This is a genomic window from Marinobacterium profundum (assembly GCF_001528745.1).
GTDB classification, from domain to species: domain Bacteria; phylum Pseudomonadota; class Gammaproteobacteria; order Pseudomonadales; family Balneatricaceae; genus Marinobacterium_A; species Marinobacterium_A profundum.
In genome coordinates this window covers 1-57,013 of the sequence record NZ_BCNS01000102.1, presented here as the reverse complement: position 1 = coordinate 57,013, position 57,013 = coordinate 1, and the positions used below count along the sequence as shown (strand labels likewise).

The 57,013-nt window shown below is 57.9% G+C and carries 49 protein-coding genes (1 of these 49 cut by a window edge); 28 read left to right on the top strand and 21 right to left on the bottom strand.

All coding sequences use genetic code 11. The annotated features are described in order from the left end of the window. Window positions 1–630, bottom strand: partial view of an extracellular catalytic domain type 2 short-chain-length polyhydroxyalkanoate depolymerase gene (locus tag MPRO_RS09845; RefSeq protein ID WP_067291172.1) — the 5' portion only. It extends 408 nt beyond the left edge of the window; 630 of the gene's 1,038 nt are visible here — the first part of the coding sequence; it begins with the start codon at window positions 628–630; the stop codon falls past the left edge of the window. A 649-nt stretch (window positions 631–1,279) separates the two neighbouring features. Between MPRO_RS09845 and MPRO_RS09840 the strand changes: the two genes are divergently transcribed. After that, window positions 1,280–1,792: a hypothetical protein gene (locus MPRO_RS09840; protein ID WP_158651780.1), complete on the top strand. Its 513-nt coding sequence runs from the start codon at window positions 1,280–1,282 to the stop codon at window positions 1,790–1,792. Window positions 1,793–1,861: 69 nt separating this feature from the next. Here MPRO_RS09840 and MPRO_RS09835 read toward each other — a convergent pair whose 3' ends face one another. Both MPRO_RS09835 and MPRO_RS09830 read right to left on the bottom strand, forming a co-directional pair. Then, window positions 1,862–2,623: an ABC transporter permease gene (locus tag MPRO_RS09835; protein ID WP_067291163.1), complete on the bottom strand. Its 762-nt coding sequence runs from the start codon at window positions 2,621–2,623 to the stop codon at window positions 1,862–1,864. Beyond that, window positions 2,620–3,546: an ABC transporter ATP-binding protein gene (locus MPRO_RS09830; RefSeq protein WP_082708620.1), complete on the bottom strand. Its 927-nt coding sequence runs from the start codon at window positions 3,544–3,546 to the stop codon at window positions 2,620–2,622. The genes MPRO_RS09835 and MPRO_RS09830 overlap by 4 nt, the downstream gene beginning before the upstream one ends. Window positions 3,547–3,847: 301 nt before the next feature. Here MPRO_RS09830 and MPRO_RS09825 point away from each other — a divergent pair, with 301 nt between their 5' ends. The 3 genes from MPRO_RS09825 to MPRO_RS09815 all read left to right on the top strand — a co-directional run bounded on the left by MPRO_RS09825 (window position 3,848) and on the right by MPRO_RS09815 (window position 6,357). Then, window positions 3,848–4,276: a CBS domain-containing protein gene (locus MPRO_RS09825; RefSeq protein ID WP_067291159.1), complete on the top strand. Its 429-nt coding sequence runs from the start codon at window positions 3,848–3,850 to the stop codon at window positions 4,274–4,276. Window positions 4,277–4,315: 39 nt separating this feature from the next. Beyond that, window positions 4,316–4,846 carry a hypothetical protein gene (locus MPRO_RS09820; protein ID WP_067291157.1) on the top strand — a complete coding sequence of 177 codons (531 nt, stop codon included), beginning with the start codon at window positions 4,316–4,318 and terminating at the stop codon, window positions 4,844–4,846. A 500-nt stretch (window positions 4,847–5,346) separates the two neighbouring features. Continuing rightward, the gene (locus MPRO_RS09815; protein ID WP_067291155.1) at window positions 5,347–6,357 is read left to right on the top strand and encodes an LLM class flavin-dependent oxidoreductase; all 1,011 of its coding nucleotides are present in this window, start codon (window positions 5,347–5,349) and stop codon (window positions 6,355–6,357) included. A 120-nt stretch (window positions 6,358–6,477) separates the two neighbouring features. Here the strand turns inward: MPRO_RS09815 and MPRO_RS09810 are convergent, their stop codons facing one another. From MPRO_RS09810 to MPRO_RS09785, 6 genes are all read right to left on the bottom strand, one after another. Further along, the gene (locus tag MPRO_RS09810) at window positions 6,478–7,380 is read right to left on the bottom strand and encodes a hydroxymethylglutaryl-CoA lyase (RefSeq protein WP_067291153.1); all 903 of its coding nucleotides are present in this window, start codon (window positions 7,378–7,380) and stop codon (window positions 6,478–6,480) included. Beyond that, complete coding sequence (locus MPRO_RS09805; protein ID WP_067291151.1) at window positions 7,380–9,374, bottom strand: acetyl/propionyl/methylcrotonyl-CoA carboxylase subunit alpha; 1,995 nt, start codon at window positions 9,372–9,374, stop codon at window positions 7,380–7,382. The genes MPRO_RS09810 and MPRO_RS09805 overlap by 1 nt, the downstream gene beginning before the upstream one ends. A 4-nt stretch (window positions 9,375–9,378) precedes the next feature. Further along, window positions 9,379–10,173, bottom strand: coding sequence for an enoyl-CoA hydratase/isomerase family protein (locus MPRO_RS09800; RefSeq protein WP_067291149.1), 795 nt, complete (start codon window positions 10,171–10,173; stop codon window positions 9,379–9,381). A 35-nt stretch (window positions 10,174–10,208) separates the two neighbouring features. Continuing rightward, on the bottom strand, window positions 10,209–11,816 hold the full coding sequence (locus MPRO_RS09795) for a carboxyl transferase domain-containing protein (RefSeq protein ID WP_067291147.1): 1,608 nt from the start codon (window positions 11,814–11,816) through the stop codon (window positions 10,209–10,211). A 30-nt stretch (window positions 11,817–11,846) separates the two neighbouring features. After that, window positions 11,847–13,013 carry an isovaleryl-CoA dehydrogenase gene (locus MPRO_RS09790; protein ID WP_067291144.1) on the bottom strand — a complete coding sequence of 389 codons (1,167 nt, stop codon included), beginning with the start codon at window positions 13,011–13,013 and terminating at the stop codon, window positions 11,847–11,849. 434 nt (window positions 13,014–13,447) lie between these two features. Continuing rightward, complete coding sequence (locus tag MPRO_RS09785) at window positions 13,448–13,999, bottom strand: TetR/AcrR family transcriptional regulator (protein WP_067291142.1); 552 nt, start codon at window positions 13,997–13,999, stop codon at window positions 13,448–13,450. 235 nt (window positions 14,000–14,234) lie between these two features. On the opposite strand from MPRO_RS09785, the gene MPRO_RS09780 reads away from it, so the two are divergent. From MPRO_RS09780 to MPRO_RS09770, 3 genes are read left to right on the top strand one after another with little or no spacing between them, the layout of a single operon-like run. After that, on the top strand, window positions 14,235–15,878 hold the full coding sequence (locus MPRO_RS09780; RefSeq protein WP_067291140.1) for an AMP-binding protein: 1,644 nt from the start codon (window positions 14,235–14,237) through the stop codon (window positions 15,876–15,878). A 44-nt stretch (window positions 15,879–15,922) separates the two neighbouring features. Beyond that, window positions 15,923–16,351 carry a PaaI family thioesterase gene (locus MPRO_RS09775; protein WP_067291138.1) on the top strand — a complete coding sequence of 143 codons (429 nt, stop codon included), beginning with the start codon at window positions 15,923–15,925 and terminating at the stop codon, window positions 16,349–16,351. A gap of 40 nt (window positions 16,352–16,391) precedes the next feature. Further along, window positions 16,392–17,216 carry an alpha/beta fold hydrolase gene (locus MPRO_RS09770; RefSeq protein WP_245635062.1) on the top strand — a complete coding sequence of 275 codons (825 nt, stop codon included), beginning with the start codon at window positions 16,392–16,394 and terminating at the stop codon, window positions 17,214–17,216. A 19-nt stretch (window positions 17,217–17,235) separates the two neighbouring features. Here MPRO_RS09770 and MPRO_RS09765 read toward each other — a convergent pair whose 3' ends face one another. From MPRO_RS09765 to MPRO_RS09755, 3 genes are all read right to left on the bottom strand, one after another. Beyond that, window positions 17,236–17,847: a response regulator transcription factor gene (locus MPRO_RS09765; RefSeq protein WP_067291131.1), complete on the bottom strand. Its 612-nt coding sequence runs from the start codon at window positions 17,845–17,847 to the stop codon at window positions 17,236–17,238. A gap of 75 nt (window positions 17,848–17,922) precedes the next feature. Next, window positions 17,923–19,476 carry a PAS domain-containing sensor histidine kinase gene (locus MPRO_RS09760; RefSeq protein WP_067291128.1) on the bottom strand — a complete coding sequence of 518 codons (1,554 nt, stop codon included), beginning with the start codon at window positions 19,474–19,476 and terminating at the stop codon, window positions 17,923–17,925. 156 nt (window positions 19,477–19,632) lie between these two features. Beyond that, entirely contained in the window at window positions 19,633–21,342 is a 1,710-nt protein-coding gene (locus MPRO_RS09755; protein WP_067291125.1) for a sigma-54-dependent Fis family transcriptional regulator, read from the bottom strand. Between the two features lie 428 nt (window positions 21,343–21,770). Here MPRO_RS09755 and MPRO_RS09750 point away from each other — a divergent pair, with 428 nt between their 5' ends. From MPRO_RS09750 to MPRO_RS09715, 8 genes are all read left to right on the top strand, one after another. After that, a complete protein-coding gene (locus tag MPRO_RS09750; protein WP_245635061.1) occupies window positions 21,771–22,043 on the top strand; it encodes a phenol hydroxylase subunit in 273 nt (90 codons plus the stop codon). A gap of 1 nt (window position 22,044) precedes the next feature. After that, window positions 22,045–23,040 (top strand): aromatic/alkene monooxygenase hydroxylase subunit beta, encoded by a 996-nt coding sequence (locus MPRO_RS09745; RefSeq protein ID WP_067291117.1) that lies wholly within the window; start codon window positions 22,045–22,047, stop codon window positions 23,038–23,040. Then, a complete protein-coding gene (locus tag MPRO_RS09740) occupies window positions 23,040–23,309 on the top strand; it encodes an MmoB/DmpM family protein (protein ID WP_216821279.1) in 270 nt (89 codons plus the stop codon). The genes MPRO_RS09745 and MPRO_RS09740 overlap by 1 nt, the downstream gene beginning before the upstream one ends. Window positions 23,310–23,339: 30 nt before the next feature. Next, window positions 23,340–24,842, top strand: coding sequence for an aromatic/alkene/methane monooxygenase hydroxylase/oxygenase subunit alpha (locus MPRO_RS09735; protein WP_067291108.1), 1,503 nt, complete (start codon window positions 23,340–23,342; stop codon window positions 24,840–24,842). 77 nt (window positions 24,843–24,919) lie between these two features. Further along, a complete protein-coding gene (locus MPRO_RS09730) occupies window positions 24,920–25,282 on the top strand; it encodes a phenol hydroxylase subunit P4 (RefSeq protein WP_067291106.1) in 363 nt (120 codons plus the stop codon). Between the two features lie 11 nt (window positions 25,283–25,293). Next, window positions 25,294–26,355, top strand: a complete 1,062-nt coding sequence (locus MPRO_RS09725; RefSeq protein ID WP_067291103.1) for an NADH:ubiquinone reductase (Na(+)-transporting) subunit F — start codon at window positions 25,294–25,296, stop codon at window positions 26,353–26,355. A 625-nt stretch (window positions 26,356–26,980) separates the two neighbouring features. After that, window positions 26,981–27,631: a PEP-CTERM sorting domain-containing protein gene (locus tag MPRO_RS09720; protein WP_067291099.1), complete on the top strand. Its 651-nt coding sequence runs from the start codon at window positions 26,981–26,983 to the stop codon at window positions 27,629–27,631. A gap of 382 nt (window positions 27,632–28,013) precedes the next feature. Then, window positions 28,014–28,970, top strand: coding sequence for an AraC family transcriptional regulator (locus tag MPRO_RS09715; protein ID WP_067291096.1), 957 nt, complete (start codon window positions 28,014–28,016; stop codon window positions 28,968–28,970). A gap of 22 nt (window positions 28,971–28,992) precedes the next feature. Here MPRO_RS09715 and cuyB read toward each other — a convergent pair whose 3' ends face one another. Then, entirely contained in the window at window positions 28,993–29,709 is a 717-nt protein-coding gene (cuyB, locus tag MPRO_RS09710; RefSeq protein WP_082708616.1) for a cysteate racemase, read from the bottom strand. A gap of 294 nt (window positions 29,710–30,003) precedes the next feature. Here cuyB and MPRO_RS09705 point away from each other — a divergent pair, with 294 nt between their 5' ends. The 5 genes from MPRO_RS09705 (at window position 30,004) to MPRO_RS09685 (ending at window position 37,234) form a co-directional block, all read left to right on the top strand. Further along, window positions 30,004–30,912 carry a LysR substrate-binding domain-containing protein gene (locus MPRO_RS09705; RefSeq protein ID WP_067291093.1) on the top strand — a complete coding sequence of 303 codons (909 nt, stop codon included), beginning with the start codon at window positions 30,004–30,006 and terminating at the stop codon, window positions 30,910–30,912. A 56-nt stretch (window positions 30,913–30,968) separates the two neighbouring features. Then, a complete protein-coding gene (locus tag MPRO_RS09700) occupies window positions 30,969–32,645 on the top strand; it encodes a transporter substrate-binding domain-containing protein (protein ID WP_067291090.1) in 1,677 nt (558 codons plus the stop codon). Then, window positions 32,642–34,057, top strand: coding sequence for a sigma-54-dependent transcriptional regulator (locus tag MPRO_RS09695; protein WP_067291086.1), 1,416 nt, complete (start codon window positions 32,642–32,644; stop codon window positions 34,055–34,057). The genes MPRO_RS09700 and MPRO_RS09695 overlap by 4 nt, the downstream gene beginning before the upstream one ends. Before the next feature lie 397 nt (window positions 34,058–34,454). Beyond that, complete coding sequence (locus tag MPRO_RS09690; RefSeq protein WP_067291083.1) at window positions 34,455–35,912, top strand: aspartate ammonia-lyase; 1,458 nt, start codon at window positions 34,455–34,457, stop codon at window positions 35,910–35,912. A gap of 41 nt (window positions 35,913–35,953) precedes the next feature. Then, complete coding sequence (locus MPRO_RS09685; RefSeq protein WP_067291080.1) at window positions 35,954–37,234, top strand: dicarboxylate/amino acid:cation symporter; 1,281 nt, start codon at window positions 35,954–35,956, stop codon at window positions 37,232–37,234. 293 nt (window positions 37,235–37,527) lie between these two features. On the opposite strand, the gene MPRO_RS09680 is transcribed toward MPRO_RS09685, so the two are convergent. The 7 genes from MPRO_RS09680 to MPRO_RS09650 all read right to left on the bottom strand — a co-directional run bounded on the left by MPRO_RS09680 (window position 37,528) and on the right by MPRO_RS09650 (window position 44,316). Further along, entirely contained in the window at window positions 37,528–38,343 is an 816-nt protein-coding gene (locus tag MPRO_RS09680; RefSeq protein WP_067291076.1) for an IclR family transcriptional regulator, read from the bottom strand. Between the two features lie 122 nt (window positions 38,344–38,465). Further along, window positions 38,466–39,176: an ABC transporter ATP-binding protein gene (locus MPRO_RS09675; protein ID WP_067291073.1), complete on the bottom strand. Its 711-nt coding sequence runs from the start codon at window positions 39,174–39,176 to the stop codon at window positions 38,466–38,468. A gap of 1 nt (window position 39,177) precedes the next feature. Continuing rightward, complete coding sequence (locus MPRO_RS09670) at window positions 39,178–40,005, bottom strand: ABC transporter ATP-binding protein (protein ID WP_082708614.1); 828 nt, start codon at window positions 40,003–40,005, stop codon at window positions 39,178–39,180. Beyond that, window positions 40,002–40,961 carry a branched-chain amino acid ABC transporter permease gene (locus MPRO_RS09665; protein ID WP_067291070.1) on the bottom strand — a complete coding sequence of 320 codons (960 nt, stop codon included), beginning with the start codon at window positions 40,959–40,961 and terminating at the stop codon, window positions 40,002–40,004. Before MPRO_RS09665 ends, MPRO_RS09670 begins: the two co-directional genes overlap by 4 nt. A gap of 22 nt (window positions 40,962–40,983) precedes the next feature. Further along, a complete protein-coding gene (locus tag MPRO_RS09660; RefSeq protein WP_067291067.1) occupies window positions 40,984–41,847 on the bottom strand; it encodes a branched-chain amino acid ABC transporter permease in 864 nt (287 codons plus the stop codon). Between the two features lie 123 nt (window positions 41,848–41,970). After that, a complete protein-coding gene (locus tag MPRO_RS09655; protein ID WP_067291064.1) occupies window positions 41,971–43,155 on the bottom strand; it encodes an ABC transporter substrate-binding protein in 1,185 nt (394 codons plus the stop codon). A 261-nt stretch (window positions 43,156–43,416) separates the two neighbouring features. Continuing rightward, window positions 43,417–44,316 (bottom strand): LysR family transcriptional regulator, encoded by a 900-nt coding sequence (locus MPRO_RS09650; RefSeq protein WP_067291060.1) that lies wholly within the window; start codon window positions 44,314–44,316, stop codon window positions 43,417–43,419. A 108-nt stretch (window positions 44,317–44,424) separates the two neighbouring features. On the opposite strand from MPRO_RS09650, the gene MPRO_RS09645 reads away from it, so the two are divergent. The 7 genes from MPRO_RS09645 to MPRO_RS09615 all read left to right on the top strand — a co-directional run bounded on the left by MPRO_RS09645 (window position 44,425) and on the right by MPRO_RS09615 (window position 51,783). Next, a complete protein-coding gene (locus MPRO_RS09645; protein ID WP_067291057.1) occupies window positions 44,425–45,228 on the top strand; it encodes a dioxygenase family protein in 804 nt (267 codons plus the stop codon). Between the two features lie 12 nt (window positions 45,229–45,240). Beyond that, entirely contained in the window at window positions 45,241–45,957 is a 717-nt protein-coding gene (locus MPRO_RS09640) for an alpha/beta hydrolase (RefSeq protein WP_067291054.1), read from the top strand. Between the two features lie 686 nt (window positions 45,958–46,643). Continuing rightward, a complete protein-coding gene (locus tag MPRO_RS09635; RefSeq protein WP_067291191.1) occupies window positions 46,644–48,023 on the top strand; it encodes a Rieske 2Fe-2S domain-containing protein in 1,380 nt (459 codons plus the stop codon). Next, entirely contained in the window at window positions 48,020–48,511 is a 492-nt protein-coding gene (gene benB / locus MPRO_RS09630) for a benzoate 1,2-dioxygenase small subunit (RefSeq protein ID WP_067291050.1), read from the top strand. The genes MPRO_RS09635 and benB overlap by 4 nt, the downstream gene beginning before the upstream one ends. 19 nt (window positions 48,512–48,530) lie before the next feature. Further along, window positions 48,531–49,547 carry a benzoate 1,2-dioxygenase electron transfer component BenC gene (gene benC, locus MPRO_RS09625; RefSeq protein ID WP_067291045.1) on the top strand — a complete coding sequence of 339 codons (1,017 nt, stop codon included), beginning with the start codon at window positions 48,531–48,533 and terminating at the stop codon, window positions 49,545–49,547. Window positions 49,548–49,552: 5 nt separating this feature from the next. Beyond that, window positions 49,553–50,332 (top strand): benzoate diol dehydrogenase BenD, encoded by a 780-nt coding sequence (benD, locus tag MPRO_RS09620; RefSeq protein WP_067291041.1) that lies wholly within the window; start codon window positions 49,553–49,555, stop codon window positions 50,330–50,332. A gap of 236 nt (window positions 50,333–50,568) precedes the next feature. After that, on the top strand, window positions 50,569–51,783 hold the full coding sequence (locus MPRO_RS09615; RefSeq protein WP_067291038.1) for a benzoate/H(+) symporter BenE family transporter: 1,215 nt from the start codon (window positions 50,569–50,571) through the stop codon (window positions 51,781–51,783). A gap of 75 nt (window positions 51,784–51,858) precedes the next feature. Here MPRO_RS09615 and MPRO_RS09610 read toward each other — a convergent pair whose 3' ends face one another. Further along, window positions 51,859–53,040, bottom strand: a complete 1,182-nt coding sequence (locus MPRO_RS09610) for an acetyl-CoA C-acyltransferase family protein (RefSeq protein ID WP_067291033.1) — start codon at window positions 53,038–53,040, stop codon at window positions 51,859–51,861. 332 nt (window positions 53,041–53,372) lie between these two features. On the opposite strand from MPRO_RS09610, the gene MPRO_RS09605 reads away from it, so the two are divergent. Further along, entirely contained in the window at window positions 53,373–56,828 is a 3,456-nt protein-coding gene (locus MPRO_RS09605) for an adenylate/guanylate cyclase domain-containing protein (protein WP_067291030.1), read from the top strand. Window positions 56,829–57,013 lie beyond the last annotated feature (185 nt).

Genomic DNA, 57,013 nt, shown 5'->3' with positions numbered 1-57,013 from the left:
GGTGGCAGGCGCTTTCATGTCGGGGTAAATCTGATCGAGAATTCGGGTCGACTGTTCGAAGTTGCAGTCATTGATATAGGGTGCGGCTGTCAACGGACAGTCGGTGTCCCTGCTGCTGTTGGTAATCATGGCGTGGCCTGCGGCGACGCTGGTGTCGTACTGAATGGCGCTGGCCGGGACTCCGACGTCTTCAAAGTATTTCTCGGTCTGATCAACCACAGCAGTGGTGACTGTTTTGTCTTTCTGACCACTGAATATATAGAGGTGATCGTCTTTCAGATTGTCCAGCGATGCTATGTCGCCGGTCTTTTCCAGTGCCTGGCTGAGCTTTACCAGCAGCGGCGTGTTGGGGCCGACCGCGGGGGTGAGTGGGCTCATGCAGGTGGTGGTGGCATTGATGACCAGCGGGTTTAGCGACCAGGATTTGGCGCACAGGTATGGGCCGCCAGCGATGATGCCTGCACCGACCATGATGTCCGAATAGGCCACATACAGCTGCGAGGTCATAAAAGCGCCGGATGACAGCCCCGACACTGAGGTGCGTTTGATGTCAGCGTCCATTGCAGGCAAGGCGGTGGGCTGGGCAGCGACAGAGGTGGCGGTACTGTCGGTCTTTGCCGTTGCTGCCATGGCCTGAGCTGTAAAGCCTACTGATGCCAGACCTGCTGTGGCTAGAATAGCTGCCGCGAGAAGGCGGGTCTTAGCGTTGTGCTGCCCTGATTGTTGCTGCGCTATGCACGCGGCTTTTAATTGGCCGTCAAAATGGCTAAGAGCTGACTTCATGGTATTTACCTGTCCTTGTGTCGGTGATTTGTGCGCATGGCAGTGTCGACGCAAACGATGTTATAACGCACATGCACAAGTTTTTGTAGTGCTTTATGTGCATGGCAACATGAAAGTTAAACAACTGTGTTAATGAGCAAAAACGATCATAAAGCTGCAATTTTTTCGAATTTTCACTAAATTATTGAATGGTTATTCCGAAAGTGTCACTGTCGATATAATTGTTATAGTCGGTTTCAAGAGACACTTATGTTGCGCTGCAATATCTTCATTCGGATTGCTCTGAGACTGTCAGTGGTGGATGAATCACTTGTCACGGATGAGGTGTCACAGAATGCAGTCTGTCTGCTTTATTCCATGCAGGGTGTTTGAGTGGTGCTTGAAGCCAGAGGGCAGGCAGCCATACTAAAGGGCAGCGAATGGGTGCGGGCTTTACCCTTAAGTGCTGTCCGCAGCATTTTATCAGCGGGTTCGCTCCGGCAGGGGAGTACTTGTTATGAAATCTGGTCAAAGTGACTTAATTGGGGACGCCAAAAAATTGTTGTCGTTGGCCTACGCTTGTGTGACAGCGGCATCTCTATTGGCGGTTGGGCCGGTACAGGGCAACAGTGTGGTGGAAGGTTTGTCCGCCAGCGAGGCGGCGGCGCTATTTGATGCGGCGGGTTTTAGCCTGGCCGGCAATGGCCAGTATCAGCACTGTCACGAAGAACCTGTGACTATGTCTTATCAGCCCGGCATGGCAGAGCTGGTGGATTTGAATGGCGATGGACAACAGGAAGCCTGGGTGACAGAAAGCAGTCTGTTTTGCTATGGCAATACTGCGCAATATTTTGTGCTGCTGACCCGGGAGCCGAGCGGCTGGCGGGTTCTTGTCGAATCGGTGGGTGTTCCGGTGATCAAGGAAAGTAGCAATCAGGGCTGGCCCGATATTGAGGTCGGGGGCCCCGGTTTCGCAACTTTCCCGCTGTATCGCTGGAACGGCGAAGCCTATGTGCGCCACAACCCCTGATCTCGCGTGCAGGGTTGCGGCGCAGGTTTCAGGCTACCGGGAGCACTGCGCACTTTGTGCTGGGTCGGCTCAGGGCTTGATGCGGTAGCCGGTGCGAAAAATCCAGCCGATAACGGCCAGGCACAGTGCCATGAATATCAAAGTCATCGACAGGCTCAGGATGATATTCACATCGGATACGCCGTAAAACGACCAGCGAAAGCCGCTGATCAGGTAGACCACCGGGTTGAACAGCGTCAGGCTCTGCCAGGGCTCTGGGAGCATGTTGATGGAATAAAAGGCACCGCCCAGAAAGGTGAGTGGGGTGATGACCATTAGCGGAATAATCTGCAGCTTCTGAAAATCGTCAGCCCAGATGCCAATGGCAAAGCCAAACAGGCTGAAAGTGATGGCGGTGAGCACCAGAAACGCCAGCATCCAGACAGGGTGCTCAATGCTGTAATCAACGAACAGGCGCGAGGTGGCGAGAATCAGCAGCCCGAGGATGATCGACTTGCTGGCAGCAGCCCCGACGTAGCCTGCAACAATTTCAAAGGGCGAGACCGGTGCAGACAGCACCTCGTAGATGGTGCCGGAAAATTTGGGAAAGAAGATACCAAAAGAGGCATTGGAAATGCTCTCGCTCAGCAGCGACAGCATCAGCAGGCCCGGGATAATAAAGGCGCCGTAGCTGATGCCGTCGATGTCGCCCATGCGCGCCCCTATGGCGGTACCAAAGACGATGAAATACAGCGATGTCGACAGTACGGGGGAGGCAATGCTTTGCATCAGAGTGCGGCCTGTTCTTGCCATCTCGAATTTGTAAATCGCCGCTATACCGTAAAAATTCATGCCTGTTCTCTTACCAGATTAACGAAGATCTCTTCCAGCGAACTCTGTTTGGAATGCAGGTCCTTGAAGTCCAGTCCCTGGGCGCTGAGAGCGCGCATCAGCTCGGTGATACCGGTGTTTTCATGCTGGGCATCGAAGCTGTAGGTCAGGTGCTGTCCGTCTGCGCTGAGTTCAAGCTGGAAGGAGGCCAGGGAGGCTGGCAGAACGTCCAGCGGTGTTTGCAGGTGCAGGCTCAGCTGCTTGGTACCGAGTTTTTCCATCAGAGCCGTTTTGTCATCCACCAGCACCAGCCGGCCCTTGTTGATGACACCTATACGATCCGCCATCTCCTCAGCTTCCTCTATGTAATGGGTGGTGAGAATGATGGTCACACCCCTTTCCTGTAGCCCTCGCACCATGTTCCACATGTCCCGGCGCAGCTCCACATCGACGCCGGCGGTGGGCTCATCAAGAAACAAAATGGCGGGTTCGTGGGACAGCGCCTTGGCGATCATGACGCGGCGCTTCATGCCGCCGGATAGCGCCATAATGCGCGAGTCCCGTTTCTCCCAGAGAGATAGCTGGCGCAAGAGTTGTTCGATATAGGCGGGATTGGGCGCCTTGCCAAACAGGCCGCGGCTGAATTTTACCGTCGCCAGCACACTTTCGAAGGCATCGGTCGCCAGCTCCTGGGGTACCAGTCCAATCTTGCTGCGGGCGGCCCGGTAATCAGTCTTGATGTCGTGCCCATCGGCGCTGACGGTACCACGGGTGGCATTGACGATACCGCAGATAATGCTGATTAACGTAGTCTTGCCGGCCCCGTTGGGACCTAGTAGTGCAAAGATCTCGCCGCGGCGGATATCGAGGCTGACATCATGCAGCGCGGTAAATCCGGAGGCATAGGTCTTGTTGATATTCTTAACCGAAATAACTTGCTGCACACGGGCTCCTTGCATGGCCATAAAAGCCGTCTGACAACGGCCAGACAGGAGTGTAACCCAAAGGGCGGGCCGCAGGGGGGGCAGTTTGCAGGCCATAGGCTATGTTTTAACCGTGGCTCGGTGGTTAATGGCGCTTGGCGTCAATCCGACCATGCGCAGCCAGTGTGTTGCAGGCAAGTGCGGTTACAGCGGTGCATCTGCTCTTTCGGTGCAACAGATAAAATGTATCCGGAGTCGCTGTCATGGCCGGGCTGGTAGCTCGTCCGGCTGATTTCAGACTGACCAGATTGAGGTTATAGCGATGGATTCAGGTTCAATTCGTGAATATATGAGTACTGACTTTGCCATCATTACGCCCGATATGCAGGTGGATGAGGCGTCGGCGAAACTCATCCAGAAAGCCATGCTGGGGGGGCCTGTGGTAAATGAAAACCGCGAGCTGGTGGGCTGGATTTCGGAGCAGGAGTGTTTGCAGGTCACCATTCAGGTGGTCTATCACAATCAGCGTGTTGCCAATGTGCGAGATATCATGCGTACCGATGTGCTGACTGTGGCGCTGGCGGTTACTCCGCTGGATCTGGCGCGGCAGATGCTCAGCCCAATACCCAATCAGAAGCCCAAATCCTACCCGGTACTGGACGCGCAGCGTCGGGTTATCGGCGTTATCACACGGCGGCACATTCTTAAAATGCTGCTCAGTAAGCTCGCCGAGATGTCACGTCCTGGGTGATGTGATCCGGTGTCAGGGCACTGGCTCTGGATATTGGGGATGAAGCGTTTCTTTGTGCTGTCAGTGCTGATCGCCTTGGTGGTACTGGGTTATGGCTACTGGCATGGCGCCACCCATGCCGCCTTTTCCATCAGCGTCCAGGTGTCCGGCTCGGCAGTCGGCCAGGGTTTTGTGCCGGGGGCTGAGATCATATTGCGTGATGCTGCTGGCCTTGAGCTGGCCCGCGGGCGCACCGATACGCACTATAACTTTGTGCGCCTGGTTCACCCACTGGTGGGGGATTGTTTTGCGGCCGAGCAGGCCGCAGTCGGCTCATCTGCGGGGCTAAATGCATGGCAGAGGTGTTTCGAGCAGCAGGCACGCTGGATTCCCCGCTGGGCTGATCGTGTGCATAGCGTCAGTTTGAATACCCCCAGTTGTGACGGGCCTGCGGTGCCGGTCAGGGTGCGTAAATATGCCGCCGACTGGCTGCTCTGGTGGGTGCCGTTGCCCCATGTGGGTGGCAAGCCCTACACCTATTACAGCCTGAGCCTGAAGGTGCCGGAGAACCGCTGTGCGGGGGCCGGATGACCAGAGTCGGCGGATGTTTCAAATTGCTGGCAGTGTTGCTGCTGCTGGCCCCCGCCGGCTCTGGTGCTAACGATTTTGCTGATACCGCTCTGGTCCTGGCTGGAGGATGCACTGGCGCTTGAACTGGTCGGTCACTCAGGGCCGGCCAGTCTTTGTTATGTGCTCGTTTATGCTTTGCTGCTGGTGCTTTCGGGCTTGGCCTGGCGGATGTTCAGATAAGGCCGGACATTACCTTGATGGCATGGCTACAAGAGCCTGATTCGTTTAGCTTTGGAGGCTGTCCGACAATACTTAACCTACTGCGAGCCACCTGAGCTTGGCTGTTTTTCGTGCTGCTTTGCGTTAAATAGAGCCACTATTCGCCTTAAAGCATCGCAAAAACCAGTTCAAATCAGCCGGCTCTCGCTACGGCCAGCATTCTCGGATAGCCTCCTAACCCTGCAGCGGCCAGACCTGCGGCCGCTGTGTCCCAAGGTTTAAGGATTCGGGCTCACTCTGTTATGACTCTCAAACTCACCGTTATCGATCAATCGCCGGTACCCGGCAAGCCGCAACCACTTTCTGCAGTGGCGCTTTCCGCCAGGCTGGCACAGGCCTGCGAACAGGCAGGTTACGCTCGCTACTGGGTGGCAGAGCATCACAACAGCGTCAATTTTGCCGGCCCCAGCCCCGAAATTCTGATCAGCCATATCGCCAGTATTACCGAGCGCATGCGCGTGGGCAGCGGCGGCGTGATGCTGCCGCACTACAGTCCCTACAAGGTGGCCGAACAGTTCAAGCTGCTGGAAACGCTCTTTCCCGGGCGTATCGACCTGGGTATCGGCCGTGCGCCGGGCGGTGATGGCCTGGCCAGTCATGCCCTGGCCTATCCTTACGCTCAGGCGCGGGAAGACCATTACGCTCAGCAGGTAGCATTACTCAAGGGTTTTCTGACCCGCAGCATACCGGATCATCATCCGTACCATGAATTGCAGGTCATGCCGGATGAATCACCCTGTCCCGAGCTCTGGATGCTGGGTTCCAGTGGCGGCAGTGCAGAGCTGGCAGGAGAGGTGGGTATGAAGATGGCGCTGGCGCTCTTTATTGGTCCCGAAGACAGGCCTGTGAGCATAGTGCACGACTACCAGAACGCCTGGCGTGAAGCGGGTCACGCAGGAGACCCCGAGACACTGATTGCGGTAGCGGCTGTCTGTGCGGATACACGGGAGGAAGCGGAATACCTGGCGGCCTCCCAGGTGTACTGGAAGGTAAAAGCTTTTCGTTACGGGGTGCGGGATACAATTAAGTCCCCCAGTGAATCACTTGATTTAAAAGCAAAACTTGGGCCGTCGGATCAGGCATATTTTGACCAAACCCTGGCCTCGGTGGTCTGTGGTTCACCACAGCAGTGTCTGGCGCGTTTGCAGAGTCTGAGTGAGCGTTACGGCACAAACGAGATCGGCCTGGTGACGGTAACCCATGATTTTGAACATCGGTTGCGCAGCTACGAGCTGTTGGCGGCACATAACTGATCGGCAATGTGAATGCCCGGTCTCCGGGCGAAGGGCGACGAGGGTGTGGAGACGAACCATTCGCTCGCGGAGCGCACTCCTGCAGGAGCCCGCTCCCCGGCGGGTAGCGACGTTGATGTGTCAGCCGCTACAGGCCATGGCCTGGCCTACCTTGGAGCCATTGTTGCGGCCCAGCTGGGCACTGATCCAGTTACCGGTTTGGGCCAGCAGTTCCAGATCGATGCCGGTATTGATACCCAGGCCCTGCAGCAGGTAGATCACATCTTCGCTGGCCACATTGCCGGAGGCGCCCTTGGCGTAGGGGCAGCCGCCAAGACCTGCAACAGAGGCATCCACTACAGCGAGGCCTTCTTCCAGTACCGCATAGAGATTGGCCAGCGCCTGGCCGTAGGTATCGTGAAAGTGCGCCGCCAGTTGACTGATGGGCACCTCGCGGGCCACGGCCTCTAGCATGCGCTTGGCTTTCACCGGCGTACCGGTGCCGATAGTGTCCCCCAGGGATATTTCAAAGCAGCCCATATCCAGCAGTTCGCGGGACACCGCTGCCACCTGGGCAGGCGCTATGTCGCCGGCGTAGGGGCAGCCCAGCACGGTGGAGACGTAGCCGCGCACCCGGATGCCGTTGGCTTTGGCTGCCTCAATCACCGGGGTGAAACGGCTGAGACTCTCGGCGATGGAGCAGTTAATGTTCTTCTGGGTAAAGGCTTCGGAGGCAGCGGTGAAAACCGCTACCTCATCCACGCCACTTGCCAGGGCGCCTTCAAATCCCTTGAGGTTGGGCGTCAGCGCAGCGTAGATCACGCCTTTGCGGCGTTCGATACCTGCCATCACCTCAAGGGAGTCTGCCATCTGCGGCACCCACTTGGGGGACACAAAGCTGGCGGCCTCGATATGGCGGATACCGGCGGCGCCCAGGCGCGCTACCAGTTCAATTTTGACCGCCGTGCTGATCTGGCTGGCTTCATTTTGCAGCCCGTCCCGCGGGCCGACTTCCACCAGTCGAACGTCAGTGGGTAATGCCATCAGGAGGCCTCCTCGGTTTCGACCACCAGGGACACCAGCTCGGCACCGTCGGCCACAAGCTCGCCCTCGGCAAAGAAGACCGCGCTGACAATGCCGTCGCGTGGCGCTCGGATGCTGTGCTCCATCTTCATGGCTTCCATCACCACAAGAGTGTCACCCTTGCTGACGGCCTGACCTGGCTCCACCAGTACGGCAACCACGGCGCCGTTCATGGGTGCTGCGAGGGACGCATCGCTATGGTGATCGGTTTCGCCAAAGCTTTCGACGTGCAGCTGGCAGCTAAACTGTTCGCCCTGGTCCATCAGGGTCAACAGGTTGTTATTGCGATAGCCGAAAAGGGTACGGCGGTGGCCATTGATGACCACATCCAGGGTGTCGTCGCGCAGTGCGGCATTAACCTTGTATCGGGCACCATCCAGGCTTATCTCGTAGCCGCATTCCTGTTCCAGAATGCTCAGGTCATGCCGCTGCTCAGCCTGTACGAGCTGCATGGGCCTTGCAAAACTGGAGTTAAGGCGCCAGCTGGTTTGACGCGCAAAGGGCGAGTAGGGGTCCTTGCCAGTGGTGCAACTCGCCTTGTCGCTTTGCAAAAAGAAACAGGCAGCCATCAGCAGGCATTCGGAGGTGTCGAGCTTAGCCGGCGGGAACAGCAGGCTCTGGTGCTTGTCGATAAAGCCGGTGTCCAGTTCTGCGGCCTTGAAGGGCGCGGCCAGGGCCAGGTTACGCAAAAAGCGCACGTTGGTCTTGATGCCGCCAATGCGGTATTCACCCAGTGCCTTGGCCAGGCGGGCAAGGGCGCGTTCACGGTTATCGTCCCAGACAATCAGCTTGGCGATCATGGGGTCGTAATAAACGCTGACTTCATCGCCCTCAATCACGCCTGTATCAACCCGGACATGGTCTGATTCGGTCGGGGTGCGCAAATAGCTCAGACGCCCGGTGGCAGGCAGGAAGTCATTATCCGGGTCTTCAGCATAGATGCGGGCTTCAAAGGCGTGGCCGTTGATGCAGATTTCGTGTTGCTGCTGTGGCAGCGGTTCGCCAGCGGCAATCAGCAGCTGCCACTGCACCAGGTCCTGCCCGGTGATCATCTCGGTGACCGGATGTTCCACCTGCAGGCGGGTGTTCATTTCCATAAAGAAGAAGGAGCCGTCGACATCGTAGAGGAACTCGACGGTGCCGGCACCAACATAGTCGATAGCCTGGGCGGCCAGTACCGCGGCTTCGCCCATGGCTTTGCGGGTGGCGTCGGACAGCCCAGGGGCGGGCGCTTCTTCGATCACTTTCTGGTGGCGGCGTTGCACCGAGCAGTCGCGCTCGGCCAGGTAGACGCCGTTGCCCTGGCTGTCGCAGAACACCTGAATCTCGACGTGACGTGGCTGCGTCAGGTAGCGCTCGATCAGCATGTCCGGGTTGCCAAAGGCGTTCTTCGCCTCGCGGCAGGCGGAGGTCAGGGCTTCGTCAAACTCGGACAGTGACTCGACCACGCGCATGCCCTTGCCACCACCGCCGGCAACGGCTTTCAGCAGTAGCGGGAAGCCACATTTCTCGGCTTCCTGCTTGAGGACGGCCGGTGTCTGGTCATCGCCGTGATAGCCAGGCACCAGCGGCACGCCGGCATCCTGCATGATGGCCTTGGCGGCGGATTTCGAGCCCATGGCCGCGATGGCCGACGCGGGCGGGCCTATAAAGGCGATGCCGTTGTCTTCACAGGCGCGGGCAAAGCCGGTGTTCTCGGACAGAAAGCCGTAGCCCGGGTGTATGGCCTCGGCGCCGCAGGCCTTGGCGATCTCGATGACCTTGTCGGCGCGCAGGTAGCTCTCGCTGCTGGGGGCAGGCCCAAGCAGAAAGGCTTCGTCCGCCATGGCGACATGGCGGGCATTGGCGTCGGCCTCGGAGTACACGGCGACGCAGCGAATCCCCAGACGGTGAGCGGTTTTGATCACCCGGCAGGCGATCTCCCCACGGTTGGCAATCAGAATCTTGTTAAACATGCTTCTATTCCTCGATCCAGTTCGGCGTGCGCTTTTGCAGGAAGGCGCTGAGCCCTTCCTGGCCTTCGTCGCTGACGCGGATATCGGCGATGCGCCGGGCGGTATCGTTAATCAGGGCGCTGTCGATGGGCTTCTGGCTGACGGCGAACACCAGATCCTTGGCGGCCTGCATGGCACGGGGGCCGTTGCGGCGCAGGGCTTGCACGACGCTGTCGCAAGCGGACTGCAGCGCTGCGTTGTCCTCAACCACTTCATGCACCAGGCCAAACTGCTGTGCCTGTGCGGCGCTGAAGGCCTCGGCGCTCTGGAAGTAACGCCTGGCCTGGCGCTCGCCAATGGCCCGTACTACATAGGGGCTGATGGTGGCGGGGGTCAGGCCGATGCGCACCTCAGACAGGCAGAATCGGCTGGCCTGGGTAGCGATGACGATATCGCAGCAGGCCGCCAGGCCCACGGCGCCACCGTAGGCGGCCCCCTGTACCAGAGCGATGCTGGGTTTGCTGAAAGTGTTCAGCGTCGACATCAGACCGGCGAGGCCCAGGGCATCCTGCAGGTTTTCTGCGTGGCTGTTGGCGGCCATGCGCTGCATCCAGTTGAAGTCGGCGCCGGCGGAAAAATTCTTGCCATTGGAGGCCAGTACCAGCACCCGTACCGCCGGATTCTCATCTAGCGCGACCAGATGCTCGGTCAGGCGCTGGATAATGGCATCGTCAAAGGCGTTGTGAATCTCGGGCCGGTTCAGCGTCAGGCGGGCTACGCCATCGGGCTGAATATCCAGCAGAACTGTTTGATCGCTCATGTGGCTCTCCGTTAGATCCCGTTTCAACCGCTCGGTTACATCCGAAAGATGCCGAATTTGCTGTCGCTGACGGGCTTGTTCAGCGCTGCGGAAAGCCCCATGCCAATGACATCACGGGTCTGGGCGGGGTCTATGACACCGTCGTCCCACAGCCGGGCGCTGGCGTAGTAGGGGTGACCCTGGGCTTCGTACTTCTCGCTGATGGGTCGCTTGAAGGCTTTCTCATCCTCGACGGACCAGTCCTTGCCATCGCGCTCCAGACCATCGCGCTTGACGGTAGCCAAAACGCCTGCGGCCTGTTCGCCCCCCATCACCGAGATGCGGGCGTTGGGCCACATCCAGAGGAAATTCGGGCTATAGGCACGGCCGCACATGCCGTAGTTGCCGGCGCCAAAGCTGCCACCGATCAGTACCGTGAGCTTGGGCACATCAGCGCAGGCCACGGCGGTGACCATCTTGGCGCCGTGTTTGGCGATGCCTTCGGCTTCATACTTGCGGCCCACCATGAAGCCGGTGATGTTCTGCAGGAACAGCAGCGGAATCTTGCGCTGGCAGCAGAGCTCGATGAAGTGGGCGCCTTTCTGGGCCGATTCTGCGAACAGGATGCCGTTGTTGGCGACGATGCCCACCGGGTAGCCGTGAATATGGGCAAAGCCTGTGACCAGGGTGGTGCCGTAGAGCTGTTTGAATTCGTCGAATTCGGAGCCGTCGACCAGCCGGGCTATAACGTCGCGCACATCGAAAGGCTTTTTAAGATCCGTGCCGACAATGCCATACAGTTCTTCGCTGTCGTATAGCGGGCTTGTCACCGGCTTTATGGCCAGTTCCATGGGCTTTGTACGGTTCAGGTTGGCGATGCAGCTGCGGGCAATCTGCAGCGCATGCACGTCATTCTCGGCGTAGTGATCCGCCACACCGGACACGCGACAGTGCACATCGGCACCGCCCAGATCCTCGGCCGAAACTTCCTCGCCAGTGGCGGCCTTTACCAGCGGCGGGCCCGCCAGGAAGATGGTGCCCTGGTTGCGCACGATGATGGATTCGTCCGCCATGGCCGGCACATAGGCGCCGCCTGCGGTGCAAAGTCCCATCACCACGGCGATCTGGGCGATGCCCTTGGCCGACATGCGCGCCTGGTTGTAGAAGATGCGACCGAAGTGATCCCGATCCGGGAAGACTTCATCCTGCTGGGGCAGATTGGCGCCGCCGGAATCCACCAGGTAGATGCAGGGCAGGTGGTTCTGCTCGGCGATCTCCTGGGCCCGCAGGTGTTTTTTCACCGTCAGCGGAAAGTAGGTGCCGCCTTTAACGGTGGCATCGTTGGCAATGATCATGCACTCCAGACCCGAAACGCGGCCTATGCCGGTGATGATGCCGGCAGCCGGCACATCATGCTCGTACACCTTGTAGGCGGCGAGCTGAGACAGTTCGATAAAGGCCGAACCCTCATCCAGCAGGCGATTGATGCGCTCGCGGGGCAGCAACTTGCCGCGGGCGGTGTGGCGCGCCTGGTAAGCCGGGCCGCCGCCCTGTTCCACGGTGGCGACCTTTTCGCGCAGATCGCCCACGGCTTTGGCCATGGCGTCGTACTTGTGACGGTACTCGTCGCTGCGCGGATTGATCTTGGATTGTAACTGGGTCATCAAAGAATCCTCGAAAGTTTGAAGGGTCGCTTACTTGTTAAGAAACAGTTCGCGGCCGATCAGCATGCGGCGGATTTCGGAGGTGCCGGCGCCAATTTCGTACAGCTTGGCATCGCGCAGCAGGCGCCCGGTGGAGAATTCGTTGATATAGCCGTTGCCGCCCAGCAGCTGGATGGCATCCAGTGCCAGCTTGGTGGCGTTCTCGGCGGAGTACAGAATGGCGCCGGCGGCGTCCTTGCGGCTGGTTTCGCCGCGTTGAGCAGCCAGGGCCACCATATAGACGTAGGACTTGGCGGCGTTCATCAGGGTGTACATGTCAGCGACCTTGCCCTGTACCAGCTGGAACTCGCCTATGGCCTGGCCAAACTGGGTGCGCTCGCGGATATAGGGCACCACCACGTCCATGGCTGCCTGCATGATCCCCAGAGGGCCACCGGACAGCACCAGGCGCTCGTAATCCAGACCGCTCATCAGCACCTTAACGCCGCCATTGAGCTGACCAAGGATGTTTTCCCTGGGCACGATGCAGTCCTGGAATACCAGCTCGCAGGTATTGGAGCCGCGCATGCCCAGTTTGTCGAGCTTCTGGGCACGGGAGAAACCGGGGGCGTCACGTTCGATGATAAAGGCGCTGATGCCGTGGGCGCCCTTGGCGTGGTCGGTCTTGGCGTAGACCACATAGACATGGGCATCGGGGCCGTTGGTGATCCACATCTTGTTGCCGTTAAGCACGTAGTGATCGCCATTGTCGCGGGCGCTGAGCTTCATGGAGACCACGTCTGAGCCGGCATTGGGCTCAGACATGGCCAGGGCGCCTATATGTTCGCCGCTGATGAGTTTTGGCAGGTACTGCTGTTTCTGCTCCTCGCTGCCGTTGCGGTGAATCTGGTTAACGCAGAGGTTGGAGTGGGCGCCGTAGGACAGGCCGATAGATGCAGAGGCGCGGCTGATTTCTTCCATCGCAATGACGTGGGCCAGGTAACCCATATCGACACCGCCGTACTCTTCCTTCACGGTGATGCCCAGCAAACCCATGTCGCCAAACTTGCGCCACAGCTGGTTGGGGAATTCGTTCTTGCGATCGGTTTCCTCGGCCAGCGGGGCGATTTCCTTGGTCGCGAAGGCGTTTATCTGTTCGCGCAGCATGTCCAGTGTTTCGCCCAGACCAAAATTAAGCTCGGAGTATTGAGAAATCATCTTTGCCAGCCCTCGCATTGCGGGAAATATTAGGTACGGGAAAATCCGCGTAAAAATTAACTATACGCTATCGTATGTTCGCTTTGTGGTTATGTCAATACGGATGCGTATGTTTGAATTGGACGCCTGACTACAAGCGTAGACCAATGCTGGACTTTGAGGAGTAAGGGGCGAGGTTAAGAGAAAGGTGCGAGGCAAAAAGAAAGGTGCGAGGGGCTAGGGGCTAGGGGCGAGGAAAAGCAGGAGCAGAAACAGGAGCAGAAGCGGAGCACGAGCAGGAGCAAAAGCGGAGCATGCAGTGCTGGTGAAGTGCGGGCCTGGAGTGTGGGCTCTCGTTTGCTACTTGCCCCCTCGTACCTCGCACCTCGAACCTGCTTTTACTAGCCCCTAGCCCCTTTTTTCCTTGCACCTCGTACCTCGCACCTTTTCAGACGTCAGTCTTCAATCAGGAAGCGGGTGCAGTGCTGCTTGATTTTTTTGGGATCCAGGCTGCAGCTCTGGTCATTTAGCAGGCTTTGGCCGAAGACAAAGGCATAGAACAGATAGGCACGGGAATAGGCTTCTTCCGCAGGCAGTTTGAGCTTTTCAAACAGGCCGGAGACACATTTCAGGCGCTCTTCATCCACGGATTGCACGGCACTGGCCGCCTGGGCGTTGATGCGAGCCCAGCCCCGCACCGCCAGTTCTATGGCGTTACCCCGGGGGTTGGTGTTGTCGGTGTAGAGGCGAATCAGGTACTTCAGCGTATCGGCGGCGTGTTCTTCATCCCGGGTCTGCTCGTGAATAATCTCGATGCGGCGCAGGCGCCACTGCTCCAGCATATTTTGCAGCAGTTCGTCGCGGTTGCGAAAGTGCCAGTAGAAACCGCCCTTGGTGACACGCAGACGTTTGGCGAGTCCTTCAATCTTGATACTGTCGACGCCGCCCTCGGCCAGTACAGTAAAGGCTTCGTTGATCCACTGCTCGCGACTCAGTTTAACGTTCATCTTCTAATCCTTGGATACGCTCTGGCACAGGGTACCTTAAAATTCAAAAATACGTAAACGTATGGGTGCGGCACTCAGGCCTGATCGGGTGCAGATTTTAATAATTTAATCTTTACGTTCACGTCAACATGATGGTATTACTAAGGGTATTCCCTTATTTGTATTTCTTGAGCGAACTCCTTACAGAGCTCGATATGAACTGGCCTAACAACATTAATAAGCGAGGCAGGGCACCATGAGCAGTCAAGCGTATGCAGCATTCAGCGAAGGCTTCACGCCGGCACAGGTGGAAGAGAATCTGATCGGCGATCTGGCAACAGGTTTCAATGTCTGCGAGGAGATCTGCGACCGCTGGGTCGAGGGTGATCGTATCGGTCTGTACTACGAAGGTGCGCAGCGCCCCGCGAGCGAGCACAGCTTTGCAGAACTGCGTGAAAAGGCGGCCCGCTTTGCCAATTACCTCAGCGCCCAGGGCATTGGCAAGGGTGATAGGGTAGCCGGGTTACTGCCCCGTACGCCTGAATTGCTGGTGGTTATTCTGGGGACGCTGCGGGCCGGTGCCGTCTATCAGCCGCTGTTTACTGCCTTTGGCTCCGGTGCTATCGAGTATCGTCTGGAGCGAGCCGGTACCCGCCTGGTGGTCACCGATAGTGCCAATCGAAGCAAGCTCGATGCAGTAAAAGCCTGTCCGCCCATTCTGCTGTTTGGTCGTGATGCAGCGGCTGCCGACTACGCCACAGATGCAGATTTTGCCACCGAGCTCGCCGCTCAATCTGACAGTTTTGAGCCGGTACGCATCGGTGCCGATGATCCCTTCCTGCAGATGTTTACCTCAGGCACCGTCGGCAAGGCCAAGGGTGTCGCGGTGCCAGCCCGGGCGTTGCTGTCGTTTTATGTTTATATGCGTCATGCGGTGGGGCTTGAGCCACAGGATCGTTACTGGAACGTGGCGGATCCGGGCTGGGCCTACGGTCTGTACTATGCGGTGGTCGGGCCTCTGCTGCTGGGTAATGCGACCCATTTTAATGAGAACGGTTTTACCGCCGACAGCACTTACGACATGCTGCGCAAGTACCGCATCACCAACCTGGCGGCGGCGCCCACGGCTTATCGGCTACTGATGGCCAATGACGATGGTCGTGGAGAAGGTCTGGGTCTGCGCCTGGCCAGCAGTGCCGGCGAGGCGCTGAATCCGGAGGTGATCAGCTGGGTCAAGCGTCGCATGGGCTGCCCGGTGATGGATCACTACGGTCAGACCGAAACCGGCATGACCTGCTGCAATCATCATAAGCTGGAGCATCAGCTGCGGGTCGGTTCCATGGGCTTCTCGATGCCAGGGCATCGCGTAGTGGCCCTGGATACGGACTGCAACGAAATTGGTGAAGGCGAGATTGGTCAATTGGCGGTGGATACCTCCCAGTCGCCACTGTTCTTTTTCCAGGGTTATACCTGGGGTGAGAAAGACCCCTTCCACGGCCGCTATTACCTCACCGGTGATGTCGTTATCAGCCATGGGGATGGAAGTTATTCCTTTACCGGTCGGGATGACGATATCATCAGCACCGCAGGCTACCGGGTAGGCCCCGCTGACGTCGAGAGCACGCTGCTTGAACACAGGGCAGTGGCCGAGAGTGGCGTGGTGGGCAAGCCGGATCTGAAGCGCGGCTCCATTATCAAGGCTTATGTGGTGCTCAAATCCAGTTTTGAAGCCAGCGAAGCCCTGGCGGACGAGCTCAAACAACTGGTACGTTCGCGCCTGTCTACCCATGCCTTTCCCCGTCAAATCGAGTTTATCGAGGCACTGCCCAAGACACCCAGCGGCAAAATCCAGCGCTTTGTGCTGCGCAATCAGGCACGGGAAGAGAGCGAAGCGGGTTAGAAACCGCCTTAGTACGCAACCTCAAACCAACAAGGAATACATCCATGCCCGTTCTGGATTTGCAGCAGTTGAATCAGTTTCTTGCCGAGCATTTCCCCCAGGGAGATCAATACGGCGTGCTAGAGTCGGTGGGGCGCGGTTCGGCGGTGATGCGCCTGGCGGTGTCCGAACAACACCTTCGTCCCGGCGGCTCAGTGTCGGGGCCTGCCATGATGGCACTGGCCGATGTCGCCGTTTACGCGGCACTTCTGACCCGTATTGGTCCGGTGGCGCTGGCGGTTACCAGCAATCTTAATATCAATTTTTTGCGCAAACCTCTGGCTGATGCAGATCTGATCGCCGATGCCCGTATGCTCAAGGTGGGCAGAATGCTGGCGGTGGGTGAGGTCTATCTGTATTCAGGCAAAGCGGCTGCAACAGAAGGCTCCGACCCGGTTGCTCATGCGACTCTAACCTATGCCATTCCACAGTGATCTGAGTCTGGATACATAACTGAGGGATGGGGGACTATCCATGATGACCGCTGAATGGAACACCGTTGAGCTGACGCTGGAGCAGGGTGTCAGCATTGGTGCCTTGCATGGTCGACTTATTGATTCCCAGGCCGATACGAACGTGCAGCGGCCAACCCTGGTGCTGCTGCACGAAGCCCTGGGCTGTATCGCCATGTGGAAACAGGTGCCGCAACAGCTGATGGCGCTTACAGGCGCTGATGTCTTTGTTTACGAGCGCAGGGGTTATGGTAGCTCCAGCCCGATCACGTTACCGCGCCCGGACGACTATCTGGAGCAGGAGGGCCGTGACTGGTTGCCTCGGATACTGGATAGCGCTGGTATCACGGGGCCGGTGATTCTGGTGGGCCACAGTGATGGTGGCTCCATTGCGCTGGTCGGCGCTGCGGTACTTGGGGAGCGGGTGATCGGGCTGGTGACGATGGCGGCGCATATCTATATCGACCATTTGACTCTGGCCGGGATCAGTACGACTGTGGCGCGTTACCGGGAGCCTGACAGCGACCTGCCGGTGCGGCTGGCTCGCTATCACGGTGAGCGTACCGATCTGCTGTTCCGGGCCTGGCATGAAACCTGGGCCCGGCCAGCCTATAGCACTTTCAATCTGGGGCCCTGGCTCAGCGATATTTATTGCCCGGCGTTGATCATGCAGGGGGAGGAGGATCAGTATGGTGTGCCGGAGCAGGTGAGCGATATCTGTGCAGGCATAGGCACGGGGGCTAAGCCTCTGCTGATCCGTGACTGCGGCCATATCCCGCATCTGGAGGCGCCGGCTGCCACTTTGCCGGCGATCGCCGACTTTGTGACGAGCCTTGAGCCGCTATAAAAAAGTAAATGGCTTAGTTTTAAGGGTCTAGCTGCGCCGCCTGGGTGACCAGCACCGGCAGGCTACTAGCCTCCATTTTGCTCATCACCCGGGCGCGGTGAACTTCCACCGTTTTCGGGCTTATGCCTAAATCCTCGGCGATTTCGCGGTTGGCGCGGCCAGTGACAACCAGCGCCATCACTTCTTTCTCCCGTCGGCTCAGGCCGTCGTAGCGGTTGCGGATCTGTGCCTGTTGCTGCTTTTGCTGCTGCTGCTCGCAGGCCTGACGCAGGCCCAGGCCCACCCGGTGCAGCAGCAGGGCGTCGTCGAAGGGTTTCTCCAGAAAATCCATGGCGCCATTTTTGATAGCGGTTACCGCCATGGGAATATCGCCGTGGCCACTGAGCACAATGATGGGTAGCTCAATACCTTTATCCGGCAGCATCTGTTGCAGCGCCAGGCCGTTGATGTCCGGCATGCGCACATCCAGCAGCATGCAGCCGGGGCTGCCGTCGTAGCCATCCAGAAAAGCCTGGGCAGAATTGAAACTGGTAACGCTAAGGCCGTCTGACTCAAGCAGCCACTGCATGGAGGCGCGGAAATCATCGTCGTCATCGACGATAAAAACCGTCCCGTCCGGTGGAGTCTTCATAGCTCATCCTGAATAGTCGAATAGTTAAAGTAGGGCGTGCCGTTGTGTGTTGCCTATGGATCAATAACCATGGGTTCAGGGCCATTGATCCTGATGCCGGCTGACGGGCAGGCTGAACTTGAACACAGTACCGCTGTGGCCGTCGCTCTGGGCCCACAACTGGCCACCATGGCTTTCAATAATGGTTCTGGATATGGCCAGCCCCATGCCAAGCCCGCTGGACTTGGACGTAAAAAAAGCATCGAACAGCTGGCTCAGCGCCTCGGCACTCACGCCCTTGGCGCAGTCGGTGATCGCCACCTCTATATGGCCCTGGTCGCAACGGCTGCTAATGGTAACCGTTCTCAGAGCCTGCTCACAATCGCTGTACGCCTCAATGGCGTTGCGTATCAGGTTGAGCAGCACCTGCTCGATCTGAATACGGTCGGCGGTAAGGCTTGGGTCCTCGGTGGCGAGATCGAAAATGAAATCAATGCGATTATCGCTGGCTTCCTGGCGCAGAAAGCCGGCGACATCCTGGCAGCTGTCGTTGATCGAAAATTCGATACGTTGGTACTCGGTGCGTTTTACATAACTGCGAATGCGCTTGATGATCTCGGCGGCACGCTTGGCCTGGCCGCCGATCAGCTGCATGGCCTGCAGTGCCTGGTCAAGGCTAAGGTCCTTGCCATCTTCTGCTCGGCGCAGGGTGCCGCGACAGTAGTTCAGAATGGCGGCCAGCGGCTGGTTGATTTCATGGGCCAGTCCCGTGGCCATTTCCCCGACCGACAGTAGCCGCGACATATGCGCCAGCTCCAGCTGCTGGCGCCGGGCGGCGTCCTCGGCCCTGCGCTTGAGGGTAATATCGCGGCCAATGATGGAGTAGTACTCCACCCGGCGATTTTCAACATGATTGCGGTGGGCGATGATTTCGCGCACTTCGGCGATGCGTGAATCCTTGCCAGCGGGCAGCTGCAGCGCAATGCTGCCATACCAGCAACCGTGCTGGGCGGCGTGATCGAGGCCTGCCAGCAGCAGGGTGCTGTAACTCTGGGCATCGACGAGGTCACGCAGATTGAGTGCGATGGTGCCGTCCGGGCCGCTGCCAAGGGTGCTGGAGGCCGCCTCGTTCAGGTAGGTCAGTTGCAGCGTGTCGGGGCTGCAAAACATGATCAGGTCGGAGCTGGATTCCACCACCCGGGCCAGGCGGCGGGTGGCGCGTTGAGCCTGTTCGCGCTGGGTGACATCGCGGGAAACACAGATAATTTCGATTGGCTCGCCACCGTCATCGCGAATGGTGCGGCTGGTGGTTTCGAGCCACACATAGTGACCTTGCTTGTGGCGATAACGGTAAACGTTGGTGTAAAGGCCACTGCGATAGCTGACCGACTCGGCCCGTTTTATCAGATTGTCGGCGTCATCCGGGTGGAACAGATCGTAGCCGGGTGTGCCGATTATCTCGCTGGTTTTGTAGCCCAGCAGGCGCTCGACGGCTGGGCTGACATCGACATAGGTCCACTCTGAACTGGGTGTGTGGCGGGAAATCATATCGGTGGACTGTTCTGCCAGGAGCCGATAACGCTGTGCCTCGCGACGGGATTCATCGAGCTCTGCGAGCAGTTTTTCGTACTGGGCGGCGGTCAGGGTCATGGCGGTTTCTATCGGAACAATGGATCGCAGTCGGTGCTTGAACCCCAGTGTACCCAAAGCCTTAGGGGAATACCCTTGTTCAGTGGCTTGAGTAGCGGAGTTAGGGCAGCGCTGCCGGTCCTGTCCAGCTTCTTTTCATTGCGTAGCTCAGGAAGCTCAGTGCTTTTTCAGTTTGTAGGCCAGCTGCGGTCGCGTCATGCCCAGCAGGCGGGCGGCCCGGGCGACATTATTGTCCGTTTTGGCCATGGCGGTCTGAATCATGCGGGTTTCGACCTGTTCCAGACTGACGTCATCCTTGATGGCCTGGTCACACAGGGCCTGCAAGGCAGCGCCGACTCCCGCTCCAGCGTCCGTCGTACTTTGCATGTTGATCTGGCCCGCCCGGTTAATGGTGTTCAGCGGGTGGCTGGGTTCAGATAGCGACGGGAACAGGGCTTCGATATCAATTGTATGGTTGTTGTCGCTGAGGATAATGCCGCGCTCGATCATGTTTTCCAGTTCGCGGATATTGCCGGGCCACTTGTACTGCAGCAGGGCCTGCAGCGCCATATCCGAAACACCCAGGGTGCGCTTGTTGTAGAGGCTGTGATACTTCTCGAGGAAATGCTCGATCAGCAGCGTAATGTCTTCGGTACGTTCACGCAGCGGCGGGATACGCACTGGAAAAACATTCAGGCGATAGAAGAGGTCGGCGCGAAAGGTACCATTTTTGACCGCTGTCTCCAGATCCTCGTTGGTGGCCGCGACGACGCGAACATCGATCTTGCGGGTGTGGCTGTCGCCGACGCGCTCCAGTTCGCCTTCCTGCAGTACCCGCAGTAGCGTCGCCTGGGCTCTGGGTGACAGTTCGATCACCTCATCTAGAAAGAGTGTGCCCTTGTCGGCCCGCTCGAATTTGCCTTCGCGGGACTGGGTCGCGCCTGTATAGGCGCCTTTCTCCACGCCGAACAGCTCGGCCTCAATCAGATCCGGCGGTATGCAGGCACAGTTTACGGCTATAAAGGGCTTGTCGGCGCGATCCGAGCTCAGGTGCAGTCCTTTGGCCACGACTTCCTTGCCAACGCCCGTTTCCCCCTGCAACAGCACAGTAACGCGGCTGCTGGAGGCGCGTCGAATCAACTGGCAAACGTTCATAAAGGCGCTGGAGCGCCCCACTGAGTTAATAAGCAGGTCCGTGTCCTGGGGGGAGTAGCGCGCATTGTCCCGCAGCTCGCTGAGTTCATGGCGCAGGGCAAACAGCTCGTCGGCGATGGGGTCTGGCAGGAGCAGGCGTTCGAGTTCGGCACGGTCCTCCCATTCTTCCACTGGCTTGCCAATAATGCGGCAGTGATCGGCCCCGCAGCCGGCGCATTCCTGCTCCTTGTAGATAATGGTCCGGCCCATGTAAAAGGTCGTAAATCCGCTGGCATATCCGATCAGGGTCCAGCAGATCGGGTCCTCGGCTAGGCCGAAGTCATGCCGGTGTACTTCGGCTTCATAGGAGTCGAACCAGTCAAACTCTCCGTAGAATGTGCCGGCTTCTATATCGAACTCCAGGCCAATGGGCTGCACATTAACCATCCCCTTAATGCCATGCAGCTGGGGGCCAACGAAAAAGGCCTCTTTTTTTGACAGATCCGGTCGCACCTTGGCGACCAGCTCTGCGTCCTTCCAGCCCGAGTGGTAGCCAAAACGCATCAGGAAGCCCCGTGTTCGCTCGACGCCCATGGTTTCGACCAGCTCCTTGCGCAACTGGCCCATGACGGCGGAATGAATCAGCAGCATGCGCTGCTCGTTGAACCAGATTTTGCCGCGTTCGGTTTCAAAGCGTATTTGGGACAGCAGGTCTTCGTTTGCAGGGAGCTGCAGATCGGTCTGAGTAGGCATTGTTGTTATATACCGGCGCTGAAAATGAAATCTCTTTTTATTGTTGAATGATTTTCGCCTGAATTGGAAGGGATGCCGTCTTAAGGCGCCGTTGGGCGCCCTGGTGCCTGTCGCTTTTCTACCGCCTGAACTTTATCAAATGGTCACTTTCCCCTGAGTTGCTTGATCAATTGCTCACTTTTTACGGCGGAGCCGGGTTGGTTGTCTTGTGCCAAATACAGCATATGAATGCGCTGGGTTGTAAATAAAAATGATTTAAAACAGGTAGTTAATATTAGTCTGTGACATTTTTTTTGCTCCTGTTGAGTAACTGGCACGCGGGTTGCTCTCGTCCTGTTGAACCTTCATCAGCGACAACGAGAACAAACGCGATGAGCAGATTGCCTTCTCAAGAACCTGTCGGGATGCGTCCCGATACCTTCAACCGAATGACGAAATACGTCCGGGTGCGCAGTCAGCCCGGTGACCGTTTTGTCGAGTTCGACTTTGCCATCGGCGATCCGACCCTGTTCGTGGAACTGGTGATGCCCGTCACCGCCTTCGAACGCTTTTGCCGGACTCAGGGTGCCGTTGCCATGACGGCCGCGCAGACCGCCGAGGTGGATGCCCAGATGGAAAAATGGCGCTACGGCGAAGGCACCCTGATGGCACAGAACCAGAATCGATCCGCCAATAACAACAACTCAGAGTTGGGAAATTAACATGAGCGTTGAAATCAAGACGTCCACGCTGGAGCCGGTGCGCAATACCTTTGCGAATATCGAACGCCGCTTTGGCGACAAGCCCGCGACCCGCTATCAGGAGGCCACCTACGACCTGCAGGCCGAAACCAACTACCATTACCGCCCGCTGTGGCAGCCCGAGTTCGAACTCAACGACAAGGGGCGTACCGCCATTGAGATGCAGGACTGGTATGCCTTTAAAGATCCGCGCCAGTATTACTACGGTGCCTATGTTGGCCAGCGCGCCCGCATGCAGGAGCACGCCGAGAACAACTATGCCTTCTTCGAAAAGCGCAACCTGGCGGCGCTGCTCAGCGATGAACTGCGCGCCAGCCTGATCCGCCTGCTGGTGCCGCTACGCCATGTCGAACATACCGCCAACCTGAACAACATGTACGGCACGGCTTACGGTTACGGCACCGCTATTACCCAGGCACTGCTGTACGACGCCATGGATCGGCTGGGCATCGCCCAATACTTCTCACGTATTGGCCTGATTCTGGACGGCAACAGTGGTGATGCGCTGGTGGAGGCAAAACAGCTGTGGTTGCAGGCTCCGCTCTGGCAGGGGATGCGGGCGTTGTGCGAGGAAACCCTGGTGACAGAGGACTGGTTCGAGTTGTTTGTGGCTCAGGATCTGGTCATCGACAGCCTGGTCAGTGACCTGGTCTACACCCAGTTCGATACCTGGCTGGCCGCCAACGGCGGCCAGGACGTGGCGATGCTGACCGAGTTCATGCAGGAGTGGTGCAAGGAGCACACCCGCTGGGTCGATGCTGTGCTGAAAATCGCTGCCGCAGAGTCCGACGCCAACAAGGCTCTGCTGGGCCAGTGGGTCGAACGCTGGCGTGGCAAGGCCGCCGAGGCTCTGGCCCCCATAGCACAGGAAATGCTGGGCGATGACGCCCTGGCCGAATCACTGGCCGCGCTGGACAAGCGCCTGGTCAAAGCCGGTATCGCAGGAGGAAACCTCTGATGTCAAAGGTCTATATCGCGCTGCAGGACAACGATCAGTCCCGCTACATCGTTGAAGCCATCGAGGACGACAACCCCGAGGTCACCGTCAATTACATGCCGGCCATGATCCGCATCGAATGCGAGGGCCAGCTGGTGGTTAGGCGCGAAACCGTAGAGGACAAACTCGGCCGGGACTGGGACATACAGGAACTGCACCTGAACCTGATCACCCTCGGCGGCAACGTCGATGAAGACGATGATCGACTCAGCCTGAGCTGGAATGCATAACCGCACTTAATAAGAAAAGAGGTATCCGACATGGCTGCTAAAAAACTCAATACCAAAGACAAATACCGACTGCTGACGCGGGATCTGGACTGGGAATTTTCCTATGAAGATCGCAAGCAGGCTTTTCCGTTCGAGGAATTCGAGGGTATCAAGATTACCGACTGGTCGAAATGGGAAGATCCGTTTCGCCTCACCATGGATACCTACTGGAAGTACCAGGCGGAAAAAGAGAAAAAGCTCTATGCCATTTTTGACGCCGTCGCGCAGAACAACGGCCATACCAATATTTCGGATCCGCGTTATGCCAATGCACTCAAGCTGTTCCTGACCGGCGTTTCGCCGCTGGAGTATCAGGCGCACCAGGGCTTTGCCCATACCGGGCGTCAGTTCGGTGGCGTTGGTGCCCGCATCGCCTGCCAGATGCAGTCCATAGACGAATTGCGCCATGTGCAGACCCAGGTTCATGCCATGAGCCACTACAACAAGTTCTTTGACGGTTTCCAGGACTGGTCGCATATGCATGACCGTGTCTGGTACCTGTCGGTGCCCAAATCCTTCTTCGATGATGCCCGCAGCGCAGGCCCGTTCGAGTTCCTGGTGGCCATCAGCTTCAGCTTCGAATACGTGCTGACCAACCTGCTGTTCGTGCCCTTTATGTCGGGCGCGGCCTATAACGGTGACATGGCGACAGTGACCTTCGGTTTTTCGGCGCAGTCCGATGAGGCAAGGCACATGACCCTGGGGCTGGAAGTCATCAAGTTCCTGCTGGAGCAGCACGAAGACAACGTCCCCATCGTGCAGGAGTGGATCGACAAATGGTTCTGGCGCGGTACTCGTCTGCTCACGCTGGTATCGATGATGATGGACTACATGCTGCCCAACAAGGTCATGAGCTGGAAAGAGGCCTGGGAAGTGTATTTCGAAGAGGCCGGCGGTGCCCTGTTCAAGGATCTGGCTCGCTACGGTATTCGTGCACCCAAATATGCCGAGACCATTGAGAAAGAGAAGGAACACGTTTCGCATCAGGCCTGGTGGCTGTTCTACAGCTACGGCGATGCGACCGCCTTCCACACCTGGATCCCGTCCGATGAGGAGCTGGACTGGCTGAGCGAGAAGTACCCTGACACCTTCGACAAGTATTACCGACCGCGCTGGGAGATGGCCAAAAAGATGGAGGCCCAGGGCAAGCGCTTTTACACCAAGGGCCTGCCGCAGCTGTGCAACTGCTGCCAGATTCCGCTGATGTTTACTGAAATGGACAATCCGACCCAGCTGGCCTATCGCGACACCGTCTACAAGGACGAACGCTACCACTTCTGCTCCGATGGCTGTCACGACATCTTCGTGGCCGAACCCGAGAAATATGTTCAGTCCTGGCTGCCGGTGCATCAAATCCTGCAGGGCAATTGCGGCGGGCCAGGGCTTGAGGATGTGCTGCGCGACTATTACCGCATGAATGTCGGCGCCGACAACCTGGATATGAAGGGCTCACCGGACGAGCAGCGCTGGAATAGCTGGAAGGGCGTTGCCTGAACCCCGCCTCGACAAGCAGCTAACAATAACGACTGACAAGGTGCGCCGGGCTGAATCCGGCGTGCGGAGGTATGACTATGTCCCTTAAAACGTTGAAACCGGGTTATAGCGGCGAGGTGAAAGATCGCCTCGAAAATTTTAATGGCAATCAGCTGGTCTATGTCGGCTGGGATCATCAGTTGCTGTTCTGTGCGCCTTTTACCCTTGCGGTGTCACCGGACATCCCCTTTGGTCAGCTGCGAGACCAGGTGATGGCATCGGTCTTCAGCCCCCACCCTGAGTGGACCCAGATCAACTGGGATAGCGCCGGCTGGCTGCTCGATGGCAAAGCCTTTGTACCGCAACTCGACGTGTCTCTGCAGGCGCAGGGTATAGACCACAAGTCCCTGCTGCGTTTTCAGACCCCTGAGCTGGCGGGCTTTATGTCCGCGGCTGTCTGAGGAAGGCGATCATGAGCTACCAGATTACAGTGGAACCAACCGGCGATCTGATCGAGGTCGAAGAAGGGCAGACCATCCTTGATGCCGCCCTGCGCCAGGGCGTCTGGCTACCCTTTGCCTGTGGTCATGGCACCTGCGCCACCTGCAAGGTGCAGGTACTGGAAGGCGATGCCGATATAGGCGAGGCCTCAGCCTTTGCACTGATGGACATGGAGCGGGACGAGGGCAAGATACTGGTGTGCTGCGCGCGCCCCGAATCCGATATGGTGATCGAAGCCGATATCGATGTGGATCCAGATTTCGCCGGCCACCCAGTGCAAGATTTCGAAGCCTCCGTCGCCGAGATCCGTGATCTGTCGCCAACCATCAAGGGCATTCAACTTAAGTTGGATAGGCCTATGGCCTTCCAGGCCGGTCAGTACATTAACCTCAATATTCCAGGGGTGGAGGGCACCCGTGCCTTCTCCATCGCCAATCCACCGGGCGATAACGAAACCATCGAGCTGCATGTGCGACGGGTGGAAGGCGGCGCTGGCACCGCCTGGCTGCACGAGCAGATGCAGCCTGGCGACAGCCTGGCGCTCAGCGGCCCCTTCGGGCAGTTCTTCGTACGAACTTCGGATAGCCAGGACGCGATCTTTCTGGCCGGCGGCTCGGGTCTCTCGAGCCCGCAATCCATGATTCTGGACCTGCTGGCCCAGGGCGATCAGCGCCAGATCTACCTGTTCCAGGGTGCACGTAACCTGGCCGAACTCTATAACCGGGAACTGTTCGATACCCTGGCAAAGGAGCATGCCCACTTTCACTACATACCGGTGCTAAGCGCCCCCGAACCCGAGGATAGCTGGCAGGGCTTTAGCGGTTATGTGCATGAAGCGGCAATGCAGCATTTCGATAACCGTTTCAACGGTCACAAGGCCTATCTTTGTGGTCCGCCGCCGATGATCGATGCCGCCATCAGCACTCTGATGCAGGGGCGCCTGTTCGAGCGGGATATTCACATGGAGCGTTTCGTCACCGCAGCCGATGGCGCAGCGGGTCCGGAGCGCTCGGCCCTGTTCAAACGGATCTGAGCACAGGCGCCAGAATTCGGCACCGGCATCAGGGGCCTAGCCCCTGATGCCGGTTTTGCATCTGGTTTGGGTATTAGCTGAATATTCCAACATGAAGTACCGTCTCGAAGGGCGTCGAAGAGGTAGTAGCGGCAATCGCCGATCTCGGCTCTACAAAAGGCAAGCTGGACAATCTCAGCGGCACTGTCTGTCGAGCGTCGTACCCGAGCAACTGGAGTCCAGCATACTCCTCACAACGCTGGCAATTTTTCAAAAATCTGCTAGTCAGGTCGTACAATAATTTTAAACAACTGTTTTAAAAACAAACAAATACTAGTAATTGTTTATGTTTTGCTATGCTCATATCTTGGTTGACCAAATTTCGATATTTGAATGGAGGATGCTTTTTCTGTCCTGTTTGTGGTGGTGCCTTGTGCATCTGCAAACGCGGGCTCGTTTGACAGGCTCATGAGTGAAACCAGGAAATTCCACCGGAGATCGTAGTGTCTCCTCCGCAGACGTGATGTGGGGTGTTGGTGGAGCGGCCGCTAGAAATGCAGCCTGAACAGGTGGGTAGCTTGAATGTAATTGATCTGATCAGGTTCAGGTCATAGCCACCTGATGACAAGCGAACAGGAGAGAAATTGTGAAAGTACCCAAGCAAGTTCTGGTTGTCAGCCTCGCACTCGCCATCGGTGGCGTTAGCAGTGCAACACAGGCCGGGATTATCAGCGTGTTCGATGGCATCGGAAGCGGCAAATTACGTGCCGACTGGGAGACCCAGGCAGGCGTCTTCATGGAAGAAGACTTTGCTGGCGGTGTTCTGGAGGACTTCAGTATTTCCATTGCCGGCACGCTCCATAACGGTTTTGATACTCTGGGCCAGCTAACCGACCGGCTTGCTCCGGGCGGCAGTACGACCATTACTTTTGACTTCGAGATCTTCGCCTTCGGGGCAAACTGGGATTTGAGGTATAAGGGCGCAGGGCGCGGCATCCAGATGAATGCAGGAGGTGTCCAGATACCTTTGCAGATTCCCTCTGCCCATGCAGGGGGATTTTTTGGGTTTATTTCGGATGTCGGGTTTACACAACTGGTTCTGTCGGCAGGCACCCAAGGTGGTGGTCCGGAGAAGTATACCGCTGACAATTTTGTTTATGCCACCTATACCCAGCTTCTGGATCCCGCCCCAGCCTCAGTCCCAGCCGCGCAAATTGTGGCGGTGCCGGAACCTGGAACATTGGCCTTGCTGGTACTGGGAATCTTCGGTATAGGCTTCTGGCACCGCAAAACCTGATAGGTTTACTGGCTTGACCACCGACGGGCGGACCGCGCTACATGCGCGGCGATGCCCGTTCTGGATGCACTTGCAAAAATGCGTGACAAGCCCTGCGCTTGGGGTAACAGAGTGGTTATCCGATAAGTGTGGCTGTGCTGAAGTGGCTCTCCCCCAAGGGCCGCCTCGTTGCGTTTCGTGACACTTCTCCTGCTCAAAGCAAAACAGGGGCGCCTCTTGGCAACTCTTCTCCCTGCGAAAAGTCTGCAAAGGCCTTTAATACAGGTACAGCCTGGAATTCACTCGCAATAGAGTGGCTCAATTGTTCGGAATGACGGATTGAGACCGATGGCATGTTCACATATAATAAACGCTATTACAATAATGACAAAAGGTGCTGCGGATGCTGAATCACGTACTTGCCAACAGTGTCGTGCGCAAGGATGTGTGCCCGGAGGATGTGTCGGATTACGTCAATGCGCATATAGGGCAGCACCGGCTGACGACACTGGGTTCCGGTAAGATGCGCTCATCGCTGCGCTACGCCAGCTTTGCCCGCCTGGGGCTGTCGCATATATCGTACGGTGGTGAGGTACGGGTTCATTCTCCGGATCTGGAAGAGGTCTATCATCTCCAGGTGGTCACCAGTGGCAGCTGTACCTGGAATTTCGATGAAGACCGCCTGTCGCTGTCTGCCGGCCAGGCGCTGATGATGAACCCCCATGAAAAAAGCGACCTGACCTATTCTGCAGACTGCCAGAAACTGATCGTCAAAATACCCGAATCCATCATAAAGTCGGTCTGTGTCGAGAGTGGCCGGGCATTGCCCAAGGATGGTCTGCGCTTTCAGCGTAAGGTCATGGATCTGGACGCGTCCATCGCCTTTATGCGCCTGGTGGAGGCGGTCTATGAGGAAGCGTCTGAAAGCGAGGTGGATATGGCCCGCGCATCCGGTGCCTATGCTGACCTGCTGGCCAACAAGCTTTTGTCGGTGTTTCCCTGCAACCTGTTGCAGTATCGCAGTATTGCTGGCTCCGAGGGGGCCTTGCAGTTGATTCGTCGCTATCTGCAAGAGCGGATTCGCGAAGATGTCACGGTGGAAGAGCTGGCGGTTCTGTGTAATGTCAGTGTGCGCAGCCTCTATAACATCTTCGCCCGGGATGTCGGCATCACGCCCAAGCTGTTTATCAAACAGATGAAACTGCAAAACCTTCACGCGGACCTGAAGCAAGGGGTTAACGCCCGCAATGTGACCGAGATAGCGCTGGATTACGGCTTCAGCCACCTGGGGCGCTTTTCGTCGGATTACCGCAAACAGTTTGGCGAGTTGCCCTCCGAAACCCTGCGCCGGGTACGCTAATTCTTCGCAGCCTTGGTGATGTTTAGGCTGCAACGTCCTGGGTCTGGTGATTGATCTGATACCAGTCGACGCAGGCTTTTGCCAGGACGCCAGTCGCATCAATGCCATGTCGGCTCAAGCTCGAATTGATTGAATCCAGCGCCAGGGGGATTTCGGTGCAGCCCAAAATCACCCGCTCGACCCCCGATGCCAGCATTCTTTGCAGACAGTCTTCCAGTATTATCGCCCCCTGTTCCAGCGCGCCAGATTTTACGCAGTAAATGCCTTCCATTATGCGCTGTTGCAGCATGGCAGCATGTTCGATGAGATCAATGCCATAATGCGCCAGTTCCTGTGTATAGAACCCCGCTTTCAGAGTGCCATCCGTCGCCATCAGCCCTACGCGAGTCACGCCTTGTGCCGACAGCTGTTCGGCACAGGCGCGGGCAATGTGCAGTATCGGCACGGGGCTGGCCTCGGCCAGGGCCGGGTGCCAGTAGTGCGCAGTATTACAGGGAATGGCGATACAACCGGCGCCACCGGCTACCAGGGTGTTAAGCCCCTGGGTAAGGGCGGCCAATGGTGATTCGCGGTTGTCCATCAGGCAGGCGGTGCGGTCCGGTATCTGAGGCACACTGTGTATCAGCAGGGGCAGGTGATCCTGATCCCGCGATGCTGCTGTTTGATCGATGATTTTTTTGACGAAATCGACCGTGGCCAGGGGGCCCATACCGCCGAGAATACCGATCGTAGTGTTCATGTGTTTCTCCTGAGGTGACAGTGAGAAAGCTATCGCAGCAGGGGCGCGCGCGACCAATGCCGGATCGGCAGGCCCCATGCAGGTTTTGCATGGACGGGTTTATTCCGTTTGCTAATCAACAGGATATTGGCTATATACCTGCCCGGTATGGGGTAGGTGATGTTGGCATAGGGCTTTGCCGAGTGGGGTTACGGGCTTGGCATGCAGGTATAATGGGCGCAATCGCAGCCACAAATCGGCGATCTTTTGAGTCCCTGGCCTGCGGTGCTGGCTGTAAGCGAGGATTTTTGATAGGTGAATATTGAAACCAAATGGCTGGAAGACTTTCTGTCGCTTGCCGTCACTCAGAGCTTTTCCCGCTCGGCTGAAGAACGTCACCTGACCCAGCCGGCATTCAGCCGCCGGATCAAGGCGCTGGAGTTCGCCCTGGGCTGTCAGCTTATCGATAGAAGCAGCGTGCCGGTACAGCTGACCGACGAAGGTCAGTTGTTTCGCATCACCGCGAGAAATCTGGTGGTCCAGCTGCAGGACAGTGTTGCCCATCTAAGATCACTGCGTAAAAAGGGCACCCGGGTTATCGATGTGGCTGTGTCCCATACGCTGTCGCTTTCGTTCTTCCCGGCTTTTATCCAGTCATTGCAGGATGCACTTGAAGACACCCGCACGCGCCAGTTGGTGGCCAATGTGGATGACAGCGTTCAGGCGCTGAAAAATGGTATCTGTGATTTTCTGCTGGCGTTTGAAGACCCAACCCTGGATTCGGAAGCTTTTCGCAAGCTGGAACTGCAAACCGAACAGCTGGTGCCCATCTGTCGTGCCGACGAAGAAGGCCGGCCCCTGTTTGATCTCGATGCCCTCGACGCTAAGACCCTGCCTTATCTAGCGTATCCCTCTGGCATCTATCTGGGGCGCTGTGTGGATGCCTTGCTGGCAAAACCGCCCCATCCGGTGGCATTGCGCCAGACCTTTGAGTCGTCGCTGGCGGACAGTCTCAAGGTAATGGCGCTGCAGGGCCTGGGTGTGGCCTGGGTGCCGACTTTTGCCATTCGTGATGAACTGCGTCAGGGCTTTCTGGTGGTATGCGGAGCCAAGACCTGGCAGCGTCCCTTGAGGGTGTGCCTCTACCGTTGCAGCCGAACGCTGAGTCTGGAAGCTGAAACTCTGTGGCAGGTACTTGAGCGCCGCTATGGTGGCCCCCAATAATGGTGGACGGTACAGCCAGAATTGTTGAGGGGCATCGCTTTGCTCGGTGGTGGCTAATGGCGATTGGCATCACACTGTTTGTCAGTATCCAGATCCATGCCAGAGGTCTGCCCCAGGGCGAAAGCTCCCGGGATCTGATCATAGTTGCGGGCGATCACAACTACCCGCCCTATGAGTTTATAAACAGTGATGGCCAGCCGGATGGCTACAATACCGACCTGACCCGGGCCATCGCCGAAGTCATGGGCATGGATGTCGAGATTCAGCTGGGGGGCTGGGCCGAGATGCGCCAGCGGCTGGAAGATGGCGAGGTGGATGCTCTGCAGGGCATTTCCTATTCCCAGGACCGTGCCGAAGGTTATGTATTCTCGCCGCCCCATGCCATCGTTCATCAGTCGATATTCGCCCGCAAGGGCGACCCCGAAATCGGCGATTTGTCGCAGCTGCGGGGCAAGGAAGTGATAGTGCAGGATCGTGGCATTCTGCACGACAAGATGCTGAACGACGATGTCGGCGCCACGCTGATATTGGCGGACACCCACGCCGATGCACTGCGCCTTCTGGCCTCGGGCAAGCATGACTATGCCCTGGTGGCAAACCTGCCGGGGCTTTATCTGGGCCGGGAACTTGAGCTTTCCAATATAGTGCCCGTTGGCAAACCCTTTGCCCCGCAGCGTTATGGGTACAGTGTTCTCAAGGGTAACGAAGAGCTACTGGCGCAATTTAGCGAAGGCCTGGCGATTCTAAAGAATACCGGGCGTCAGCAGGCGTTGTACGACAAGTGGTTTGGTCCGCTACAGGGTGGCGGCGTGCCATGGAAGAAGATCGGTCAGGCGGCGGGGCTGATGTCACTGGTGCTGTTGCTGGTGCTTGGCGCTATCGTTATCTGGAACCGCATGCTGACCCGACAGGTGTTGCGCCGGACTCAGGAGCTGCAGCTGCAACAGCAGAAGCTGATTCAGGCCGACAAAATGACCTCCCTCGGGATACTGGTTTCGGGCGTGGCCCACGAGATCAACAACCCCTGTGGTCTGCTGCTGCTCAATCTGTCCGTATTGCAGGACGTGTACCGCGATTGCGAGGATATTCTGGAAGCCCATTACCAGGAACAGGGTGACTTTGACCTCGGCGGACTCTCCTATTCCCGCATGCGTGACGAGGTGCCGCTGATGCTGGGTGATATGCTCACCGGCGCCCAGCGTATCCGCCGTATCGTTGATGATCTGCGTGATTTCGCCCGCCAGGGGCCGGTTGAGCTGAGTGAGTCGGTCGACCTCAACGAAGTTGTCGCCACGGCCATTCGGCTGGTGGACAACAGCATTCGCAAGGCGACGGATCATTTTGAGATCAGCTATGCCGACGAGCTGCCCGCGTTCAGGGGCCACGGCCAGAAAATCGAACAGGTGGTGATCAACCTGATCGTGAACGCCTGTCAGGCGCTCGAATCTGCGGAAAATGCCATCAGGGTCGAAACCCGCTACGACGCTGCCAGCATGATGTTGCGACTTGAAGTTGAAGATCAGGGCCACGGCATAGCGCCGGAAAATCTTTCGCGCCTGAGTGATCCGTTTTTTACTACCAAACGGGAGCAGGGCGGTATGGGGCTGGGTCTTTCGGTCTCCACCAGTATCGTGCAGGAACATGGCGGCATTCTGGAATACTACTCGGCGCCAGGGGCCGGCACCCGCGCGGTGCTGTCACTGCCCGTCAATCAGGAACCAAAATCGACATGAGTCAGAATCTGTATCCTTCCTTCGGTGTCCTGCTGGTCGATGATGAAGCGCCTTTTCTGCGCAGTCTCAGTATCGCGCTGGAGCGCCGTGGCGGCATAAGCCATATCTTCCGCTGTGAGGATAGCCGCGAGGCGCTGGGCATCATTGCCCGTGAGTCTATAGGGCTGGTGTTGCTGGATCTGACCATGCCGCATATGTCCGGTGAGGCGCTGTTGCAGCGCATCGTTGAGGAACATCCCGATGTCGGCGTCATTATCATCAGCGGTTTGAATCAGCTGGAAACCGCGGTCAGCTGCATTCGCCAGGGCGCCTACGACTATTTCATCAAGACCACCGAAGAAGATCGGCTGATTGAAGGTATCCGCAAGGCGATACGGATGCAGGAGATGCGGCTGGAAAACCAGGAAATGCGCCGGCGTTTTCTCAGCGATACGCTGGAGCGCCCGGAGGTGTTCGAGGGCATTATTACTAGGGACAAGGGCATGCGCTCGGTGTTTCAGTATCTTGAAGCCGTGTCAGCCAGCAGCCAGCCGGTGCTGATCAGTGGTGAAAGCGGTACCGGCAAGGAAGCCATTGCCCATGCCGTGCATGCGCTCAGTGGCCGCAACGGACCTTTAGTGAGCGTGAACGTGGCGGGGCTGGATGACAACATCTTTGCTGATACCCTGTTCGGCCATCACCGTGGTGCCTTCACCGGCGCCGACAAGGCGCGGGCCGGCATGATCGAGCAGGCCGGCAGCGGCACCCTGTTTCTGGATGAGATTGGTGACCTCAGCCTGGCGTCCCAGGTCAAACTGCTGCGCCTGCTGCAGGAAGGGGAGTATTACCCGCTGGGCAGTGACCGCCCCAAGCGCATGCGCGCCCGGGTGCTGGTGGCAACCCATCACAACCTGGAGCAGAAACAGCGCGTTGGTGCTTTTCGCAAGGACCTTTATTACCGTTTGCGCACCCATCAGGTTGAGCTGCCGGCACTGCGCCAGCGCCGTGACGACATAGGCCTGCTGCTGGAATATTTTCTGGCCCAGGCCGCAGAGGAGCTGGGGCGTAGCAAACCGACCTTTCCGCGGGAACTGCCGATCTTGCTGCAGAACTACGGCTTTCCCGGCAATGTACGGGAGTTGCGTGCACTCTGTTATGACGCCTTGAGCCAACACCGTGGCGGGGTGCTGTCGATGGAGGTGTTCAGGCGCGCGGTCGGGCAGGGCGCTGCTGTGCCGGAACCCGAGCATGAGTCCAGCACGCGGTCGCTGTTTGCACCGGATCAGCCCTTGCCCTCGCTGCAGGAAGTCGCAGACCTGCTGGTGGCTGAAGCCATGCAACGGGCCCAGGGCAATCAGTCCCTGGCCTCACGCCTGCTGGGGATTTCCCAGCCTGCACTCAGCAAGCGGCTGAAAAAATCCCAGCCTGAGTGAGCCTTGATGAGGCTCGCTCTGAACCTCTCTTTTAGCGCCTCTTTCAGTCCGGTTTTCAGCCTCTCCCAAGCTTTTTCAAAGTCCTGCGTGCCACGCCTCCCGCAACCCCTATAACCAGGGTTATAGCTATAACCTTGGAATAGCGCCTTAACGTATTGATAAACAAAAGATAACTGCCATTTATTGGCTTTTCCTATGCCTTTCGTTATACCCCTCGAATGCCTGCGTCCTAGCCGCCACCAAGCTATTAGTTCTTCAATAACAGTCGCTTAGGTCTTAGTTAGCATTCTGGCATTGTCTTTGCTTTATGTATGTCAGAGATCGCGCCATAGCTCGCCCGCCTGCTTTCAGGTGGGCACCTGGCCGGTACAACAACAAACAGCATGAGATGAACGCGATGGCCCAGCATGAAGCGGCGCAACAGTTGAACAATCGGCGGCGGGAAAAGGATCTGCTTGGTGAAGCCTGGGTCCCACAGAAAGCCTACTATGGCATTCAGACTCAGCGTGCCCAGGAAAACTTCGATCTTAGCGGCATCAAGCTCAGTCTTTTTCCCCAGCTGATCAAGGCGCTTGCGCTGGTGAAGATGGCCTGTGCCAAGACCAACAACCAGCTCGAATTGCTGGACGACACCAAGACCGATGCCATCCTTGCTGCCGGCAAGGCGCTGCTGGCGGGCCAGCACCACGATCAGTTCATCATCGACATGATTCAGGGCGGCGCCGGTACCTCGACCAACATGAACGCCAACGAAGTCATGGCAAACATCGGTCTTGAGTCCATGGGATATCAGCGTGGTGAATACGCCCACCTGCACCCCAACAACGACGTTAACATGTCGCAGTCCACTAACGATGCCTATCCCACAGCGGTGCGTCTGTCCATTCTGTTGAAACACAGCGATCTGGTAAAAGCCCTGGCATCCCTGCGGGACAGTTTCGCCGCCAAGGGTGAAGAGTTTGCCGACATCATCAAGATGGGCCGTACCCAGCTGCAGGACGCGGTCCCAATGACTCTGGGCCAGGAATTCCAGTCTTTTGCCAGCACCCTGGGCGAAGATATCAAGCTTATCGATGGTTTGTCTGAACTGCTCAAGGAAGTAAACCTGGGCGGCACCGCCATTGGCACCGGTATCAATACCGATCCTGAATATGCACGCCTGGCGGTGGGGCATCTGTCCCAGCTCAGCGGTTTTGAGTTCAAGCGCGCCACTGACCTGGTGGAAGCAAGCTCCGACATGGGCGCCTTCGTGCTCTTCTCCGGCATGCTCAAGCGCCTGGCCGTCAAGCTGTCCAAGATTGCCAATGACCTGCGCATGCTGAGCATGGGGCCGCGTTGTGGCCTGAACGAAATCAACCTGCCGGCACAGCAGCCCGGTAGCTCCATCATGCCTGGCAAGATCAACCCGGTGATCCCGGAAGCGGTCAACCAGGTCGCCTATCAGGTGATCGGCAACGATATCGCCATCACCATGGCCGCCGAAGCCGGTCAGCTGCAGCTCAATGCCATGGAGCCGCTGATTGCCTACAACGTGCTGGAGTCGATCCGCATGCTGACCCAGGCCATGGACATGTTCCGCAATCGTTGCGTGCGCGGCATTACCGCCAACCGCGATCGTTGCCAGGAGCTGGTCGACATGAGTATCGGCGTTATTACCGCCGTAGTGCCCTACATCGGTTACGAGAATTCCACCCGTATCGCCAAGAACGCGCTGGAAACAGGCCGCGGCGTACTGGAACTGATTCGCGAAGAAGAGCTGATGAGCGAAGAAGAGCTCAATGAAGTGCTCAAGCCCGCCAACATGATCCGTCCGCAGCGTCGCCGTCTGGCTGCTAACGCGGCAAAGATTGCTTAACGAGCGAATTACAACAACACCCAATAACAACGGAGTTACACATGCAACAGGCAACCATCGAACAGAGCCGTCAGGGCTTCTGGAGCTCACTGGCACTGTGGAAGAAGATCCTTATCGGTATGGCCCTGGGGATGCTGACGGGTGTGTTTCTTGGCCCCGATGCCGAGATTCTGAAACCCATCGGCACCCTGTTTATCAACGCCATCAAGATGCTGATCGTACCCCTGGTGTTCTGTTCCCTGGTGGTAGGTGTTACCTCCATGCAGGATACCCGCAAGCTCGGGCGAATCGGCCTGAAGTCGCTGCTGCTCTATATGGGCACAACGGCGGTGGCTATCAGTATCGGTCTGGGCCTGGGTGCGCTCTTTGCACCCGGTGAAGGCATCAATATGGTTGCCTCGAGTACGGCCGATGCCGCCAAGGATGCGCCGACCCTGGTGCAGACCCTGCTTGCCATGATTCCAACCAACCCGGTGAGTGCGCTGGCCGCGGGCAATATTCTGCAAATCATCGTCTTCGCTCTGGGCCTGGGTATAGCGCTCAATCTCAGTGGTGAAAAGGCGAAACCTGCAGTAGAGCTGTTTGAAAGCCTGGCAGAGGGCATGTACAAACTGACCGAACTGGTGATGAAGCTCGCGCCTTACGGTGTCTTTGGACTTATGGCCTGGGTGGCGGGCAAGTACGGTCTTGAGATCCTGCTACCGCTGGTCAAGGTGATCGCCGTGGTTTATATCGGTTCTGTTATCCACGTTGTGGTGTTCTACTCCGGCATGATCAGCCTGGTGGGCCGCCTGAACCCAATGCGCTACCTCAAAGGTCTGGTAAACCCGGCGGCGGTGGCTTTCACCACCACCAGCAGCTCCGGTACCCTGCCTGCAACCATCAAGGCCGCGCGTGAAGAAATGGGTGTCTCCAAGGGCATTTCCAGCTTCGTGCTGCCGTTGGGTGCGACTATCAATATGGATGGCACGGCGTTGTATCAGGGTGTCTGTGCACTCTTTATCGCCCAGGCCTTTGGTGTTGACCTGGCGTTCTCGGACTACCTGCTGATCATCATGACTTCCACCCTGGCATCCATCGGCACCGCCGGTGTGCCGGGCGCAGGCCTGATTATGCTGTCGCTGGTGCTGACGACCGTAGGTCTGCCGATGGAAGGTCTGGCGATCATTGCCGGTATCGACCGTATTCTGGATATGGCACGTACTACGGTAAACGTCTGCGGTGACATGATGGTGTCGGTGCTGGTGGGCAAGAGCGAAAACGAACTGGATGAAACCATCTACAATCGTGAAAGCTCAGCTGCGGTCGCTGAACGCGCCTGATAGCCCTGCTTTGAAATGGGCGTGAAACACCTTTGAAATAACGGGGAATACTCGGCTTGGCCGGATATTCCCCGTTTTTCGTTTAGCTGAAAATTTGATGCCCGACGCCGTTTTGGCACAGTTATCATCTCAGCTCTCAGCTCTCAGCTCTCAGCTCTCAGCTCTCAGCTCTCAGCTCTCAGATTTTTCTTGCCCCTAGCCCCTAGCCCCTTTATTCTCGCACCTCGCACCTCGCACCTCGCACCTCGCACCTCGCACCTCGCACCTCGCACCTCGCACCTCGCACCTCGCACTCAAACAGCCGTACCGCAAATCAGTTTGGTAGTGCCGCGGGTAGTGGCGCTCAGCAGACGTTCATAGCGCTGACCGGGGCGTACATCGGTATCGCTGGCCATGCCCATCAGGCTGATCACGGCTTGTATCTGGCCGCCGATGTTAAAGACCGGACTGCTGATAACGTTGATATCCGGCAGAAAGTCACCGTAGAAACAGGCCAGCCTGTTTTCCCGCGTGCTGCGGATCAGGGCGCTAAACTCATCCTTGTTCAGCTGCTTGCCTCTGAAACGGGGCAAGGCGCTGGGGGCCTGATAGAAGTCATCGATAATCTGGCGCTGGCGCTCTTCAGGCAGGTAGGCCAGAAAGAGTCGGCCGGCGGCGGAGAAAAACGGCGACAGCTCAGTGCCCAGACGCACATTGACGGCCAGCACCTGACTGGAGTCCAGCCAGTTGACGATCAGCGGCATAGTGCCGTTCCAAATCGCCACCGACACGGTTCTGTCGGTGGCCAGGTGCAGGCGGGCGGCGGCATCAAAGGTTATGGGCATGGGGTCGATGCGTTTCAGCGCCGCCATGCCGAGATTGAGGCTAGCACTCGCCAGGGTGTAACGGGCATTCTGCACCTGGACTATGTACTGCATGCGGCTGAGACTGATGAGGTACTTGTGCAACCGGCTGGAGGACAGGTCGAGCCGCAGGGAAAGCTCCTTCAGGCTCAGGGCTTTGGGCGACTGGGCAATTTCGTTCAGTACCCGCAGCCCGATCTCCAGCGAGCCGATGCCCTGACGGCTGGTTTCCGTAACGGACGTCGGTGGGGTCTTGGCTGGCGTCATGGGGGTTCTGTTCCTGTTTAGGGTTGATCTGCAGCGCGAGCCTTGCTGCAGGTCGCACGCTGTATTGGCGCGCAGTCTGCAACCTGGGCCATGCTGGCGTCAATCACCGCAAGTGGGGGGAGTTACACCCCCAGGTGCGATTCTACCTCGTCTCGTTGCGCCAGCAACTGCTGGCTGTCGCCCTCGAACACCACCCGACCCTTGACCAGCACTATATGGTGGTCACAGATTTTCTCCAGTACCTGGATGTTCTTGTCGACAATCAGGGTGGAGACGCCGCTTTGCTTGATGGTGCGGATCACTTCCCAGATCTCCTTGCGAATAAGTGGCGCCAGGCCTTCGGTGGCTTCATCCAGAATCAGCAGGTCCGGGTTGGTCATCAGGGCCCGGCCTATGGCCAGCATCTGCTGCTCGCCACCGGACAGCTGGGTGCCCAGGTTGCTCAGGCGTTCCTGCAGGCGCGGGAAGGTCGCCAGCACCCGGTCGTAATCCCACAGCACTTCGCGGCGCTGATTGGGCCTGGCCGCCATCAGCAGGTGTTCCTTCACCGTAAGATTGTGAAACATGCCACGGCCCTCGGGCACGTAAGCGATATCGCGGCGCATGCGCTGCCAGGTCGGCAGCCCGTCGAGATCCTGATCCTGAAATCGTACCTGACCGCTGCGCGGCGTCAGCACGCCCAGGATGGATTTGAGCGTGGTGGTCTTGCCCATACCGTTACGGCCCATCAAACTCACCGCCTGACCCTTTTTAATGTCAAAGGACACACCGTGCAGCACATGGCTGTCGCCATAAAGGGTATGTAAACTACGCACTTCCAGTAAATTGCTCATATCAAATCACCTCGTCGCCCTGACCTAAATACGCGATTTGTACGCGGGCATCATCCCGCACCTGGTCTACGGTATCGGTGATCAGGTGCTGACCGTCGACCATCACCGTGAGCTGGTCCGACAGCTCGAACACCGCATCCATGTCGTGCTCCACCAGCACAATGCAGTAATCCTGCTTGAGTGTTTTCAGCAGCTGGATGATGAGCTGGGATTCTTCATGCCCCATGCCGGCCATGGGTTCATCGAGCAGCAGCACGCAGGGCGCGGTGGCCAGTACAGTGGCGATCTCGAGCTGGCGCTGTTCGCCGTAGCTGATGCGCGAGGCGACGGCGTCGCGTCTATGGGCCAGGCCGACTTTTTCCAGTGCCTGTTCGGCCATCTCGGTCAGCAGTTTCTCACTATGGCGTGAGCGGAAAATATTGAAGCTGCCGCCGACACGGCGCTGGGCGGCGATGCTGCAATTCTCCAGACAGGTGGCGCTGGGGTAGATATTGGTTTTCTGAAAGCCGCGGCCAATACCGCGTCGGCTGAACTCGTAGGGCTTGATTGACTCTATCGCCTCGCCCTTGTGCAGTATCCGGCCGCGGGTGGGGCTGTAGGTGCCGCACAGCAGGTTCAGCAGGGTGCTTTTTCCGGCGCCGTTGGGGCCGACGATGCCATGCAGCTGGCGGTCGCGAAACTGCAGCGACAGATCATCCAGTGCCTTGAGGCCACCCCAGTACTTGCACAGAGCTTCGGTTTCCAGCACCACCTCGGTGTCGCTCAGGGGCTTATGGGCCGCCTGGGTGGCGACAGGGGCGCCGGATTCCAGAGTGATATTGCTGCTCATTTGCGTTTCTCCAGCAGGGATTCCAGATATCCGGCCAGACCATGCCTGAACGCCAGTACCATCAGGATGATGAGGACGCCCATGGGCAGCAGCCAGTTTTCGGTCAGGTGTTCGAAGCCATAATGCAGGCCCTCATACACCAGAGTGCCTAGAATGGCACCGTAGAGCGTACCCAGGCCGCCGAGTATCGACATCACCAGGGCGGTGCCGGAGGTCTGCCAGGACAGCATCGAGGGATTGACGAAGCCGTATTGCAGCGCGAACAGGTAACCGGCGTAGGCGCCCAGCGCCGAGGCGATGACGTAGCTGGCCAGGCGGAAATGGAACACGTTGTAGCCCAGCGCCGTGGTGCGCTCAGGGTTTTCCTGCACCGCATCGACAATACGGCCGAACTTGGAGCGCATAATGAGCTTGAAGAACAGCAGGCAGTTAAACAGCGACAGCAGGCACAGGTAGTAGAAGTGCGTCGGGTTATCGAGGTCGAACAGGTTCAGGCCGAAAACATGGGTCTCGGGTTTGACGTAAATAAAGACGCCGTCATTACCGCCGAATTCGGTTGAATCCGAGAAAAAGTAAAAGCACATCTGCGCCAGTGCCAGGGTGATCATGATCATGTAGATGCCGCTGGTACGCAGCACTATAAAGCCGACGATCAGCGCTACCACTGAGGCGATTGCCAGAACATAGAAGGTGTAAATCCAGAAGTTTACGGCCTCGTATTCCGGTGCCAGCATCACGAACAGATAGCCGCCCAAGCCATAGAAGAGCGCATGGCCCAGGGTGACCAGGCCGCAGCGGCCCACCAGGTAGTCCAGCGACATGACAAAGATCGACAGAATCAGGATGGTTGCCAGCTTGTTAACGTAGTAGGTGTTCTGATCCAGCAGCAGCGGCATAAGCAGCGCCAGCGGGAAGAACACCCAGATAAAAAGTTTTTCCGCACGATTGGTAAACATGGGATTTTCTCCGGGCTTGGCGTTAGTTGGCGAACAGGCCCTTGGGCCTTATCAGCAGTACAACCGCCATCAGGATGTAGATCATCATGCTGGATACCTGCGGCAGCATGATCGAGGAAAAGGTATCGACTATGCCTACCATCAGGGCACCCACAAAGGCACCCTTGATGGACCCCATACCGCCGATAACCACCACTACAAAGCACGAAATCAGCACATGCTCGCCCATGCCGGGCACCACGGATACCATAGGCGCCGACACGATGCCGGCGATGGCGGCCAGGGCAACACCCGCGGCGAACACCAGCGTATAGAGGCGATTGATATCCACGCCCAGGCATTCAACCATGTCGCGGTTGGACTCGCCGGCACGAATCAGCATGCCAAGACGGGTCCGGTTGATGGTCAGGTACATGCCGATGGCAATTAGAATGCACAGGCCTGAAACGAACAGTCGATAGACCGGGTACTCGATCATGTCGGTCAGCGGAATAGCGCCATCCAGCCAGGCGGGGACGGCAACGCCCAGCGGGTCGTTGCCCCAGAGCAGGCTTTGCAGGGCGTTGAACACAAAGATCAGACCGATAGTCAGCAGCACCTGATCCAGGTGATTGCGCCGGTACAGGCGGATGATCAGGGTGCGTTCAATCAGTATGCCCAGCAAGAGTGCGATAATAACGGAGATCACCGCCGCCATCCCGAAGCTGCCGGTGGTGTTAGTGAAGTACCAGGCCAGATAGGCGCCGACCATATACATGGAGCCGTGGGCCAGGTTGAGAATGCCCATGACCCCAAACACCAGGGTCAGGCCGGAGGCGATCAGGAACAGCAGCAGGCCGTACTGCACGCCGTTCATCAGTTGAAACAGAAACAGGGTTATATCCATCGTCGTGCGCCAGGTTGGGCGTCGCAAAGTCCACGCCCATCAGGGCGCACGGACAGCGACGGTCACCTGTACGGGCTGCGAGGCCCGCTCAGGTCGATTACAGAGGAGGACTTGGAGACAGAGTTACAGCTTGCAACCGCGGGCGGGGTCTTCAAGCGCCTGGGCGGCGATGCTGAGCACCTGGTTTTCGCCGTTCACGACCTTGCGCAGATAGATATCCTGTATCGGGTTATGGGCCTTGGAGAAGGTGAACTTGCCGCGGGGGCTGTCGATGGTGCTTTCTTCCATCGCCTTGATCAGCGCCTTGCGATCACTGATGTCACCCCCCAGGGTATTTATGGCCTGGGCGATCAGCAGGCCGGCATCATAGCCCTGTACGGCATAGATATCGGCCGGCTTGCCGAAGCTGCTGGCGTAATCCTGACGGAATTTATGGTTGGCGGGGTTATCCAGGTTATCGGCGTAATGCAGCGTGGTGAGAATGCCTTCGGCGGCCTCGCCCTGGGCTTCAAGCGTGCCTTCGGTCAAAAAGCCTGCGCCCAGCAGCGGAATCTTGTCGTTCAGGCCCAGGGCGTTATAGTCCTTGACGAACTTTACTGCGCCACCGCCGGCAAAGAAGACGAACACCGCATCGGGTGCGGTTGCCGCTATATCGGTGATGTAGGGCTGGAACTCAGTTTTGGGGAAGGGCACCAGAATTTTTTTGACGATCTCACCGCCACCGGCGGTGAAGGATTCTTCAAAGGCGTCCAGGCTTTCCTTGCCCATGCCGTAGTTCCAGCTCATGGTCACGACCTTTTTGTAGCCGGCATCGAGGGCGACCTTGCCCATGGGGTAGGACGGCTGCCAGGACGAGAAAGAGGTACGAAATACGTTGGGCGCGCAGAGAGGGCCGGTTGCAGCCGCGGCGCCTGCGTTGGGGATGATCATGATCGCATCCTTGTTGCGCAGCACCTTGGACATGCCCATGGCGACGCCGGAATGCACGGGGCCAATAATAAAGTCGGCCTTGTCCTTGTCGAGCAGGGATGAGGCCAGCTCCGGAGCACGTTCAGGCTTGGCTTCGGTATCCAGTTCCAGAAATTCAATCTCGCGACCGTGCAGCTGGGCAGCGTTTTGCTGCAATGCCAGTTTCAAACCGTTGCGCCCGGCATCGCCCAGGGCGGCATAGACACCGCTGAAGGGCAGCATTACGCCCACTTTGACGGGCTCTGCGGCGTTTGCGGCTGTAGTAACAATAGTACCGATTAGGCCGGCAGTAGCGCAGGCCGTGACAAGTTTGCGCAGTCTGTTTTTGTTGTTGTGCATGGCGGAAGACTCCCTTGAGTATTCATATTATTTTGGGAGACCCATTGTTAGATCGGGTTCTGTCTGTGAAATAGCCATTGCCTGCACCCCTGTATCCGTTTCATGCAGCGCCGGATGGCGTGCATGGGTTAGATACAGGGGCCGGATATGGATCGAGGTAAGATGAAAGTGCTCTAACACACCGCAGGATATGAGCACAGCAAAGGGGGCACCGAACGCGGGGCTGCTCCGGGCTCGAGCTGTGTGCCGGGGCACCATCGGCTACCAGGCAGAGCTGGTCAGGGCAAACTGCGAAGCGAGAAAATCGACCAGTGCCCGGACCTTGGGCGAGACCTGTTTGCGACTCGGATAGACCGCATAGATGCCCAGCTCACCGGAATGAAACTCCGGCATCAGTTCAATCAGTGCCCCCGATGCAAGATCGTCCCCGACCAGAAAGCTGGGCTGCAGGATAATGCCCAGGTGCGACAAGGCTGCAGCACGGCAGCTGTCACCGTTGTTGCTGCGCATAAGGGGCTTTGTTGTGACGCTTACCGGGCCCGCGGGGCCCTCGAACGTCCACTCATCCCGGGTTGACCAGTAGCTGTAGGCAATGATTATGTGATTGCTCAGGTCATCCGGGTGTAGCGGGGTGCCGTGCTGTTGCAGGTAGGTGGGGGACGCACAGAGCACCATGCGGGTTGTTGCCAGGCGCTTGCTGATCAGGGTGGAACTGGGCAGGTTGGCGATGCGAATGGCCAGGTCGTAGCCTTCCTCCACCAGATCAACGGTGCGATCCGCCAAGGTAATATCGAGCTTTACCCTGGGGTGAGCGCTGCAGAACTGACCCCACAGGGGGCCAAGATGGCGGATGCCGAAAGTGACCGGTGCATTAACCCGCAGCAATCCCATGGCCGCGCGGCTATGGGACCTGATTTCGGTCTCGGCTTCATCCAGGCCCGTGAGCAGATCCCGGCTGCGGGTAAAAAACAGTTCGCCTTCTTCGGTCAGGGAAAGCCTGCGTGTCGTGCGGTGCAGCAGGCGCACGCCCAGACGGCTTTCCAGTTCAGCCACGTAGCGTGATACCGCCGCCTTGGAGAGGCCCAGTGTCTCGGAGGCCTTGACGAAACTGCCGGCATCCACCACCGCGCAGAAGGTTTTCATCTCCAAAAATCGATCCATTATCTCAATATCCGGAATAGTTAATCCGAATTTATGGTGTTTATCCCAGATCTGCAAGGCCCTAATGTAGCGAATGCCCAATAGCCCCCTAACCCTCAAGGAGACTTAATGCGCAAAGCCCCCGTTTTGTTTATTTCTCACGGCGCCCCGACCTTTGCGCTGGAGCCGGGGCTGCTGGGCCCACAGCTGAATGCGGCCGGCCGGCAACTTGCCGGCGCTAAGGCCATTCTGCTGGTATCGCCGCACTGGCAGTCCCGCCACATCCGTGTCATGACGACGGTGGCGCCAGAGACCATTCACGATTTTGGCGGTTTTCCCCGGGCACTGTTTGAACTGCAGTACCCGGCCCCGGGCTCCCCCCGGTATGCCGCCCAGGCGGCCGAGTTGTTATTCGGCGCGGGCTACAGCGTAACGCTGGATGCCCGGCAAGGCCTGGATCACGGTGCCTGGGTGCCGCTGCGCTATCTGTTGCCCAACGCCGATGTACCGGTATTCCAGGTATCGATGCCATACAACCTTGATGCGGCGGGTGCGCTGGCGCTGGGCAGGGCACTGGCGCCCCTGCGGGAACAGGGTGTGGTGATTATTGGGTCCGGCAGCATGACCCACAGCCTGTACGAGTTCCGCCAGCAGGGTGGGAGACAGGCGGCCTATGCGGCTGAGTTTGCCCGCTGGATACACAGCGCCGTCATGGCCGCAAAGCTGGAACAGCTGATGGATTACCGTACGCTGGCGCCCCACGCAGAAAGAGCGCATCCCACCGATGAGCACTACCTGCCGCTGCTGGTGGCGCTGGGCGCGCGCTCGGACGATGAGCAGGTGCACTTTATGCAAGGCGGTATCACCCATGGCGTACTGTCAATGGATTCCTATGCCTGGGGGCTTTGCGCCGAACAGCCAGGCACACTTTAATCAGGAGTTTTTATGAGCACGCAGAACAACACACTCGGTCCGTTGCAGCAGGACGCGGCGTTTGAACTCGCCTATCGGATCAGGATGCCGCAACCGGCCCGTCCCCGGGGTCTCGTGCTTTTGCTGCACGGCGTTGGCGGCTCGGAAATGAGCATGGCCACTCTGGCCGCTGGCATTGATCCCGAACTGCTGGTGATTGCGGCACAGGCCCCGCTGATTCTGGGGCCGGGGCAGTTCGGCTGGTTTCAGGTGGCGTTTGGCGCCGAGGGGCCGCGCATTGATGCCGACCAGGCAGAGCAAAGCCGCCAGCGGCTGATTCGCTTTGTTGCGCAACTGCAGTTCCGCTATGGGCTTGAAGCACAGCATACCCTGATCGCCGGGTTCAGCCAGGGCGGTATTATGAGCGCGAGTGCTGCCCTGAGCGCCCCGTCGCAGTGTGCGGGTTTTGCGGTGCTGTCCGGACGCATCCTGCCGGAAATTGAACCTCATCTGGCGCCGGCATCAGCCCTGGCGCAATTGCAGGCGTTTATCGGTCACGGAGAGTATGACAGCAAGCTTGCGGTGAGCTGGGCCCACCGCGCCACAGTCTGGCTGAGCAAACTGGGCGTTAACAGGCAGTTAAAACTTTATCCCATTGATCACAGTATCAGCGAGGCGATGCAGGCCGACTTTTATGCGTGGCTCGATGGCGTGATCGTCGCAGGAAGTGCCTCGGCGCTGCGGCATTGACCCTGGTCTGAGCCGGAGTCTGGGCACTGCGTGCACTACCACTGGCTGGGTTCGGCCAGTGGCCGCTTTGCCATCGTTTTGCAGCACTCTGCGGGGCCACATCGCTGGATGTGACCCAACAAAAGTGGATAGACCGTTAGATTGCCTGCTCAAACGCCGCTGCTTTACCCTGTTTCCCAGAGTTCGCACGCATATCCTCGAAACTCGCTTCGCTCCTGTCCCGGTATTCGTAAACTCCCCTGAAAACCGCTCCTGCGTTTTCAGGATTTCCGCCATCCATGGCGGTCATTCCAGGCTACAAGGGCACCCCGACATCATTTCCACCCGGTAGGATGTGGTGCAGCTAAGCGAACCATCAATTCGGGGGTCACATCACACCTTCACCTTGCCCCTTCTAACTGAACTTCACGTCATGCAGGAAAGGGATAAAGGCTGTCAGAAACTGGATAGTGGCCCGCAGGGCTCTCGCCTTAAGCTGGATGCAAATGAGGAGGGCATCCCAAGCATTTTGACCTGATAGCGTCGTCCATTGGTGAGACTGACCGCTACACAGGAACTGTTAGCCAGGTGCCAGCCTTGTCATTGGCGAGGGATACATGGGGTGCTAGATGAATACCACGCAGGTCTGCGCGCCCGGCAAAAAGACGCTGCGTAAGTGCTATCTAAAACAAGAGGGAGTGAACGATATGACCACCAAACTCGACAAGCTCGCAGACAAGGTACGCAATGCCGTTGTCGCCGACCCAGAAACCGGTCGCTATCAGTGCGATCGTGGCATCTTCACGGACCAGGAACTCTTCGATCTGGAAATGAAGTACATTTTCGAAGGCAACTGGGTTTATCTGGCGCACGAAAATCAGATTCCGAATCCGGGTGATTACTACACCATCACCCTGGGCCGCCAGCCGGTGGTTATTACCCGCGCCAAAGATGGCGAACTCAAGGCGCTGCTGAACACCTGTTCCCACCGTGGCGCCACTTTGTGCCGCAAAAAGCGTGGCAACAAGGCCTCCTTCACCTGTCCGTTCCACGGCTGGACCTTCCGTAACGATGGCACACTGCTCAAAGCCAAAGACCAGAAGACCGGCGGCTATCCGGAACAGTTTAATACCGAAGGTTCCCATGACCTGAAGCAGCTGCCCAAATTTGTCAATTACCGCGGTTTCCTGTTCGGCAGTCTCAATGCGGATGTGGCTCCACTGGAAGAGTACCTGGGTGAAACGACCAAGATCATCGACAACATCGTGGATCAGTCGGAAGACGGCCTGGAAGTTCTGCGCGGCAGCTCGACCTACACCTACGAAGGCAACTGGAAACTGACCGCTGAAAACGGCGCTGACGGTTATCACGTAGGCACGGTGCACTGGAATTATCTGTCTACCATGGGGCAGCGGGACTACGACAAGGGTGGCACCGAGGCGGTAGACGCCAAGAGCTGGTCTGCCGATGGCGGCTTCTATTCCTTTGAGAACGGCCACATGATGCTGTGGACCCGTCTGCTTAACCCGCAAGTACGTCCTATCTTTACCCAGCTGGAGCGCCTGAAAAAGACCTTTGGCGAGGCGCGTGCCGACTCCATCGTTGGCACCACCAAAAACCTTTTGGTGTACCCGAACGTCTATCTGATGGATCAATTCTCCACCCAGATCCGGGTGACGCGTCCGATCTCTGTCAACAAGACAGAAGTGACCATCTACGCCTTTGCTCCGAAAAACGAGCCGGCAGAGCTGCGTGCCAAGCGTATTCGTCAGTATGAAGATTTCTTCAATGTGACCGGCATGGGCACCCCGGATGACCTGGAAGAGTTCCGCGCCTGCCAGACCGGTTACGAAGCAGGCGGCATGCGCTGGAACGACATGAGTCGTGGTGCCAACCAGCACTGGATTGACGGCGCGGACGAACACGCCAAACAGATCGACCTGAAACCCATCATGAGTGGTTCCCGGCCGGATGACGAAGGCCTGTACGTGAACCATCACCAGCACTGGCAGCTTGAGATGACTCGAGCCATAGAGGCCGAACGTGCCCGTCTTATTCCCGTGACCTCAGAGGAGACTTCCGCATGAGCCCGAGCTACCACGACATTGAGCAGTTCATTATTCGCGAAGCCCGCTTTCTGGACGACCGGGAATGGGACAGCTGGCTAGCCTGCTATCACGAGAATGTCACCTACTGGATGCCCGCCTGGGATGACGAAGATGAGCTGACTGAAGATCCACAAACCGAGATCTCGCTCATCTTCTATCCCAACAAGAAGGGCCTGGAAGACCGGGTATACCGGATCAAGACTGAGCGGTCCGGCGCCAGCACCTTGCCACAGCCACGCACCACGCACTTCACCAGTAACCTGGAGATCCTGTCCCAGGATGAAAGCGAAGTGAAGCTGCGGTTTAACTGGCTGACCAAGGCCTACCGCTACAAAGCAACGGCTGAATTTTTCGGAACCTCTTACTGCACCCTGGACATCACCGGTGAGCAGCCGCTCATCCGCGACAAGAAACTGGTTCTGAGCAACGATTGCATCAATCAGGTGCTTGATATTTACCACCTGTAATTGATGGGAGAGCATCATCATGAGTTATAACATTGCCCTGAACTTTGAAGACGGCGTTACCCGTTTTGTGACCTGCAAGGAAGGTGAAACAGTTCTTGACGCCGCCTACCGTGCGCAGATAAATCTACCCATGGACTGCTCCGATGGCGTTTGTGGTACCTGTAAAGGTACCTGCCATCAAGGCAAGTTCGACCTGGGTGATGAGTACCTTGACGAAGCGCTGTCAGAGGAAGAGGCCGAGCAGGGCGTGGTCCTGACCTGCCAGATGGTGCCCTCCAGCGATTGCGTGGTGGAGGTGCCTGTGGCGTCCACCATGTGCAAGACCGGTAAGGCAGAAGTGACTGGTACGGTAACAGAGGTTAACTTGATTTCAGCGACTTCAATCGAACTGAAAATCACCGCCGAAAGTGACATTGCCTTCCTGCCGGGCCAGTACGTGAATATCCAGGTACCGGGCACTAAAGAGGTCCGCGCCTATTCATTCAGCTCCCTGACAGGCAGCCGGGACCTCAGCTTCCTGATCCGCAATGTGCCAGGCGGCTTGATGAGTTCCTGGCTGGTGGATACGGCCAAGCCCGGCGACAAGGTCAGTCTGACCGGTCCTATGGGCGTGTTCTATCTGCGCCCGATTGAGCGCCCCATTCTGATGCTGGCCGGTGGTACCGGGCTGGCACCCTTCCTGGCCAAGCTCGAGTATATGAAGGCCCAGAATCTTACCGGTCAGCCCACGCACCTGATTTACGGTGTTACCAACGACGAAGATCTGGTGTATGTGGCCCAGCTTGAGGCCTTTGCCCAGGAGATGGACAACTTCAGCGTTCGCACCGTAGTGGCCAGTGCTGAGAGTGAGCATCCACACAAGGGCTATGTCACCAATCATATGGCTGAGGCGCCGATCAACGACGGTGATGTCGATGTGTACCTGTGTGGCCCGCCTCCAATGGTGGATGCCGTGCTGCATTACTTCCGGGAACAGGGCATCAAACCGAATTCCTTTCACTATGAGAAATTCACCGCAAGCGCACCCGGGGAGTAAGTCGCATGAAAGCCCGTTTTACTCAAAAGGTGATGGTGATTACCGGAGCCGCGCAGGGTATCGGCAAGCGTGTGGCGGAACTGGCGGCCGCAGAAGGTGCCAGGCTGTTGCTGGTCGATATCGCGGACCACATACAGAGCGTCGCGGCACAGCTGCGTGAGCAGGGTGCCGAGGCCGTTGCGGTTCAGGCCAACCTTGAAACCTGGGACGGCGCGCAAACCATTATGGCGGAAGCCCACAAGCAATTTGGCCGTATCGATATTCTGATCAACAATGTCGGCGGTACCATCTGGGCACAGCCGTTCGACCAGTACACGCCGGAGCAGATCGAAAAGGAAATCCAGCGCTCGCTGTTTACCACGCTCTGGTGCTGCCGTGCTGTATTGCCCCATATGCTCGAACAAAAGGGCGGCGTGATTGTAAACGTGTCCTCGGTCGCCACGCGCGGGCTGATGCGAGTGCCTTATGGTGCGGCCAAGGGCGGCGTGAACGCCATGACCGTGAACATGGCGTACGAGTATGCGCCACACAACATCAGGGTGAATGCCACAGCTCCTGGCGGTACCGAAGCGCCCCCGCGGCTGACGCCACGCAATACACAGGCGCAAAGCGAGCAGGAAAAGGGGTGGTACCAGCAGTTGATTGACCAGACCAAGGACAGCAGCCTTATGCACCGTTACGGCACCCTGGACGAACAGGCAGAGCCAATTCTGTTTTTGGCATCCGACGCCGCCAGTTTCATCACCGGCACCATTATGCCGGTCGCAGGGGGCGACCTGGGCTAAGGCGCGCCGAGACTGGGTGTCCGCAGCGACATAAGAGTATCGCGACGAGCTCCCTGAGAATCGGCGCCTTGCTCCAGGTCGCAGTGATTAGGCTGTTAGTCTGAGTTTTGTGTACCAGGACCTACCTGTGTCGCGGGCGCATGGATGCGCAAGCGTGGCGATGGCCTCGGCGCTTAAGCGTGCGGGGTCTTTTTTTAAGCAGAGCCTGCCCGGATCTCAACAACGGATTCATGCTTATGTCGAGCCTTCTGCGAGACCTTTCTGTGCCGGCGGTCGTCGCCGGTCTTGTGGCCGTGCTGGTGTCCTATTCGGGGCCTTTGGCGATCTTTTTTCAGGCCGCCCAAAGCGCCGAAATATCCCCCGAGATGATGACATCCTGGGTCTGGGCTATCTCCATCGGTGCCGCCATTTCCGGTATAGGGCTCAGCCTCTGGTTGCGGGTGCCGGTTGTTACGGCCTGGTCGGCGCCGGGCACGGCGCTGCTGGTGTCCCTGTTTCCGCAACTGTCGATCAATGAGGCCGTTGGCGCCTATATCACGGCGGCGCTGGTGATTTTTGTTATCGGCATAACGGGTCTGTTTGACCGCGTTATTCATCTGATTCCCCGCAGCGTGGCGGCGGCCATGATGGCCGGTATTCTGTTTGATTTTGGCCTGGGCGCCTTCCAGGCACTTGAGTCCATAGCACCGGTGGCCATCGCCATGCTTGTGGCCTACGTGGTGCTGAAGCGCTTGAGTCGCAGCTACTATCTGGTGCTGCTGTTCGGTGTGGGTGTGCTGCTCTCCCTGAGCATGCTGGATGCGGATCTCAGCCGGCTGGAATGGCGCCTGGCAAGCCCGCAGTTTATTGCCCCCATCTGGACCTGGCACGCCACCCTGAGTCTTGCGCTGCCGCTGGTGATCGTCAGCCTTACCGGGCAGTTCCTGCCAGGCTTTGCGGTGCTCAAAACCTCGGGATACCTTGTACCGACGCGCCCGATCATCAGTGTATCCAGCCTGGTGTCCATTCCCATGGCATTCTTCGGCGGTATTACGACGGTGGTTGCTGCCATTACTGCATCGCTCTGTACCGGCCCCGATGCCCATGAAAACCCTGACAAGCGTTATGTTGCCGGTGTGGCCAATGGCGTTTTCTATCTGCTGGGTGGCTGTTTTGCAGGCACTATAGTGCTGTTTTTCTCGATCTTTCCGTCCCAGATGATTGCCATCCTCGCAGGTCTTGCGTTGCTGGGCGCGATCGGCAGCAGTCTGAGTGCTGCGATGGAGCAAAAGGATCAGCTGGATGCCGCCCTTATTACCTTCATGACCACCGCCTCCGGCATCTCTGTGCTGGGTATAGGTGCGGCTTTCTGGGGAGTGGTGCTGGGATGCCTGGCCTACGGTCTGGGCCAGGCCGGGGGCACAGGCTCGGCGCCTTGGCGGCACACGAAAAAAGGGCCATCAGCGAACTGATGGCTCTTTTTTCTTTATTATCATCGACGAACTGTCAGTGCTTTAATTCCAATGTGGTGAACCAGTCCCGATGTGTTATAGCCGTTCGAATATCACTGCGATACCCTGACCGCCGCCGATGCACATGGTTACCAGGGCGTATTTGCCATTGGTACGGTGAAGCTCATAAATCGCCTTGGTTGCTATAAAGGCGCCGGAGCAACCAATGGGGTGGCCCAGGGCGATGGCACCGCCGTTGGGGTTGGTCTTGGCAGGATCCAGTTCCAGTCCCTTGGTGACGGCAAGGGCCTGGGCTGCGAAAGCTTCGTTGGACTCTATCACGTCCATCTGGCTGAGCTTAAGACCGGCCTTTTTCAATGCCAGCAGGGAGGCCGGAATCGGACCTTCACCCATAATGTGGTTCGGTACGCCGGCCACGGCGTAGGATACCAGCCGTGCCAGGGGTGTCTGTCCGGCTTTGGCCGCAGTATCGGCATTGGCCAGCACCATGAAGGCGGCGCCATCATTCAGGCCCGAGGCGTTGCCGGCGGTGACGGTGCCGTCTTTCTTGAACGCCGGGCGCATTTTGGCCAGGGAGTCCATGCTGGTGCCGGGCTTGACGTGTTCGTCGGTCTCGAAAATGGTATCGCCCCTGCGGCTTGTCAGCGTCACAGGTACTATCTGCGATTTGAAGCGGCCTTCCTCGATTGCCTGGGCGGCACGGCGGTGGGACTCCACAGCCACGGCGTCCTGATCTTCCCGGCTCAGATTCCATTTCTCCGCCAGGTTTTCGGCGGTAATGCCCATATGGCCGACGCCAAAGGGATCGTTGAGGGTCGCCACCATCATGTCGATCATGGCGGTATCGCCCATGCGCGCACCCGAGCGCATCGCCGGTGACAGGTAGCCGGAACGGGACATAACTTCAACGCCGCCGCCGATACCGTATTCACAGTCACCCAGCATGATCGATTGGGACGTGGAGACGATGGCCTGCAGGCCGGAGCTGCACAGGCGATTCACCGCCATGGCAACGGATTCCATCGGCAGACCTGCCTGAATGGAGGCGACACGGGCGACATAAGCGAAGCGCGAATCGGTGGGAATGCAGTGCCCGGCGGTGACATAGTTGATCTGCTGCGGGTCCACTTTGGAACGTTCTACCGCTGCCTTCATTACCTGGCCGGCCAGTTCAGCAGGCTCGATTTGGCTCAGGCCGCCACCAAAGGTGCCGATGCCGGAGCGGGTAGCGCTTAGTACAACAACATCATGACTCATTGCTTTGTTCTCCATAGGGTAATGCCGGCTCGGGCCTTCTTGGTGTATTTCGCACAGAGCGAAGGGTCATCCGTAACCGCAGGGGACATTGATTACAGGTGTTTGGGCGGCGTAAATCAAGTCCCATTTTGTCTAACACCCCGAGGCAATGTGGGTTGAAATGAGACTATGCTCTAAAGGCGTTAGGCCGCAATGTTGCATCTCCATGGACTGATGGGGGCTGAGCACAGTAGCCAATCGGGCAGATACATAGTGTTATCAGGGAGCGACAGACCAGGTTTCTGCACAGTTTTTTGCCGTGTGACGCGGCGCAAGCGGGAGTCCTGGATCTTATGTTATGTAGCCAATGCGCCTTTGAAAACCCGCCGGGCGCCAAGGTCTGTGGCCAGTGTGCTGCGGTGCTCGACGCGGCTTGCCCGGTTTGTGCCAGCAGCGTTGCTGTAACGGCAAAATTCTGCAGCGAATGCGGCACTGGTCTGCAGGCTGCTCTTAAAGAGCGAATCTCCTCGCGCAATGGAATATCAGGTTGGGAGGCTTCTGACAGCTCCCAGATGACGGGCCCCATTGGCTATACGCCGGCCCACCTGACCGAACGCATTCTCGCCGAACAGGCGGCCCTGCAGGCCCGCGCTGTGGCTAGCGGCGAGCGCAAGACCATCAGCGTACTCTTTGCCGACATGGCAGGTTCCACCGCCCTGATTCAGGGTCTGGATCCCGAGGAGGTGCGTCAGCTGATAGACCCGGTACTGGCGCTGATGATGGATGCGGTGCACCACTATGAAGGCTATGTTTCCAAATCCTTGGGTGATGGCATCCTGGCGCTCTTCGGGGCGCCTATAGCCCATGAGGATCACCCGCAGCGGGCACTCTATGCGGCGCTTCGAATGCAGGACTCCATGCGTCTCTATGCCGATCGGCTACGCCTCGATCAGGCGATACCGCTGCAGATACGTGTCGGCATTCACACCGGTGAGGTGGTGGTTAGGGCTATTCGCACCGACAGTTTGCAAACGGACTACGACCCGGTGGGGCAGACCATCCATATAGCCTCGCGCATGGAGGGTATCGCGACTCCGGGGTCAATCGTCGTCAGTGAATCCACCTATCGTCTGACCGACGGCTATCTGGCCTTCAGGCCACTGGGGGTGACTCCGGTCAAGGGTATGTCCGAACCCCAGGCCGCATTCGAGGTGCTGGGGCTGGGGCCTTTGCGAACTCGCCTGCAGATGGCGGCCAGTCGCGGACTAGTACCCTTTGTCGGGCGCAGGCCGGAGCTGTCGCAGCTGCAATATTCCTTTGATCAGGCTTGTGCGGGGCTTGGGCAGGTTGTCGGGGTGGTAGGGGAGCCCGGTGTCGGTAAGTCACGGCTGTTCTACGAATTTACCCTTGGGTCAAAGGACAACGCCCTGGTGATGGAAACCTTTTCGGTGTCCCACGGCAAGGCATTTGCGTATCGCCCACTGATCGAATTGTTGAACAATTACCTGCAACTGAGCCCGCAGGATGATGAGCGCCGCAGACGCGAGGTTATAACGGGCAGAATTCTGACACTGGATCGAGATTTGGAAGACGGCTTGCCCTATTTGATCTATTTGCTGGGGCTGGCCGAAGCAAACTCGAACCTGGCACAGATGGATGCGGCGCTTCGCCGTGCCCGCACCTTCGATGCGCTGCGCCGGGTGCTGCTGCGTGAGAGTCTGAACCAGCCACTACAGCTGGTGTTCGAGGATCTGCAATGGCTGGATCAGGAAACCGAGGCGTTTCTGGAATATTTTCGTGGCGGAATAGGTGCCGCGCGCATCCTGTTACTGGTCAACTACCGTCCCGAATACCGCCACGACTGGGCGCAAAGCAACAATTACGCCCAGCTGGAGCTGGAGCCGCTAGGCCAGCAAGAGACGGTGGAACTGCTAGACGTGCTGCTGGGACTTGATGTCTCGATCGAGGCACTCAAACCTCGCATTCTGGCGCAAACCGGCGGTAATCCGTTCTTTATTGAAGAGGTAGTACAGACACTGGTAGAGGAACAGCTGCTCAGTGGCAGTGCAGGGCACTATCGTCTCGAGCAGACTCCGGACAATCTGCAGATTCCCACCACGGTTCAGGGGGTACTTTGTGCCCGTATAGATCGGTTGTCAGCCACGGAGAAAACCCTGCTGCAAACCTTGGCGGTGATGGGCAAGGATTTCCCCTGGAGTCTGATACAGCGGGTGGCTGAGCAGCAGGATGATGTGCTGCGGCGCGGCCTTGCCCGGTTGCAGGCGGGTGAATTTATCTACCAGCATCCGGCATTTCCGGAGATTGAATACAGCTTCAAGCACGGCCTGACGCAGCAGGTGGCCTACGGCACCCTGCTGCTGCAACGCCGTCGCCAGTTACATGAGCGTACGGCCCAGGCTATGGAAAGCCTGTTTCAGGATGTACTGGAACAGCATTGCAGCGAGCTCGCCTGGCACTATGGCCATAGCGACAATACCGCCAAGGCGGTGGAGTACCTGCAGCGCGCCGGCTACCAGGCGGCACAGCGCTCGGCCAATCAGGAAGCCATGACTCATCTTGGACGGGCACTGGAACTGTTGCAGTCCCTGCCAGAATCGTCCCAGCGCGACCATAGTGAACTGGCGTTGCAGATTGTACTTGGCCCCATCTATATGGCCAGACTTGGCTATGCCGCCCCCGAGGTTGAAGGTACCTACAGCCGGGCGCTTACCCTGGCGCGCCGGCTGGGGGAGGCGCCGCAACTGTTCTCGGTACTGGTGGGGCTGCGACGCTTTTATAATCTGCGGGGCGAGTTCCGTCGCGCCCAGGAAGTGGGCTTGCTGCTGCTGGACCAGGCTCAGAGCAGCGGCGATGCACAGTTGCTGCTTGAAGCCCACGCCGCCATTGGCGCCACCTGCTTTTTTATGGGGGACTTCGCTGCGGCCAGGCGCCATCTGGAGGCTGTCTGCCTGGGTTATAACCGGCATCAGCATGCCCATCACGCGTTTGATTTCGGTATGGATCCGGGGGTGTTGGGGAATAATTTCATGGCCTGGGAGCTGTGGTTTACAGGCCGGCCGGAGTCCGCGCTAACCCTCAGTGAACAGATGCTGAGCCTGGCAGAACAGGTAGCCCATCCGTTCAGTCTGGCGTTCGCCTTGGGATACAGTGCCCAAATGCATCAGTTGCGTGGAGAGGTTGATCGGGTGCGCGAGCGCGCCCAGGCGGCAGTAGCACTCTCGATTGAACAGGGGTTTCCCTATTGGCTGGCCCAGGGCCGGGTGTTACTTGGCTGGGTTCAGGCCTGGGAAGGTGAGGTTGATGCAGGCATTGACGAAATGCGTGCAGGGCTCAGCGAGTACCGCGCCAACGGTGCCGAGCTTGGGTGTACCTACCTGATGGCCATATTGGCTGAAACCCTGATCCGCGCAACCAGGTTCGATGATGCGCAGGCGATTTTAAGCGAGGCGCTGGTTTTGGAGCAACTTAATGGCGAGCACTATTACTGTTCTGAGCTGTATCGTCTGGAGGGGGCGCTGCAACTGGCGCGTGTCAGTACAGAGGGAAGGGGAGAACAGGTCAGCGCCCAGGCCCAAGTCTGTTTTGAGCGGGCGATTGCGCAGGCACATCAGCAGGGAGCCCTGGCACTGGAGCTGCGTGCTGCCACGGCCTTGGCCGGGCTCTGGCAGCAGCAGGGCAATATAGCGGACGCTCGCCAACGGCTGGAGGCGGTCTACAGTCGTTTCACCGAGGGTTTTGATACCGAAGATCTGCAGGCTGCCAGGGCGCTGCTGCATGCTCTGGGTTAATCCGTAGAGTGTGTTTGCAATACTCCCGCTTTCAGCGCCATAGCAGCAGGCGTTTAGTGGGAAGAGTATTCCCTTGCAGCTATTACTGGCCCGGGAGGCTGTCCGGGAATGCTGGCCGTAGCGAGAGCCGACTGATTTGAGCGGGTTTTTGCGGTGTTTTAAGGCGAATAGTGGTTCTATTTAAC

What these genes read in the sequence shown, in the direction of transcription:
- MPRO_RS09640 (WP_067291054.1), top strand. Translation starts at nt 45,241, where the DNA reads ATGAGCACGCAGAACAACACACTCGGTCCGTTGCAGCAGGACGCGGCG.
- MPRO_RS09675 (WP_067291073.1), bottom strand. Translation starts at nt 39,176, where the DNA reads ATGAGCAATTTACTGGAAGTGCGTAGTTTACATACCCTTTATGGCGAC.
- MPRO_RS09715 (WP_067291096.1), top strand. Translation starts at nt 28,014, where the DNA reads ATGCTGAATCACGTACTTGCCAACAGTGTCGTGCGCAAGGATGTGTGC.
- MPRO_RS09790 (WP_067291144.1), bottom strand. Translation starts at nt 13,013, where the DNA reads ATGATTTCTCAATACTCCGAGCTTAATTTTGGTCTGGGCGAAACACTG.
- MPRO_RS09685 (WP_067291080.1), top strand. Translation starts at nt 35,954, where the DNA reads ATGCAACAGGCAACCATCGAACAGAGCCGTCAGGGCTTCTGGAGCTCA.
- MPRO_RS09660 (WP_067291067.1), bottom strand. Translation starts at nt 41,847, where the DNA reads ATGGATATAACCCTGTTTCTGTTTCAACTGATGAACGGCGTGCAGTAC.
- MPRO_RS09650 (WP_067291060.1), bottom strand. Translation starts at nt 44,316, where the DNA reads ATGGATCGATTTTTGGAGATGAAAACCTTCTGCGCGGTGGTGGATGCC.
- MPRO_RS09780 (WP_067291140.1), top strand. Translation starts at nt 14,235, where the DNA reads ATGAGCAGTCAAGCGTATGCAGCATTCAGCGAAGGCTTCACGCCGGCA.
- MPRO_RS09805 (WP_067291151.1), bottom strand. Translation starts at nt 9,374, where the DNA reads ATGTTTAACAAGATTCTGATTGCCAACCGTGGGGAGATCGCCTGCCGG.
- MPRO_RS09820 (WP_067291157.1), top strand. Translation starts at nt 4,316, where the DNA reads ATGAAGCGTTTCTTTGTGCTGTCAGTGCTGATCGCCTTGGTGGTACTG.
- benD (WP_067291041.1), top strand. Translation starts at nt 49,553, where the DNA reads ATGAAAGCCCGTTTTACTCAAAAGGTGATGGTGATTACCGGAGCCGCG.
- MPRO_RS09695 (WP_067291086.1), top strand. Translation starts at nt 32,642, where the DNA reads ATGAGTCAGAATCTGTATCCTTCCTTCGGTGTCCTGCTGGTCGATGAT.
- MPRO_RS09755 (WP_067291125.1), bottom strand. Translation starts at nt 21,342, where the DNA reads ATGCCTACTCAGACCGATCTGCAGCTCCCTGCAAACGAAGACCTGCTG.
- MPRO_RS09760 (WP_067291128.1), bottom strand. Translation starts at nt 19,476, where the DNA reads ATGACCCTGACCGCCGCCCAGTACGAAAAACTGCTCGCAGAGCTCGAT.
- MPRO_RS09725 (WP_067291103.1), top strand. Translation starts at nt 25,294, where the DNA reads ATGAGCTACCAGATTACAGTGGAACCAACCGGCGATCTGATCGAGGTC.
- MPRO_RS09680 (WP_067291076.1), bottom strand. Translation starts at nt 38,343, where the DNA reads ATGACGCCAGCCAAGACCCCACCGACGTCCGTTACGGAAACCAGCCGT.
- MPRO_RS09740 (WP_216821279.1), top strand. Translation starts at nt 23,040, where the DNA reads ATGTCAAAGGTCTATATCGCGCTGCAGGACAACGATCAGTCCCGCTAC.
- MPRO_RS09665 (WP_067291070.1), bottom strand. Translation starts at nt 40,961, where the DNA reads ATGTTTACCAATCGTGCGGAAAAACTTTTTATCTGGGTGTTCTTCCCG.
- MPRO_RS09615 (WP_067291038.1), top strand. Translation starts at nt 50,569, where the DNA reads ATGTCGAGCCTTCTGCGAGACCTTTCTGTGCCGGCGGTCGTCGCCGGT.
- MPRO_RS09730 (WP_067291106.1), top strand. Translation starts at nt 24,920, where the DNA reads ATGTCCCTTAAAACGTTGAAACCGGGTTATAGCGGCGAGGTGAAAGAT.
- cuyB (WP_082708616.1), bottom strand. Translation starts at nt 29,709, where the DNA reads ATGAACACTACGATCGGTATTCTCGGCGGTATGGGCCCCCTGGCCACG.
- MPRO_RS09690 (WP_067291083.1), top strand. Translation starts at nt 34,455, where the DNA reads ATGGCCCAGCATGAAGCGGCGCAACAGTTGAACAATCGGCGGCGGGAA.
- MPRO_RS09700 (WP_067291090.1), top strand. Translation starts at nt 30,969, where the DNA reads ATGGCGATTGGCATCACACTGTTTGTCAGTATCCAGATCCATGCCAGA.
- MPRO_RS09610 (WP_067291033.1), bottom strand. Translation starts at nt 53,040, where the DNA reads ATGAGTCATGATGTTGTTGTACTAAGCGCTACCCGCTCCGGCATCGGC.
- MPRO_RS09605 (WP_067291030.1), top strand. Translation starts at nt 53,373, where the DNA reads ATGTTATGTAGCCAATGCGCCTTTGAAAACCCGCCGGGCGCCAAGGTC.
- MPRO_RS09775 (WP_067291138.1), top strand. Translation starts at nt 15,923, where the DNA reads ATGCCCGTTCTGGATTTGCAGCAGTTGAATCAGTTTCTTGCCGAGCAT.
- MPRO_RS09835 (WP_067291163.1), bottom strand. Translation starts at nt 2,623, where the DNA reads ATGAATTTTTACGGTATAGCGGCGATTTACAAATTCGAGATGGCAAGA.
- benC (WP_067291045.1), top strand. Translation starts at nt 48,531, where the DNA reads ATGAGTTATAACATTGCCCTGAACTTTGAAGACGGCGTTACCCGTTTT.
- MPRO_RS09655 (WP_067291064.1), bottom strand. Translation starts at nt 43,155, where the DNA reads ATGCACAACAACAAAAACAGACTGCGCAAACTTGTCACGGCCTGCGCT.
- MPRO_RS09810 (WP_067291153.1), bottom strand. Translation starts at nt 7,380, where the DNA reads ATGGCATTACCCACTGACGTTCGACTGGTGGAAGTCGGCCCGCGGGAC.
- MPRO_RS09765 (WP_067291131.1), bottom strand. Translation starts at nt 17,847, where the DNA reads ATGAAGACTCCACCGGACGGGACGGTTTTTATCGTCGATGACGACGAT.
- MPRO_RS09795 (WP_067291147.1), bottom strand. Translation starts at nt 11,816, where the DNA reads ATGACCCAGTTACAATCCAAGATCAATCCGCGCAGCGACGAGTACCGT.
- MPRO_RS09635 (WP_067291191.1), top strand. Translation starts at nt 46,644, where the DNA reads ATGACCACCAAACTCGACAAGCTCGCAGACAAGGTACGCAATGCCGTT.
- MPRO_RS09785 (WP_067291142.1), bottom strand. Translation starts at nt 13,999, where the DNA reads ATGAACGTTAAACTGAGTCGCGAGCAGTGGATCAACGAAGCCTTTACT.
- MPRO_RS09815 (WP_067291155.1), top strand. Translation starts at nt 5,347, where the DNA reads ATGACTCTCAAACTCACCGTTATCGATCAATCGCCGGTACCCGGCAAG.
- MPRO_RS09645 (WP_067291057.1), top strand. Translation starts at nt 44,425, where the DNA reads ATGCGCAAAGCCCCCGTTTTGTTTATTTCTCACGGCGCCCCGACCTTT.
- MPRO_RS09750 (WP_245635061.1), top strand. Translation starts at nt 21,771, where the DNA reads ATGACGAAATACGTCCGGGTGCGCAGTCAGCCCGGTGACCGTTTTGTC.
- MPRO_RS09800 (WP_067291149.1), bottom strand. Translation starts at nt 10,173, where the DNA reads ATGAGCGATCAAACAGTTCTGCTGGATATTCAGCCCGATGGCGTAGCC.
- benB (WP_067291050.1), top strand. Translation starts at nt 48,020, where the DNA reads ATGAGCCCGAGCTACCACGACATTGAGCAGTTCATTATTCGCGAAGCC.
- MPRO_RS09770 (WP_245635062.1), top strand. Translation starts at nt 16,392, where the DNA reads ATGATGACCGCTGAATGGAACACCGTTGAGCTGACGCTGGAGCAGGGT.
- MPRO_RS09735 (WP_067291108.1), top strand. Translation starts at nt 23,340, where the DNA reads ATGGCTGCTAAAAAACTCAATACCAAAGACAAATACCGACTGCTGACG.
- MPRO_RS09840 (WP_158651780.1), top strand. Translation starts at nt 1,280, where the DNA reads ATGAAATCTGGTCAAAGTGACTTAATTGGGGACGCCAAAAAATTGTTG.
- MPRO_RS09745 (WP_067291117.1), top strand. Translation starts at nt 22,045, where the DNA reads ATGAGCGTTGAAATCAAGACGTCCACGCTGGAGCCGGTGCGCAATACC.
- MPRO_RS09670 (WP_082708614.1), bottom strand. Translation starts at nt 40,005, where the DNA reads ATGAGCAGCAATATCACTCTGGAATCCGGCGCCCCTGTCGCCACCCAG.
- MPRO_RS09825 (WP_067291159.1), top strand. Translation starts at nt 3,848, where the DNA reads ATGGATTCAGGTTCAATTCGTGAATATATGAGTACTGACTTTGCCATC.